Origin of the sequence: Streptomyces sp. MS06, from assembly GCF_047200655.1 — a bacterium.
In the GTDB taxonomy this organism is placed as follows: domain Bacteria; phylum Actinomycetota; class Actinomycetes; order Streptomycetales; family Streptomycetaceae; genus Streptomyces.
In genome coordinates, this window is the sequence record NZ_JBJZOJ010000028.1 from 1 (window position 1) to 57,671 (window position 57,671).

Annotated in this window: 45 protein-coding genes (1 of these 45 running past the window's edge); 20 read left to right on the top strand and 25 right to left on the bottom strand. The window is 71.9% G+C overall.

The window, feature by feature from the left end; all coding sequences use genetic code 11:
- Positions 1–484: 484 nt before the first annotated feature.
- The 4 genes from ACL02U_RS17030 to ACL02U_RS17045 all read right to left on the bottom strand — a co-directional run bounded on the left by ACL02U_RS17030 (position 485) and on the right by ACL02U_RS17045 (position 6,452).
- Positions 485–1,984 (bottom strand): ATP-dependent nuclease, encoded by a 1,500-nt coding sequence (locus tag ACL02U_RS17030; RefSeq protein WP_412791688.1) that lies wholly within the window; start codon positions 1,982–1,984, stop codon positions 485–487.
- Between the two features lie 801 nt (positions 1,985–2,785).
- Complete coding sequence (locus tag ACL02U_RS17035) at positions 2,786–3,823, bottom strand: ATP-binding protein (RefSeq protein WP_412791689.1); 1,038 nt, start codon at positions 3,821–3,823, stop codon at positions 2,786–2,788.
- On the bottom strand, positions 3,820–5,346 hold the full coding sequence (locus ACL02U_RS17040) for a Mu transposase C-terminal domain-containing protein (protein WP_412791755.1): 1,527 nt from the start codon (positions 5,344–5,346) through the stop codon (positions 3,820–3,822). Before ACL02U_RS17040 ends, ACL02U_RS17035 begins: the two co-directional genes overlap by 4 nt.
- A 353-nt stretch (positions 5,347–5,699) precedes the next feature.
- Positions 5,700–6,452: a TnsA-like heteromeric transposase endonuclease subunit gene (locus tag ACL02U_RS17045; protein WP_412791690.1), complete on the bottom strand. Its 753-nt coding sequence runs from the start codon at positions 6,450–6,452 to the stop codon at positions 5,700–5,702.
- Between the two features lie 294 nt (positions 6,453–6,746).
- Here ACL02U_RS17045 and acnA point away from each other — a divergent pair, with 294 nt between their 5' ends.
- Positions 6,747–9,467 (top strand): aconitate hydratase AcnA, encoded by a 2,721-nt coding sequence (gene acnA, locus ACL02U_RS17050; RefSeq protein WP_412791691.1) that lies wholly within the window; start codon positions 6,747–6,749, stop codon positions 9,465–9,467.
- Between the two features lie 247 nt (positions 9,468–9,714).
- On the top strand, positions 9,715–10,119 hold the full coding sequence (locus ACL02U_RS17055; protein WP_412791692.1) for a hypothetical protein: 405 nt from the start codon (positions 9,715–9,717) through the stop codon (positions 10,117–10,119).
- Between the two features lie 112 nt (positions 10,120–10,231).
- On the opposite strand, the gene ACL02U_RS17060 is transcribed toward ACL02U_RS17055, so the two are convergent.
- Positions 10,232–10,885: a Tat pathway signal sequence domain protein gene (locus ACL02U_RS17060; protein WP_412791693.1), complete on the bottom strand. Its 654-nt coding sequence runs from the start codon at positions 10,883–10,885 to the stop codon at positions 10,232–10,234.
- A 561-nt stretch (positions 10,886–11,446) separates the two neighbouring features.
- Between ACL02U_RS17060 and ACL02U_RS17065 the strand changes: the two genes are divergently transcribed.
- Both ACL02U_RS17065 and ACL02U_RS17070 read left to right on the top strand, forming a co-directional pair.
- Entirely contained in the window at positions 11,447–12,151 is a 705-nt protein-coding gene (locus tag ACL02U_RS17065; protein WP_412791694.1) for a DUF6230 family protein, read from the top strand.
- A 4-nt stretch (positions 12,152–12,155) separates the two neighbouring features.
- A complete protein-coding gene (locus tag ACL02U_RS17070) occupies positions 12,156–12,575 on the top strand; it encodes a DUF6114 domain-containing protein (RefSeq protein ID WP_412791695.1) in 420 nt (139 codons plus the stop codon).
- 412 nt (positions 12,576–12,987) lie between these two features.
- Here ACL02U_RS17070 and ACL02U_RS17075 read toward each other — a convergent pair whose 3' ends face one another.
- Positions 12,988–16,743 carry a GH92 family glycosyl hydrolase gene (locus tag ACL02U_RS17075; protein WP_412791756.1) on the bottom strand — a complete coding sequence of 1,252 codons (3,756 nt, stop codon included), beginning with the start codon at positions 16,741–16,743 and terminating at the stop codon, positions 12,988–12,990.
- 439 nt (positions 16,744–17,182) lie between these two features.
- On the opposite strand from ACL02U_RS17075, the gene ngcE reads away from it, so the two are divergent.
- From ngcE to ACL02U_RS17090, 3 genes are read left to right on the top strand one after another with little or no spacing between them, the layout of a single operon-like run.
- A complete protein-coding gene (gene ngcE / locus ACL02U_RS17080; RefSeq protein ID WP_412791696.1) occupies positions 17,183–18,637 on the top strand; it encodes an N-acetylglucosamine/diacetylchitobiose ABC transporter substrate-binding protein in 1,455 nt (484 codons plus the stop codon).
- A gap of 50 nt (positions 18,638–18,687) precedes the next feature.
- Positions 18,688–19,614: a carbohydrate ABC transporter permease gene (locus ACL02U_RS17085; protein WP_412791697.1), complete on the top strand. Its 927-nt coding sequence runs from the start codon at positions 18,688–18,690 to the stop codon at positions 19,612–19,614.
- Between the two features lie 2 nt (positions 19,615–19,616).
- Positions 19,617–20,543, top strand: coding sequence for a carbohydrate ABC transporter permease (locus ACL02U_RS17090; protein WP_412791698.1), 927 nt, complete (start codon positions 19,617–19,619; stop codon positions 20,541–20,543).
- A gap of 169 nt (positions 20,544–20,712) precedes the next feature.
- On the opposite strand, the gene ACL02U_RS17095 is transcribed toward ACL02U_RS17090, so the two are convergent.
- On the bottom strand, positions 20,713–21,087 hold the full coding sequence (locus ACL02U_RS17095; RefSeq protein ID WP_412791699.1) for a hypothetical protein: 375 nt from the start codon (positions 21,085–21,087) through the stop codon (positions 20,713–20,715).
- Positions 21,088–21,391: 304 nt separating this feature from the next.
- Between ACL02U_RS17095 and ACL02U_RS17100 the strand changes: the two genes are divergently transcribed.
- The 6 genes from ACL02U_RS17100 (at position 21,392) to ACL02U_RS17125 (ending at position 29,973) form a co-directional block, all read left to right on the top strand.
- The gene (locus tag ACL02U_RS17100) at positions 21,392–22,591 is read left to right on the top strand and encodes an ROK family transcriptional regulator (protein ID WP_412791757.1); all 1,200 of its coding nucleotides are present in this window, start codon (positions 21,392–21,394) and stop codon (positions 22,589–22,591) included.
- Between the two features lie 122 nt (positions 22,592–22,713).
- The gene (locus tag ACL02U_RS17105; RefSeq protein ID WP_412791700.1) at positions 22,714–23,832 is read left to right on the top strand and encodes a substrate-binding domain-containing protein; all 1,119 of its coding nucleotides are present in this window, start codon (positions 22,714–22,716) and stop codon (positions 23,830–23,832) included.
- Between the two features lie 179 nt (positions 23,833–24,011).
- On the top strand, positions 24,012–24,803 hold the full coding sequence (locus ACL02U_RS17110) for an ATP-binding cassette domain-containing protein (RefSeq protein ID WP_412791701.1): 792 nt from the start codon (positions 24,012–24,014) through the stop codon (positions 24,801–24,803).
- Positions 24,800–26,092, top strand: a complete 1,293-nt coding sequence (locus tag ACL02U_RS17115; RefSeq protein ID WP_412791702.1) for a sugar ABC transporter permease — start codon at positions 24,800–24,802, stop codon at positions 26,090–26,092. Before ACL02U_RS17110 ends, ACL02U_RS17115 begins: the two co-directional genes overlap by 4 nt.
- Before the next feature lie 277 nt (positions 26,093–26,369).
- Positions 26,370–28,298, top strand: a complete 1,929-nt coding sequence (dxs, locus tag ACL02U_RS17120; RefSeq protein ID WP_412791703.1) for a 1-deoxy-D-xylulose-5-phosphate synthase — start codon at positions 26,370–26,372, stop codon at positions 28,296–28,298.
- Positions 28,299–28,437: 139 nt separating this feature from the next.
- Positions 28,438–29,973 carry an amino acid permease gene (locus tag ACL02U_RS17125; RefSeq protein ID WP_412791704.1) on the top strand — a complete coding sequence of 512 codons (1,536 nt, stop codon included), beginning with the start codon at positions 28,438–28,440 and terminating at the stop codon, positions 29,971–29,973.
- 48 nt (positions 29,974–30,021) lie between these two features.
- Here the strand turns inward: ACL02U_RS17125 and ACL02U_RS17130 are convergent, their stop codons facing one another.
- The 6 genes from ACL02U_RS17130 to ACL02U_RS17155 all read right to left on the bottom strand — a co-directional run bounded on the left by ACL02U_RS17130 (position 30,022) and on the right by ACL02U_RS17155 (position 37,178).
- A complete protein-coding gene (locus ACL02U_RS17130) occupies positions 30,022–30,399 on the bottom strand; it encodes an NTP pyrophosphohydrolase (protein ID WP_412791705.1) in 378 nt (125 codons plus the stop codon).
- A gap of 117 nt (positions 30,400–30,516) precedes the next feature.
- Positions 30,517–32,646, bottom strand: coding sequence for a 3-hydroxyacyl-CoA dehydrogenase NAD-binding domain-containing protein (locus ACL02U_RS17135; protein WP_412791706.1), 2,130 nt, complete (start codon positions 32,644–32,646; stop codon positions 30,517–30,519).
- Complete coding sequence (locus ACL02U_RS17140) at positions 32,643–33,863, bottom strand: thiolase family protein (RefSeq protein ID WP_412791707.1); 1,221 nt, start codon at positions 33,861–33,863, stop codon at positions 32,643–32,645. Before ACL02U_RS17140 ends, ACL02U_RS17135 begins: the two co-directional genes overlap by 4 nt.
- Positions 33,864–34,187: 324 nt before the next feature.
- Positions 34,188–35,477, bottom strand: a complete 1,290-nt coding sequence (locus tag ACL02U_RS17145; protein WP_412791708.1) for a ribonuclease D — start codon at positions 35,475–35,477, stop codon at positions 34,188–34,190.
- Between the two features lie 170 nt (positions 35,478–35,647).
- Positions 35,648–36,307, bottom strand: a complete 660-nt coding sequence (locus ACL02U_RS17150; RefSeq protein ID WP_412791709.1) for a LuxR C-terminal-related transcriptional regulator — start codon at positions 36,305–36,307, stop codon at positions 35,648–35,650.
- A 199-nt stretch (positions 36,308–36,506) separates the two neighbouring features.
- On the bottom strand, positions 36,507–37,178 hold the full coding sequence (locus ACL02U_RS17155; protein ID WP_412791710.1) for a DUF3000 domain-containing protein: 672 nt from the start codon (positions 37,176–37,178) through the stop codon (positions 36,507–36,509).
- 143 nt (positions 37,179–37,321) lie between these two features.
- On the opposite strand from ACL02U_RS17155, the gene hemE reads away from it, so the two are divergent.
- On the top strand, positions 37,322–38,389 hold the full coding sequence (gene hemE, locus ACL02U_RS17160) for a uroporphyrinogen decarboxylase (RefSeq protein ID WP_412791711.1): 1,068 nt from the start codon (positions 37,322–37,324) through the stop codon (positions 38,387–38,389).
- Between the two features lie 66 nt (positions 38,390–38,455).
- On the opposite strand, the gene ACL02U_RS17165 is transcribed toward hemE, so the two are convergent.
- Positions 38,456–39,274 carry a rhomboid family intramembrane serine protease gene (locus tag ACL02U_RS17165; RefSeq protein WP_412791712.1) on the bottom strand — a complete coding sequence of 273 codons (819 nt, stop codon included), beginning with the start codon at positions 39,272–39,274 and terminating at the stop codon, positions 38,456–38,458.
- A 146-nt stretch (positions 39,275–39,420) separates the two neighbouring features.
- On the opposite strand from ACL02U_RS17165, the gene ACL02U_RS17170 reads away from it, so the two are divergent.
- Positions 39,421–39,717 (top strand): hypothetical protein, encoded by a 297-nt coding sequence (locus ACL02U_RS17170; protein ID WP_412791713.1) that lies wholly within the window; start codon positions 39,421–39,423, stop codon positions 39,715–39,717.
- Here the strand turns inward: ACL02U_RS17170 and ACL02U_RS17175 are convergent.
- Both ACL02U_RS17175 and ACL02U_RS17180 read right to left on the bottom strand, forming a co-directional pair.
- Positions 39,701–41,143, bottom strand: a complete 1,443-nt coding sequence (locus tag ACL02U_RS17175) for an FAD-dependent oxidoreductase (protein ID WP_412791714.1) — start codon at positions 41,141–41,143, stop codon at positions 39,701–39,703. The two genes, ACL02U_RS17170 and ACL02U_RS17175, sit on opposite strands and share 17 nt — an antisense overlap.
- A gap of 251 nt (positions 41,144–41,394) precedes the next feature.
- Positions 41,395–42,552 carry a DUF4349 domain-containing protein gene (locus ACL02U_RS17180; protein WP_412791715.1) on the bottom strand — a complete coding sequence of 386 codons (1,158 nt, stop codon included), beginning with the start codon at positions 42,550–42,552 and terminating at the stop codon, positions 41,395–41,397.
- Between the two features lie 166 nt (positions 42,553–42,718).
- Between ACL02U_RS17180 and hemG the strand changes: the two genes are divergently transcribed.
- Together hemG and hemQ are read left to right on the top strand one after the other, a co-directional pair.
- The gene (hemG, locus tag ACL02U_RS17185; protein ID WP_412791716.1) at positions 42,719–44,197 is read left to right on the top strand and encodes a protoporphyrinogen oxidase; all 1,479 of its coding nucleotides are present in this window, start codon (positions 42,719–42,721) and stop codon (positions 44,195–44,197) included.
- A 5-nt stretch (positions 44,198–44,202) separates the two neighbouring features.
- A complete protein-coding gene (gene hemQ, locus ACL02U_RS17190; protein WP_412791717.1) occupies positions 44,203–44,934 on the top strand; it encodes a hydrogen peroxide-dependent heme synthase in 732 nt (243 codons plus the stop codon).
- Positions 44,935–44,951: 17 nt separating this feature from the next.
- On the opposite strand, the gene ACL02U_RS17195 is transcribed toward hemQ, so the two are convergent.
- The 9 genes from ACL02U_RS17195 to zapE form a co-directional block, all read right to left on the bottom strand.
- Complete coding sequence (locus ACL02U_RS17195; protein ID WP_412791718.1) at positions 44,952–46,634, bottom strand: alpha/beta hydrolase; 1,683 nt, start codon at positions 46,632–46,634, stop codon at positions 44,952–44,954.
- A gap of 184 nt (positions 46,635–46,818) precedes the next feature.
- A complete protein-coding gene (locus ACL02U_RS17200) occupies positions 46,819–47,619 on the bottom strand; it encodes a TIGR04222 domain-containing membrane protein (protein ID WP_412791719.1) in 801 nt (266 codons plus the stop codon).
- Between the two features lie 80 nt (positions 47,620–47,699).
- Positions 47,700–48,566: a DUF4142 domain-containing protein gene (locus tag ACL02U_RS17205; protein ID WP_412791720.1), complete on the bottom strand. Its 867-nt coding sequence runs from the start codon at positions 48,564–48,566 to the stop codon at positions 47,700–47,702.
- A 98-nt stretch (positions 48,567–48,664) separates the two neighbouring features.
- A complete protein-coding gene (locus ACL02U_RS17210; RefSeq protein ID WP_412791721.1) occupies positions 48,665–50,128 on the bottom strand; it encodes a DUF692 domain-containing protein in 1,464 nt (487 codons plus the stop codon).
- A 145-nt stretch (positions 50,129–50,273) separates the two neighbouring features.
- Entirely contained in the window at positions 50,274–51,002 is a 729-nt protein-coding gene (locus tag ACL02U_RS17215) for a peptidyl-tRNA hydrolase (RefSeq protein WP_412791758.1), read from the bottom strand.
- Positions 51,003–51,226: 224 nt separating this feature from the next.
- The gene (locus ACL02U_RS17220) at positions 51,227–51,406 is read right to left on the bottom strand and encodes a hypothetical protein (RefSeq protein ID WP_412791722.1); all 180 of its coding nucleotides are present in this window, start codon (positions 51,404–51,406) and stop codon (positions 51,227–51,229) included.
- Positions 51,403–52,275: a polysaccharide deacetylase family protein gene (locus ACL02U_RS17225; protein ID WP_412791723.1), complete on the bottom strand. Its 873-nt coding sequence runs from the start codon at positions 52,273–52,275 to the stop codon at positions 51,403–51,405. Before ACL02U_RS17225 ends, ACL02U_RS17220 begins: the two co-directional genes overlap by 4 nt.
- Positions 52,276–52,495: 220 nt before the next feature.
- A complete protein-coding gene (locus ACL02U_RS17230) occupies positions 52,496–53,299 on the bottom strand; it encodes a slipin family protein (protein ID WP_412791724.1) in 804 nt (267 codons plus the stop codon).
- 268 nt (positions 53,300–53,567) lie between these two features.
- Complete coding sequence (gene zapE / locus ACL02U_RS17235) at positions 53,568–54,725, bottom strand: cell division protein ZapE (RefSeq protein ID WP_412791725.1); 1,158 nt, start codon at positions 54,723–54,725, stop codon at positions 53,568–53,570.
- Here zapE and ACL02U_RS17240 point away from each other — a divergent pair.
- The 3 genes from ACL02U_RS17240 to murC form a co-directional block, all read left to right on the top strand.
- Complete coding sequence (locus ACL02U_RS17240; RefSeq protein ID WP_412791726.1) at positions 54,724–55,545, top strand: pyrimidine reductase family protein; 822 nt, start codon at positions 54,724–54,726, stop codon at positions 55,543–55,545. The genes zapE and ACL02U_RS17240 overlap by 2 nt on opposite strands.
- Positions 55,546–55,744: 199 nt before the next feature.
- Positions 55,745–56,218, top strand: coding sequence for an indole-3-glycerol phosphate synthase (locus ACL02U_RS17245; protein ID WP_412791727.1), 474 nt, complete (start codon positions 55,745–55,747; stop codon positions 56,216–56,218).
- 196 nt (positions 56,219–56,414) lie between these two features.
- Positions 56,415–57,671, top strand: partial view of a UDP-N-acetylmuramate--L-alanine ligase gene (murC, locus tag ACL02U_RS17250; protein ID WP_412791728.1) — the 5' portion only. Its footprint extends 135 nt past the window's final position; 1,257 of the gene's 1,392 nt are visible here — the first part of the coding sequence; it begins with the start codon at positions 56,415–56,417; its stop codon lies off the right edge, out of view.

Genomic DNA, 57,671 nt, shown 5'->3' on the forward strand with positions numbered 1-57,671 from the left:
CCCGCGCCCGCACGGCCCGCACGGCGCGCACGGCCCGGACGGCGCGCACGGCCCGGACGGCCCGGACGGCGCGCCGAGGGGGCGGTCGGCGACGGGCGTTGCGCGCGAGGTGCGGCACATCCGCCGCGGCCCTCGACCGCGGCGGACGGCCGCTGTCACCACCGGCGGCAGTCGGGTCCGGGCGCGCCACACGTGCCGGTCGGTTGCGGGCGCGCGCTGCGGGGCGTGCCGCGGCGGGTGTCCTGTCTCAACGAAGTTTCCCGACGCCGAGTCGCTGACGTGGGCGGACTATCTTCGCTGAGACGGGATGCGGGCCCGGTAGATAGTGAGACGGGCCGCAGTGGATTGGTCAGCCGTGTTTCGTCTCAGCGAAATTAGTCGTCGCACCTTGGCCGACCTGCCTCAAGGGCAGCAGTAGCGTCGTTCGTGTGTTACCTGGCGTGAGGGGCGGTCCAAGCGCTGTCCGCGTGTGCTTCGGAGCGGGTCACGGCTGATTGCTGTCTCGGCGGGGAAGCTTGTCGCCGATCGCCTCCACCAGAGCCTTGACTTCCTCGGGGAACTTATGGGCCCACGTGGTCAGGAACGCGCTCTTGACGATGTGACCGGAGGTGAAGTCCAGGTCGCCGCCGATCTGCTCCCAGACCATGTGCCTGTCCCAGTTGGTCAGTGCGCGCTCCTTCACGACCTTCTTCACTCGCTCCTGGTCGTGCAGGCCGAGGTGGAGGGCCACCGTAAGTCGACCTGCTTCCTCGTCCAGACAACCCAGCACCCGATTCAGTACGTGGGCCTCGGGCGAGCTGGCCCCGGGCAGGGCGAAGATGCCCTCGTCGGGATTGACGCGCTCGAACTGGTCACCGTCGAGAATGCAAATCGACGGATAAGTGCGGGTCGGGTCGATGTTGTGGTGAGCGTTGACCTTGATGGCCGGGTCGGCGCCCCCCATCGCATGAATTTTGACCTCATCCAACTCGATGCCGCCGTGGCTGCGCAGGGCGGTGGTAACCATGAGTTCGGCGAAAGCATCCTCGACGAAGATCGCGAGCTTGGCCTCGATCTGGCCAGTGATGGTCCGCAGGGCTTTGACGTCGAGCTTTCCCTGGATCACGTTGCCGAGGAGCGCCGCCCAGATGGCCTTGGAGGGCAGTGGGGCGAGTGCGTCATTTGAGTGCGTGGTGAAAATGACCTGGCAGGACTTGCGGTGGGCGACACCGATCAAGTACTCGACCATGCGCTGAGTAGCCACCGGGTGCAGACCGTTTTCGATCTCCTCGATAAGAATCATGGCCCCGGGGGAGGCAGCTTCGACGTCGGCGACAATGCGGATCACGCTCGCTTCGCCGGCTCCGAAGTGGAACTCGGAGTACCCATCGCCCTGAGGGGTGAGCCCGGAGAAGAGCTTGACCTTGCCAGCAGCGTCCACGTAGAGCTGCTGGAATCCTTCTATGGGCTTGGCCAGGATTTTCGCGGCATGCCCTGTGACCTCGGGAGCAAGGGTCACCTCGCGCACTGCTGCGAAGGACCCGCCGATTGCGGCCTTGAAGTTAGACCGCTCTGTGGCGGGCAGGGTCCGCTCGACTCCGAACACCAGAACTTCTCGCTCTGGGGCAGTTCGGTTCCATTTGAGCTGTTTGAAGCTCGCCGTGCGTGAGACCGACAGGCGAGGGTTAAGCTCCTTGTCGATGATTTCGTACTCGATCGACCAGTTCTGCATGCTTGCGTCGTATTTGCCACTCTTGGCAAAGAATCGTCCCGGCGCGACGCTCTTGTAAGCAAGTGCCGCCGCCCCCAGGACGGTGGTCTTGCCCCCGCCGTTCGGCCCGACCAGTGCGGTAACCGGGAACTCGAAAGTGACTTCACGGTCGGTGAAGCCTCGGAGCTTCCGCAAGGTCAGCCGCTTGAGGTACTTGCCGTAGCTCTCCTTGGAGACCTTGGCCTCCAAGTCGGTGATCACGCTCTGCCGGACTTCGCTCCTGTAGTCAGCCACCACTGCCCCGTCCGCCTCTCGACTGCTTATCGGGTCATGGTCTCAGATGTGACGGTTCATAAGGCGGCTCGTCACTCTGGTGCGGCCGGATGGAGGTCGGGATGGGACGTGTTGTGCCTCTTCGTTGAGGCGTGCCGGTCTTTCGGCGTTGCCGGATCTGACGCTGCTTCTCAGCCTCGTCGAGTTGCTCTCCCAGCCATGTGAGGTGGCGGCGGCGCCTGGAGACGTGGAGGTTGAGCGTCGCATAGGAGACGGACGTGTGGTGCTCATCCATCAACGCGGCCCAGATGTCCCGGGTGCCCAACCCCGCGTCCAGCATAGAGTTGATCAACAGCGTGGCCGCACGAGTCACGGGGGCTTGTTGGGGTGGGAGGTCGCGGGACAGCGGCCGGTTGTGAGCGAGGGCTTCTCGGACCAGTCGCCTCGGGACGCGGTAGCGGTCGGCGAGTTGCCGAAGGGTCAAGCCTTCGTCGCGGGCAGCGTCATGCAGTTGGAGGTAGAGGTCCGGTCGTCTGCTTGCAAGATGTGCTTTCCCTGGCCCTGGTCGGTAGCGGCGGCGCGGCGTACTCACGTCGGAGAGCACACGCTCCAAGCCTGCGACGGTGCGTCCGGAGACGTCTGCGAGGCGCTCGACGCGAGGTTTGCCGAACCATTGAGGCGGGCCGCAGAGGAATCCGTGCAGGTAGCTGGGCTTGAGGTGGTTGGCATGGGCGAGACGCCGGATGAACGAGTCAGTTCCCTCGCCGATCCGCGGCGAGACCTGGACGGGGAGCCGTGCAAGGTGCCCGTAAGAGGTGCCGGTCACCGCCTGCCCGCCTTCGTCGGCGGCGGAGTGGGCGTCTCCGCAGCATGGTCCAGCGGAATCGCGCGGAGCATGCCTTCGGTGATGCGTTCGGTTCCGCTGAGGATGGCGTCGATCGCTGCTCCGCGGATGGCGTGCGACAGAGCCCCGATCATGCCGACTGTGCGGTTGTAGAGGTAGCGGTCCAGTTTGACCAGGCTGCCCGGCGGGTGGTCGTGTAGAAGCAGGGTCTGTTCCATGGTCGCGACCAGTCCCTTCCACTCGTCGCCGTAGGGGAACGGGCGCGTCGGGACGAGGGTGAAGCGGCCCGCGATCTGCGCGCCGCGGACCCCGGCCAGCAACTCGCTGTTTTCGATGTCGATGCCGGCGTAGATGAACGTGGCGGGGATGCGCTCGGAGAAGTACTTCAGCGTGTCCGACACCTCGGCGCCGGACCGGGTGGTCTGCGAAATGTTGTGGATCTCGTCGACCAGGACCAAGCCGACACGGGTGTCGGTGCAGACGCCCACCACAGCCTCGATGATGTCGGTCATGTTCGACCGAGCCCGGACCGGCAGACCGAGGAAGCGGGCAAATTCCGCCGCGACCATGCGGGGGGTCGCAGCGGGCGGGACGGTGATGTAAAGCACCGGGATACGGTCGGGAACATTCGGGTGGCGAGCCCGGTCGAGGAGTTCATGGGAGCGTCCGAGCTGCGTAATGGCGCTGGTCTTGCCGGTGCCGGGCAGGCCGGAGACGATCAGGCCACGACGGGCGCTGATCGTATGCCGGTTGAGCAGGACCAATCGCCGCCCACAGATCACTGTCTTCTCGACGAACGAGGTGGAGACGACGCGCAAGCGGGCGTGGTGGTCGAGACGGCTGTCGTCGTAGCGGACTCGTTCGTCCGGGGACAGCCGCCGCAGGTCGCCGGGGGCGAGCAGGACTGGCGGCTTGGGCGGGCCGTCAATGAACCGGCGCCACCCCTCCAGGGTGGTGAGCTGGCGATTGGCGTCGGCGTCGGCCTCCTGCAGGACGGTCGGCGGGGATGTGGTCACGGACGCCTCCAAGGGTTGGCAAGCGGGTCGAACAGGCCCAGTGGGATGACCTCGGCGAGCTCGGTGTCCGTCTCCTCGTTCGAGGCGGTCATCGTGTCCGGCGGTGGGGTGTGGGCTGGCCGGTCGGTGGCGGTTGCCCGCGTGCGGGCGGCGACGCGACGGTCCCTTCGGGAACGCTTGGTCGGCTGGCCCTTGTCCGTGGCTGGACCCTCGTAGGCGCGTTTGAGTAGCGCTGCGGCGGCGTCCGCGATCTGTTCCTCGGTGCCGCCCGGAACCTGTTCGCGGGCGTGGTCCCAGGCCATCTCGCCGAAGGGGACGCCGACGCGGTGCAGGTGTTTCCAGAACACGGTGAGCCACCGGTTGCGTTGTCGGTCGCGTACCCAGATCCGGGAGATGTCGTAGGGGTCGTAGTGGATCTCCCAGAGGCCCTTCTTCTCCGTCACCCCGGAGTGCTGGCGGCGCAGCGGGTTCAACTCGCGGTCGTCGTAGGTGCGGTGCTTGATGCGGATGCCGTAGGAGTTGATCGCCTGCCAGCGTTCCGGCAGCAGTTCGACGTAGTCCTCGCCGTTCAGCGGGACGGGGATGTAGCCGCAGGACTCCAGCAGGGTCGCGTATTTCTCGTTCGGTGAGAACGCCCGCCGGGGCGCGTCCGGGTCGCGTAGCGCGTCATGGGGTCGGGTTTGCCAGCAGGCGGTGATCCATTCGTCGAGAAGGTTCTGGAGTTCGGGAAGGGACCACAGGGGCCCGTCCTCCAGCTTCCGGCCCCGGCGGTCCGTGGTCGATCCTGTGTAACCGGCGGCGAATTGGGCGAACAGCGTGGCCACGGAACCCAGGGTCGTCTCGACCGTTCCCTTCTCGAAGGGCGACGCCTTGTGCGTCGGCTGCAGGTTGATGCCCAGATAGCGGCAGGACGCCCGGAAGTTGTGCGAGATGAACACCTTGCCGTGGTCGCAGACGATCGTCTCCGGCACGATCACCGGCCGCGCGGCCGCGTGCTCCAGACGCTCGTCGAGGCTGAGCAGCCGCCGGTGCGGCAGCAACGACCGGGACATCCGCAGAGCCTCCGGCCAGCCCGGACGCATCGCTTCCGGAGTGACGCTGCGGGCCAGCAGCGCGGAGGCATCCGCGGCCTTCGTGGTGGGCCGCAGCACCGCCGCGGTGATCGACCGCGTGGCGATGTCGACCATGGCCGTCAGCTCGACCTTCTCGGCGATCCCGTCGTCCAGCCGCACCAGCACATCCAGCGGCGTGGAGTCGATCTGCATCAGCTCGCCCGGAGCACTGGCCGGCACTTCGCCGAACGGTCCGGCGGGCCTGGCATGGACCGAGCGGCGGGTGCGGGCCGAGCCGGTGGCGTGGGTGCCCGCAGCCAGTTTCTCGAACAGCCGGTAGAGCGTGGCCCTTGACGGCAGCACGACGGCGTCGGTCTCCTCGTCGGCGGCGAGGATCTGTTGGGTCCGCCAGATGATGAATCCGATGGTCCTCGACGACGCGTCGGTGGTCTCGGTGATCGCGTGCCGCATGGCCTCCACCACCGCCGCATCGACCTGCCCGAAGGCCGGCATCTGCTTGGCCGACCGGCCGTCGGCCAGTCCGACCAGCCCGTCCCGCTGGTAGCGCTGGCGCCGCTGCTTGATCCCGCTGGCCGTCACCCGGTGCCCGGCCTCCGTCAGCTCGGCGGCCTTGGCCCGCTCGCGCTGAGCCAGCGAATGCTGTTTCGGGTCGAACTCCGGTCGAGGACCGGCCCCGTCCGGGGCGTTCGACGGTATCCCGTGCAAGACCTCCAGAATGTGCCCCTCCCACCAGCGGGCCTGTTCAGCGACTGTCTCCGGGAACTCCGCGATCCGGGCCGTCGGCGGCACCCGCCTCTCGCCGGTCACCGGTCACCCCCATCCGCCAGGCGCACGATCGTGCGCGGCCCCAGCAGTTCGATCGCCATCTCCTCGACGGTCAGCTGCTGGAGCCAGAGGAGGTGGAACAGAACGGGCAGCGTTGCCAGCCGGTCGCCAGCTGTAGATGCCCGGGCCATCAGCGGCCCCGGGGTCGCAAAGGCCTCCCGGAGCCGGACGGAGACCGGGCCGTTGAGGCAACGAGGGTGCCGGTAGCGCGACAGCCACCGGACGTTCGCCAGCAGCACCGCCGCCGGCACTCCGACCCGCTCGAAACCCCACCCGGCCTGGGCGCAGGCCAAGCGCGTCATCTCGAACGCTTCCGCGTCCTTCGGCTCGACCCGCTCGTCCGCACGGACATCGACGACCACCGCCGATCCGTCCCCACGGCGAACGAAGAAGTCCGGAGCGTGCCGACGCTCCTTCTCGCCATCGTGCCAGTGCAGCCAGAACGGCTGCGAAGCGATCCCCACCACCTCGGGATCGAAGTCCATCAGCACAAGCCGGTCGCGCTCCAGCCATGACTCGAACCCGACGTGTTGCCCGGTCGTGGCAGCCCAGTACCAGCCCGCGAAGTGACGCTCACCACGTGACCAGCGAAACGGCCGTACGGGCGATACGTCCTCGAACCGGGCCGTCACGCAGTCCAGCAACGGACGCCGCCGACGCTGTCGTACGGCGTCAACGTACGACAGCTCGACGTACGACCCCGAAAGACCCACCCCAGCCGGTGCAGCCACCTAGCACCCCCCCAGTGCGACCACCTGCACGACTAGGTTCACTGAGACAGAAGGCCAAACGACTGGGTTCGCTGAGTAAACGCCTCGAATGGATGAGAGCGGACAAGCGGGCCCGGGCATGACCATCGAGCTGTCATGTACTAGAGTTATCTCGACATCGAGATATCTGCCGAGAAGCACCGCAGCCGCCACCCCGGTGAGGGTCACCTAAGTGAGCCTTGCCTCAGCGGAACGGCCCAGATGCCGTGGCGGCAGGATCGTGGTGGTACGCGCACATCAATGAAGGAGACTGTCGTGTCGGCGAACAGCTTCGACGCCCGCAGCACGCTGCAGGTGGGCGACGAGTCGTACGAGATCTTCCGGCTGGACAAGGTGGAGGGCTCGGCCCGCCTGCCGTACAGCCTCAAGGTCCTGCTGGAGAACCTGCTCCGCACCGAGGACGGCGCGAACATCACCGCCGACCACATCCGCGCCCTCGGCGGCTGGGACTCGCAGGCCCAGCCGTCCCAGGAGATCCAGTTCACGCCGGCCCGCGTGATCATGCAGGACTTCACCGGCGTTCCCTGCGTCGTCGACCTGGCCACCATGCGCGAGGCCGTCAAGGAGCTCGGCGGCGACCCGGCGAAGATCAACCCGCTGGCCCCGGCGGAACTGGTCATCGACCACTCCGTCATCGCCGACAAGTTCGGTACCAGCGAGGCCTTCAAGCAGAACGTCGAGCTGGAGTACGGCCGCAACCGCGAGCGCTACCAGTTCCTGCGCTGGGGCCAGACCGCCTTCGACGAGTTCAAGGTCGTCCCGCCCGGCACCGGCATCGTCCACCAGGTGAACATCGAGCACCTGGCCCGCACCGTCATGGTCCGCGGCGGCCAGGCCTACCCCGACACCCTGGTCGGCACCGACTCGCACACCACCATGGTCAACGGCCTCGGCGTCCTCGGCTGGGGCGTCGGCGGCATCGAGGCCGAGGCGGCCATGCTCGGCCAGCCGGTCTCCATGCTCATCCCGCGCGTCGTCGGCTTCAAGCTGACGGGCGAGCTGAAGCCTGGCACCACCGCCACCGACCTGGTGCTCACCATCACCGAGATGCTGCGCAAGCACGGCGTGGTCGGCAAGTTCGTCGAGTTCTACGGCGAGGGCGTCGCCGCCACCAGCCTCGCCAACCGCGCCACCATCGGCAACATGTCGCCGGAGTTCGGCTCCACCGCCGCGATCTTCCCGATCGACGCCGAGACGCTCAACTACCTGCGCCTGACCGGCCGCAGCGAGCAGCAGCTGGCGCTCGTCGAGGCCTACGCCAAGGAGCAGGGACTCTGGCTGGACCCGGCCGCCGAGCCGGACTACTCCGAGAAGCTGGAGCTGGACCTGTCGACGGTCGTCCCGTCGATCGCAGGCCCGAAGCGCCCGCAGGACCGCATCGTCCTGGCGAACGCCGCCCAGCAGTTCTCGCAGGACGTCCGCAACTACGTCAGCCTCGACGAGTACGAGGCGAGCAAGGAGTCCTTCCCGAGCTCCGACGCCCCGTCGACCATCCCGGACGGCGCGCCGTCCAACCCGGTCGCCGTGACCGCCCCCGACGGCTCGACCTACACCCTGGACCACGGTGCGGTGACGGTCGCGGCCATCACCTCCTGCACCAACACCTCCAACCCGTACGTCATGGTCGCCGCCGCGCTGGTGGCCAAGAAGGCGGTGGAGAAGGGCCTGACCCGCAAGCCGTGGGTCAAGACCACCCTCGCCCCCGGTTCGAAGGTCGTCACCGACTACTTCGACAAGGCCAACCTGACCCCGTACCTGGACAAGGTCGGCTTCAACCTCGTCGGCTACGGCTGCACCACCTGCATCGGCAACTCCGGCCCGCTGCCGGAGGAGGTCTCCAGGGCGGTCAACGAGCACGACCTCGCCGTCGTCTCGGTGCTCTCCGGCAACCGCAACTTCGAGGGCCGGATCAACCCCGACGTCAAGATGAACTACCTGGCGTCCCCGCCGCTGGTCGTCGCCTACGCCCTCGCCGGCTCCATGAAGGTGGACATCACCAGGGACGCCCTCGGCACCGACCAGGACGGCAACCCGGTCTTCCTGAAGGACATCTGGCCGACCGAGGCCGAGGTCAACGACGTCGTCGCCAACGCCATCGGCGAGGACATGTTCGCCAAGTCCTACGCGGACGTCTTCGCCGGCGACGCCCAGTGGCAGGCGCTGCCGGTCCCGACCGGCGACACCTTCGAGTGGGACGCCGAGTCGACCTACGTCCGCAAGCCCCCGTACTTCGAGGGCATGGGCACCGAGCCCGACCCGGTCGAGGACATCTCCGGCGCGCGGGTGCTGGCCAAGCTGGGCGACTCGGTCACCACCGACCACATCTCCCCGGCCGGTGCCATCAAGGCCGACACGCCGGCCGGCCAGTACCTCACCGAGCACGGCGTCGAGCGCCGCGACTTCAACAGCTACGGCTCCCGCCGCGGCAACCACGAGGTCATGATCCGCGGCACGTTCGCCAACATCCGCCTGCGCAACCAGATCGCGCCGGGCACCGAGGGCGGCTACACGCGCGACTTCACGCAGGACGGCGGCCCGGTCTCCTTCATCTACGACGCCTCGCAGAACTACCAGGCCGCAGGCATCCCGCTGGTCGTCCTGGCCGGCAAGGAGTACGGCTCCGGCTCCTCGCGCGACTGGGCCGCCAAGGGCACCGCGCTGCTCGGAGTGCAGGCCGTCATCGCCGAGTCGTACGAGCGCATCCACCGCTCGAACCTCATCGGCATGGGCGTCCTCCCGCTGCAGTTCCCGGAGGGCCAGTCGGTCGAGTCGCTGGGCCTGACCGGCGAGGAGGCCTTCTCCATCACCGGCGTCACCGAGCTCAACGAGGGCCGCGTCCCGAGCACGGTGAAGGTCACCACCGACACCGGTGTCGAGTTCGACGCGGTCGTCCGCATCGACACCCCCGGTGAGGCGGACTACTACCGCAACGGCGGCATCATGCAGTACGTGCTGCGCAGCCTGATCGGCAAGTAGGCTCCGCAGGCAACCGCATTGGGCCGCGGTCCCGGCAACGGGGCTGCGGCCCAATGCGGTTTCGGCTCTCCGGCCTTCCGGCCCGCACCCCGGCACTCCGCTGCCGAACGGGGGCGGTGAGGCCCGGTACGTCTCGCAGCGGGGCCTGTACATCCACCGGGGCAGCAACCCCAACGTCCGCAGCGGGCCGGTGGTGCGGGCGCCGCCGTCGCACTTCACGAACAGGACAGGGGGTGCAGATCGGCCGATGAAGCTGGACTGGACCGACGGAGGGTACGCGATGGAGCTGGCCTCGCCGCGGGAGCACCATCTGGTGCGGGACTCGCTGGTGGAGTCGGCCCACCTGGTCGACGGGCTTCCCGACGCCGAGTGCGTCGCCCGCCTCGGCCGCACGAAGACGGAACTGCAGGGTGCCGTCGACGGCTGGGCGGAGTTCCGTCCGCGTCGCCGTCTGTCCGTGGCGGAACTGGAACTCGTCAGGTCCTGTTTCCAGGAGACCCTGGACTTCTTCTCGGACGCGGAGTACGAGATGCGCACGGGGTGGACGCGCGAGGACTCAGCCCAGGTCCTCGGCTCCCTGATGCGGGATCGGAGGCGGATCACCATCGACCGGCAGTGGGGGGACCCCGGGAATCCGTCGGACGGGGGGTGAAAGGCGTCCCTCCCGGCACGGCTCCGCAAGCCGTGCGACGAGCCGGCCCCGTGTCGCGGCGCGCCGTGCACCGGATGCCGGCGTCCGGTGCAGGGCCGTGCGGTGGATGCGGTCAGTTGACGTAGACGGCGGAACCCCCGTCCGTCACCTGGGCGTACTTCGCGGTGAAGTAGCCGTTGCCGAAGCACAGCGACGGGCCGGAGCTCTTGGCGAAGTGCTGGGCGTCGAAGGTGATGCTGTTGTCGGCGTTGTCCGCCTGCCCGGTCATGCCAGACGCCTGGTAGACGCAGGTGATGCTGCCCAGCAGGGTGCGCAGCTTCACCGTGGCCTGGATGGCGGACCCGGACGGCGGCTGGACGCTGAGGGTGCCGGCCGAGGAGACCGTGGCGGTGTAGGGGAGGTTGTCGATGGTGATGGAGTTGACGCCGAGCACACCGAAGACGTTGCTGGAGCAGCTGCTGCTGTCGAAGGTGTGCGCGGTGACCGATTCGCCGGCGGTGCCGGGGGACGCGGGGTTGCTGGTGACGGCGGCGGTGAACTGCGACGACGTGCAGGAGACGCCGCTGGTGCCGGAGGCGCTGGAGTAGAAGGTGGCGGAGCTGCCGGAGGCCAGCGGGGCGGTGAGGGTGTCGCCCACGGCGACGGCGGTGCCGCCGGTGCCGCCGGTGGTGAGCACGGCGCCGCCGGCGGCGGAGGCCGGGCCGGCTGCCGTGAGGGCGAGTGCCGCGGCGGTGCCGGCGAGGGCGAGCAGGGAACGCTTGCGCATGCGGGTGCCTCTCTCTTCCGAGTGGGGTCAGAGGGAGCCGCCGTCGCCGGTCCAGGACGCCTTCCAGGCGCGCGCCGGGTGGCGGCGGCGGACGGCCGGACGCCGGCCTGGTCCGCGGGGCGGACCAGGCCGGGCCGGACGGGTGAGCGGTGGGGCGCGGCCCGGGTCGGACCAGGGGCCGTGCCGTGCCGCGTCGAAGGCGAGCGGTTGCCGGGAAGGCCCGGGATGCGGGCGATGCCGCTCGACGGATCCGGCGCCACGGATCCGGAGAAACAGGGAAAGTTGTAGACCTGATGCGGCGTCAACGTCAAGGTGTGTCACGGCATTCGCTGCTGGCACCGCAGGTCGCGGGTGTGCCGCACAGCCTTTCCGCCACTCTCTTGACCCTTCAATGTAACCGGCGGTAACTTCCTGGAAGGCTACTGCCGCGTAACGAGAAAGCCCTTGCGCCCGGCCGGGAGTTGCGAGGAGGCGTGCGCGGCAGCAGCCGTTGTCCGCGCCAGGACACACGTGCCACCTGAAGCCCGCTCACGCAGTGACCTATGCCTTTGGGGAGCAGACATGGCCTCGTCCCCGGACGTCCCGTCCGCCGGCAACACACCCGAGCCCGCAGAGGGCGTCTCCGCCCCGCCCGACACCCCGACCGCCACCGAGCCCGCCCTCGGCGGTACCGCGAGACGGGGCAGGGTCCGGTTCCGTCGGGCCGCATTACTGGCGGTCCCCGCCACCCTCGCCACCGCGGCCCTCGCGGTCCTCACCGCCCAGGGGGCGCTGGGCGTGCAGTTCGCCATCTCCGGCATGCCCTTCACGGTCACCGCGACCGACCTCGACGGCACCGGGTTCGAGCAGTTCGGCGCCCTGGACAACATGGCGGACGGCAGCCCGAACGCCGGCGACACCGGCGGCCAGGTGCTCGTCATCACCTCCGCCATCAAGAACGCCACGCTGACCAAGTTGTGCCAGAGCGTCGACCTGGGCGGCATCAACCTCGTCATCACGGCGGGCCAGGGCGCGGAGAAGGTGTCCGCGACCGACCTCACCACCGACTCGACCGAGCTGTCCGGCAACGCCTCCTTCGACAACATCGAGATCGGCAACGATGCCAGCACGTTGACCGACGCGGGCGTGAAGGGGCCGATCGGCGTGTTCAGCCAGCAGGCCGACACGGTCCACATCAACAACCTGCGGCAGACCAACTACGCCACCACCGCTGGTGTGTTCAAGCTGCCAGGACTCAAGCTCCGTTTCAGCGGCACGGGTTGCTGAGCCGATGCCGGACCGTCGGGGTCGGGGACTCAGGCCCGCCTTCCGCGCCTGGCGGGCCCGCCGCCCGTTCTGGGGCGGCCTGCTGCTCGCCCTGGGCGGGGGAGAGGTCCTGCTCACCGAGAAGGCCTCGCTGAAGGTCGTCCTGCACATCGGCATGCAGGGCCTCGCGGGCTACCTGCTGCCCGTACTGATGCTGCTGCTCGGGCTGCTGGTGCTGTTCAACCCCGCCCAGCGGCTCTTCTACTCGCTCACCGGGGTGCTGCTGTCGCTGGGCACCTGGGTCACCTCCAACCTGGGCGGCTTCTTCGTCGGTCTCGCGCTCGGAGTGACCGGCAGCTGTCTCGCCTTCGGCTGGCTCCCCGAGCAGGAGCCCAGGGTGAGCCGGCGCCGCCGACGCAAGCAGGAGCGTGCCGTCGCGCAGTGAGGTCCCCGCCGGCAGGCGGGGGCGGGCCGGTGCGGAAGCGCCGCACCGACCGGTCCGCCCCCCGCCGCCGGGCGGGTGCGTTCCGGGGCGGGCGGCCACTGCGGCCCCGGGGCCCCGTCCGCGCGGACGGGGCGGTGTCCGGGCGGGGACAGGGGAGGTGCCGCCCGGGCGCCACGCGGGCCGCGGCGGCCGTTTACAGTCCCCGCGGGTCGCGCTAACTTGCCGGAACGGCGGGGCGGGAGCGCTCCCGGAATGGGCGGACCGGAACCCGCCCGAGGGCGCCCCACCCCGTCACCGTCCCCTCCCGCGCGGTCGCCGGGCGATGTGACCATTGCGGTCCGCGGGGCGCTCGCGGGGTGTCGGGCGTCCACCGCGCGCTCGACCCGGGCACCCTCGTCCTCGACGATCGGGGTCAACTGCCCTTCTCCGCCAGCAACTCGACCTCCGAGAGGGTGGAGCGGCCGTCCAGGACCAGCCGGTAGTGCCGCCACCTGGCCGGCCGTGGCAGGGAGAACACCCGGGTCTGCCGGTCCCAGCGGAAGGACTCGCCGGAGCGCCGGTCCACGTCCTGCCAGCGGGTGCCGTCGTCGGAGGCCTGCAGCACCCAGCCGGTGGGCGCCTCGGCGGCGTCCGCCGAGGTCAGCGTGTACTGCGCCGCCTTCGCCGGTCCGGTGAGCGGCAGTTCGACGTCCTGGACCGCGGCGGACGTCGCCGAGGTGTCGTCGAACAGGGCCCCGCCGCCGCGCAGTACGTCGGCGCGCGGCGACGGCACCGCGTCGTCCCGGGTGATCGACACGGGAGCCGCGTCCGGTCCGGTGCCCCAGGCCGACGGCCGCGGGCCCATGCTGAACTCCAGTACCCCGCCCCGGCCGATGAGCGCGTGCGGCAGCGAGGTCGAGTTCCAGGGGCGGCCGTCGACCTTCAGCCCCTGTACGTACACGTTCCGCGCGCTGTTGTGCGGCGCCCTGACGACCAGGTCCCGGCCGTTCTCGAGGTGCACGGTGGCCTTGGTGAACAGGGGGGAGCCGATCGCGTACTCGCCGCTGCCCATCACCAGCGGGTAGAAGCCGAGCGCGGAGAACAGGAACCAGGCCGACTGCTCGCCGTTGTCCTCGTCGCCGTGGTAGCCCTGGCCGATCTCGCTGCCGGTGTACAGCCGGGACAGCACCTCGCGCACCTTCGCCTGCGTCCGGTCCGGCCGGCCGGCCGCGTCGTACATGTAGGCGACGTGGTGGGCGACCTGGTTGGAGTGCCCGTACATGCCCATCCGCACGTCGCGGGCCTCCGTCATCTCGTGGATGACCCCGCCGTAGGATCCGGCGAACCGCGGCGAGGCCGTCTCCGGGGTGGCGAAGTAGGCGTCGAGCTTGTCGGCGAGTCCGGCGCGGCCGCCGTAGAGGTTGGCCAGGCCGCGGCTGTCCTGCGGGGCGGTGAAGGCGTAGCCCCAGCCGTTGGTCTCGGTGTAGTCGTAGCCCCAGACGCGGGGGTCGTACGCGGAGGGGTCGAGGCGCCAGTCGCCGTGCGCGTCCCGGCCCTGGAAGAACCCGGTGCGGGTGTCGAAGAGGTCGACGTAGTCGCGGGCGCGGTCGAGGAAGTACTCCGACTCCTCCCGGTAGCGCTTCCGACCGGTCTGCCGGTACAGCTTCCGCCCCATCTGCGCGATGCCGTAGTCGTTGAGGTACCCCTCGAGCGCCCAGGACAGGCCCTCGTGCGTGTCGGTGCTGGTGTAGCCGAGGAAGGGCGAGGTCGCCATGCCCTTGCGGCCCACCCCGGGCGTCGGCGGCACGACGGTGGCGTTCTTCACGGCCGCGTCGTACGCCGCCCTGGCGTCGAAGTGGACGCCCTTGACGTACGCGTCCGCGAAGGCCACGTCGGAGGAGGTGCCGGTCATCAGGTCGGCGTAGCCGGGGGAGGACCAGCGGGCGGTCCAGCCGCCGTCCTTGTACTGCTGGACGAACCCGTCCACCATCTCGCCGGCCTGGTGCGGGGTGAGCAGCGAGTACGCGGGCCAGGTGGTGCGGTAGGTGTCCCAGAAGCCGTTGTTGACGTACACCTTGCCGTCGACGATCCTCGCGCCGGTGCGCTCGGGGGTGTCGGGGCCGGTCGCGGGGGAGAACGGGGAGGCGTAGCGGTCGCGGCCGCCGACCTTCTCGGAGCCGGAGTTGGGGTACAGGTACAGCCGGTAGAGGCTGGAGTACAGGGTGGTCAGCTGGTCCGGTGTCGCGCCCTCCACCTCGACCCTGCCGAGCAGCCGGTCCCACTGCCGCCGGGCCCGGTCGCGGACCGTGTCGAAGGAGGTGCCGGCGGGGATCTCCTGGCGCAGGTTCTCCTTCGCCTGGTCCACGCTGATCAGCGAGGTCGCCAGGCGCAGCGTCACGGTGCGGTCGGCGCCCGCGGCGAACCGCAGCCAGCCGGTGGCGCCGCTCGCGGACCCGCCGGTGGCCGGCCGGTCGAAGACGCCGTAGACGAACATCCTGGTCGCGCCCGCGGACAGCCCGGATCGGACGTCGGAGTAGCCGGTGACGGTGGAGTGCTCGGCGTCGAGCGTCAGGCCCGCCCGGTCGGTCACGTTGTCGAACACCACGCTCGCGTCGTCGCCGGGGTAGGTGAGGCGCAGTGCCGCCGCGTGGTCGGTCGGGGCCAGCTCCGCCTTCAGCCCGTTCTCGAAGCGCACCCCGTAGTAGTAGGGCCGTGCGGTCTCGTGCTCGTGCCGGAAGGCCAGGGCGCGCGCGGTGCGGCCGGTGTCCGGGGTGCCGGCGGCGGCCGAGGGCATCACCTGGAAGGTCTGCCGGTCGCCCATCCACGGACTCGGTTCGTGGCTCGCGCTGAACGCCTGGATGGTCGGCAGGTTGTCCGCGTTGTTCGCGCGGGCGTACTGGTACAGCCAGCTCAGGGAGGACGCGTCGGTGACCGGCGTCCAGAAGTTGAAGCCGTGCGGGACGGCCGTCGCCGGGAAGGTGTTGCCGCGGGAGAAGGAGCCGCTGGAGTCGGTGCCGCGGGTGGTCAGCGCGTAGTCGGACAGGTGGGCCTTCGGCGGCTCGGGCGGCGCGGGCCCGATGCGGACGTCGTCCAGCCAGCCGCGGAACCTGGCCGGCCCGGCGGGGGAGTCGTAGGCGAGCAGGATCCGGTCGACGGTCCGGCCCGCCGCCACCGATCCGATCCGGGAGGCGACGGCGTTCCACTGGTTGACGTAGAGGATCTTGGCGGCGCCCTGGCCCTGCGGGGTGAGCGGGAATCCGTGCTGGTCGGTGGCGCCCAGCTCGCTGAGGTAGGTCCCGTCGGTGAAGGCCAGGTCGACGGAGACACGGGTGGCGTCGTAGTCGAGGTCGCCGTCGGCCATCGACGGGAAGACCTTGTACGACAGCCGGGTGTTCCGCCCGACACGGACGTCGACGTCGAAGACCTTGTTGTACGAGTAGGCGCGCCCGTCGGCGGTGTGCCGCCCGGCGTAGCGCAGGGCGTGCGTCCCGGTGAATCCGGCGTGTGCCTTCGCGGTGGGCGAGCCGGTCGGGCCGCGGCCGACGAGGGTGCGCATGTCCTCCGGCACCGGGGTGCTGCTGCCGTCGGAGAACTGCACGTCGGCCAGTTGCAGGATGCCCGGGGCGCCGTTGTTCCGGGTGACGTCGAGCCGGAAGTGCCGGTATGCGGCGACGGCGCCGGCCGGGATGCCGTACGTCCTGGTCTGGAAGCGTTCGGTGAAGGTCTGAGCGGTGCGCGTGTCCAGGGTCTTCCAGGACTTGCCGTCGGTGGAGCCCTGCAGTGTCCAGTCCCGGGGGTCGCGTCCGGAGTAGTCGTTGGCCGAGGTGAGGGCGTACTTCACCACGGTGAGCGGTGCGTCGGCGTCGAACTCGACCCAGCCGGTGCGCTGGAAGGTGAGCCACTTGGTGCCGGGGTCGAGGTCGACGAGGTTCTCCTTCACCTCGCCGGAGCCGGTGTTCTCGCCGCTGGCCCGGCCGGCCGTGACATGGTCGGTGACGTTGCCCGGGATGCCGGTGCGGTAGCCGCCGTCCACGCCCAAGGCGCGTTTTCCCCCGTCGGGGGAGGTGTCCACGGTGTTCAGCCAGTCCGGTGCGGGATCGTCCGCCTCGAAGGAGGAGGCGAACGACCGGTCGGCGGCCGGGGGCCCGGCCGGGCGGGCGACGGCCGCTCCCGGGGCCGCCACGGCCAAGGCGAAGGCGGCCGTGAGCACGGCCGCCGTAGTCCCTCTGTGTCGCGTTCCGCGGTGGTGGGGCACGTACCCTCCCGGCGCTGTGGACAACGTTGTCAACTGGTTTGCGCAAGGTCCAGTAGTGGGTCAAGTACGCCCTGCTGTCAAGGGTGTTGGCTTTGGCGTTCGGGCGGCGTGTCGTGGATTTTTCCGGCGCCCCGCCCGGCGGGCGCGCAGATTTCCGCGAGGTCTCAACTCGGAAAAGACCGACGGCCAACCTTGCATTCGATCTTGCTCCGTTGGCGGGAAGTGGACTATACCTGTCGGCGATTCACTCGAGCGCACGACCTGCACGACCAGTACAGTCCGCACTTCCCGTACAACCCTGCTTGACCCGAACGCGGTGCCGGGGAGGATCCGGTTCACCGCCTGAGTCCTGTGAGAAGGCGAGGACTTGAGCATGGGATCCACTTCCGCAGAGAACCACGGCTCCTCCGGTGTCGGCCGCCGCGCACTGATCAAGCGGTCCGCTGCCCTGGGTCTGGTCTCCGTACCGACGATGAGCTTCCTTTCCGCCTGTGCCAGCAGTGGCGGCGGCGGAAACAACGAGAAGGCCAAGGCGGGCAAGAAGACCGACAAGAACCCGTTGGGCGTCAATGACACCGCCCGGATGGAGTTCGTCCTGTTCGACGGCGGTTTCGGCAAGGAATACGCCGAGGACGCGGTCAAGATCTACCAGAAGGACTTCCCCAAGGCGCAGGTCAAGTTCTCCGCCACCCAGAAGATCCAGTCCACCCTCCAGCCCCGCTTCAACCAGGGCAACCCGCCCGACCTCATCGACAACTCGGGCGCCGAGCAGATGGACATGGGCGTGCTGGTCGGCAAGAACCAGCTGACCGACCTGACCCCGCTGCTGGACGCACCCTCCTACGACGACCCGGGCAAGAAGGTCCGCGACACCCTGCGACCGGGCATCGTGGAGATGGGCCAGTTCGACGGCGACCCGGTCTGGATCATGTACTACGCCTACACCGTGTACGGCGTGTGGTACTCGCAGAAGGCCCTGGACTCGCTCGGCGAGGAGTACCCGAAGGACTGGGACGCCATGCTCCGGGTCTGCGCCAAGGCCAAGAAGAAGGGCATGGCGGGCTGGACGTACGCGGGCAAGTACCCGTACTACATCCCCTTCTCGCTCTATCCGATGATCGGCAAGGTGGGCGGCCGCGAGGTGCTGGACGCCATCGACAACCTGGAGCCGAACGCCTGGAAGCACCCGGCCGTCAAGGCCTGCTTCGACGCCTACTACGAGCTCTACCAGAAGGGCTACATCCTCAAGGGAACCCCGGGCCTGGACCACATCCAGTCGCAGACCGCCTGGGCCGAGGGCAAGGCGCTGTTCATCCCGAACGGCTCCTGGGTGGAGAACGAGTCGGCGAACGTCATCCCCGCCGACTTCGACCTCGCCGTCTCGGCGCCCAGCGGGATCGACTCCTCCGACAAGATGCCCTTCGGCACCATCTGGGCCTCCGGCGGCGAGCCGTTCATCGTCCCGGCCAAGGCCGCCAACGCGGCCGGCGGCATGGAGCAGCTGCGGATCATGCTCAGCGAGGCCTCGTCGAAGAACTTCACCTCCAAGGTCAAGTCGCTGACGGCGTACAACGGCGGCACCGACGGCATCGAGCTCACCCCGGGGCTGAAGTCCGGCGTGGCCGCGCTGGAACTGGCCGGTGACAACGTGTTGAATCCGCGTATGCAGGACTGGTACGTGCAACTGCAGAAGGAGAAGATCGGTGTGGCCGGGCTCGGCGAGATGATGGCCGGCCGCGCCACCCCGGCGGAGACCATCAAGAAGATCCAGGGCTACGCCGACCAGGCCGCCAAGGATTCGTCGATCAAGCACTACAAGCACCAGTGAGGGTCCGTCACCAGCGGCGGCGACCGCCCAGAGATCGGGGTCGGTAGGAAATGCAGCACGGCAAATACCGGTTCGTCGTGGGGTTCCTCTCGGTACCCCTGGGGCTCTACCTCCTGTTCGTCGTGTGGCCCTTCATCCAGTCCATCTACTACTCGTTCACGGACTGGACCGGCCTCAGCCCCGATTTCCGGATGGTGGGCTTCGACAACTACCGGAGGATGCTCCACGACGACATCTTCTGGAAGTCGTTGCAGCACAGTCTGATGTTCGCTTTGGTGCTGCCGCTGGTGACGATCAGCCTGGCGCTGTTCTTCGCCTTCATGATCAATGTGGGCGGACGGCGCAGAAAGGGCGGGCCGGTGATCACCGGTGTCCGCGGCTCGTCCTTCTACAAGATCGTCTACTTCTTTCCGCAGGTGCTGTCCATCGCCATCGTCGCCCTGCTGTTCGCGTTCGCGTACAACCCGGAGAGCGGGGCGATCAACTCGATCCTGCGCGGCATCGGCCTGGACAGCGTCCAGCCGCTGTGGCTGGGTGATCCGAGTCTCGCGCTGTGGTGCGTGATGGCGGTGCTGGTGTGGTCCACGGTCGGGTTCTTCGTGGTCCTCTTCTCCGCAGGCATGGCCTCCATCCCCTCGGACCTGTACGAGGCCGCACTGCTGGACGGGGCGAACCGGTTCACCACGTTCTTCCGGATCACCCTGCCGCTGCTGTGGGACACCGTGCAGTCCGGCTGGGTCTACATGGGCATCCTCGCGCTCGGTGCCGAGTCGTTCGCGGTCGTGCAGATCATGACGACCGGTCCGGGCGGCCCCGACTACTCGACCACCGTCATGGTCCTCTACGTGTACCAGAAGGCGTTCCGTGACGGTCAGGCCGCCTACGCCACCACGATCGGCGTCGCCCTCCTCGTCGTCACGCTGGCGTTCGCCGCGGTCGTGATGCGGCTGGGCCGGCGCGAGCGGCTGGAGTTCTGACCATGAAGACGACCGAAACCCCCGCCTCCCTGCGCGCCGGGTCCGGCGCCCCGCTCCCCGAAGCCGACCCGGCGGCCGGGAAGCCGCCCGCCGGGAAGAAGCGGGAGGGCGGCGTCCTCAACGCCTTCTCGCACGGCATGCTGATCCTTTGGGCGTTCATGGTGGTCATGCCGCTGCTGTGGGCGGTGATGACCTCCTTCAAGGACGACCGCGCCATCTTCAGCTCGCCCTGGTCGCTGCCGGACCATCTGCACTTCGACAACTGGGCGCGGGCGTGGACCGACGCCCACATGAGCGACTACTTCCTCAACACCATCCTGGTGGTGGGCGGGTCGCTGGTCGGCACCCTGGTGCTCGGCTCGATGGCGGCCTACGTGCTGGCCCGCTTCGACTTCCCCGGCAACCGCTTCATCTACTACCTGTTCATCGGCGGCATGAGCTTCCCGATCATGCTCGCGCTGGTCCCGTTGTTCTACGTCGTGAACAACATGGGCCTGCTGAACACGCTCCCCGGCCTGATCCTGGTCTACATCGCCTACTCGCTGCCCTTCACGGTCTTCTTCCTGACCGCGTTCTTCCGCACCCTTCCGTCCTCGGTGGCGGAGGCGGCCTTCGTGGACGGCGCCTCGCACACCCGCACCTTCTTCCAGATCATGCTGCCCATGGCCAAGCCCGGCCTGATCAGCGTGGGCATCTTCAACTTCCTCGGGCAGTGGAACCAGTACATGCTCCCGACGGTGCTCAACACCGACCCGGACAAGCGGGTCCTCACCCAGGGGCTGGTGCAACTCGCGGTGAGCCAGGGCTACAAGGGCGACTGGTCCGGCCTGTTCGCCGGCCTGGTGATGGCCATGCTCCCGGTGCTCGCCGCGTACATCCTGTTCCAGCGGCAGGTCGTGCAGGGACTGACGGCGGGGGCGCTGAAGTAGCCCCAGGGCCGCGCCGCACGCGCGACGGGCGCCGGGGCCGGTCCGTCCGGGCGGTCCGTCCGAGCGGTCCGTCCGGCCGGCGCGCCCGAGCGGTGCGTCCGGGCGGTCCGTCCGGTGGCGGGGCCCCTCGCGTCCATTACCCGAAGGGGTCCCGCCGGCCGGTGCCGCCTCAGCAGGGCCGGACGTAGTAGGTCGCGTAGGGATATGCGACCGAGCCCGAACTGTAGGCCCCGGGCGTCGTCTGGATGACGGTCCTGGAGCTGTTCTTGAACCGGGCCCGGGTGCCCGGGGTCTGGTTGTTGACGTAGTACGTCGGCACCCAGCTCCCGAGGTAGAAGTCCCCGCAGTAGTAGTACGCCTTCCACGTCCAGTCCGACTGGTCGGCGTGGTGCATGTGGACGCAGATCGCCTTGTACGGGCAGTTGTACTGCGCGGAGTCCGCCCCGTTCGTTCCGGCCTGCGCCGCCGGGGTCGTGCCGACGACGACCGCGAGGGCCGCCGCGCCGGTCGCGGAGAGTCCCGCGATCCTCCTTCGGATGCGCATGTGCATGTCCTCCCCTGGTGTGTCGTTCCTCACCTCTGCAACGGATGAACAGCCTGCTGGCGGGGCGTAACCTCCACAAGCCGCCCTTTCGGACTTCAGGCGAATGACCTGAAGTGGGCGCCTTGCCGTCAAAGTCCCGTGTGGCCGATTTTGCACATCGGCGATCACGACGCTCCGTATGCGGTCACGCACGGGAAACTGTTCAACCTCTTGACGGGAGGCAACCCGAACAGCTCAGCTTAGAGTTCACTAGTTGGACATGGACGGGGTCTCACCGAAGCGGCCCCGCGCGCAGGAGGTCGTCGTGGAGACTCCGGGGTCGCAGTCGTCGCTGCACCGAGCCAACCTGGAGCGCGTGGTACGCGCCGTGCGGCTGGCCGGTTCCCTCACCCAGGCGGAGATCGCGAGGACGACGGGTCTGTCCGCGGCGACGGTCTCCAACATCGTCCGCGAGCTCAAGGATGGGGGAACGGTCGAGGTCACGCCGACGTCGGCGGGCGGGCGCCGGGCCCGCAGCGTCTCCCTGAGCGGGGACGCCGGCATCGTGATCGGGGTGGACTTCGGTCACACCCATCTGCGGGTCGCGGTCGGGAACCTCGCCCACCAGGTGCTGGCCGAGGAGGCCGAGCCGCTGGACGTCGACGCCTCCGCCAGGGAGGGCTTCGACCGGGCGGAGGAGCTGGTCAGCAGGCTGATCACGGCCACGGGCGTGGATCGTTCCAAGGTCGCGGGGGTGGGTCTGGGCGTACCCGGGCCGATCGACGTCGAGTCCGGCACGCTGGGCTCGACCGCCATCCTCCCCGGCTGGGGCGGCACCCGGCCCGCCGAGGAGCTGAGGGAGCGGCTGGGCGTCCCCGTGCACGTGGACAACGACGCCAACCTCGGCGCCCTCGGGGAACTGGTCTGGGGCAGCGGCCGCGGGGTCCGTGATCTTGCTTACATCAAGGTCGCGAGCGGTGTGGGTGCCGGTCTGGTGATCGACGGGAAGATCTATCGCGGTCCGGGCGGCACCGCCGGGGAAATCGGACATATTACACTCGACGAATCCGGCCCGGTCTGCCGCTGCGGAAACCGGGGCTGCCTGGAGACCTTCACCGCCGCGCGCTACGTGCTGCCGCTGCTCCAGTCCAGTCACGGCACCGACCTGACCATGGAAGGAGTCGTGCGGCTCGCCCGGGACGGAGACCCTGGCTGCCGTCGGGTGATCGCTGACGTCGGCCGCCACATCGGCAGTGGAGTCGCCAACCTCTGCAACCTTCTCAACCCGAGCCGGGTGGTCCTGGGCGGTGATCTCGCCGAGGCCGGTGAGCTGGTGCTCGGACCGATCAGGGAGTCCGTCGGCCGCTACGCGATCCCCAGCGCGGCGCGCCAACTCTCCGTTCTCCCGGGGGCACTCGGCGGTCGTGCCGAGGTGCTCGGAGCGCTCGCTCTCGCACTCAGCGAGATGGGTGATTCGACCCTTTTGGATGGCTCGCTGTCCACAACCGCTCCCGCCTTCACTTAGAGAACGGATGGCACCGTTGCCATCTCGTTAAGGATTTACTTCTTGACGTCGCACGTGTGGCCGAGTTGACTTCCAGCCACCTCGGCCGCAACGACGCGGCCTCGTCAGGGAGGTTTCTGAGAATGAGCAAGCGTATGCGTTGTGCCGCCGTTGCCGTTGCCGCTGGAGCGATGGCCGTCTCGCTCGCCGCCTGTGGCAGCGCCAAGGAGTCCGGTGACAAGGCCGACTCCACCGCCGGTGCCACCACCAAGGGCGATGCGATCAAGGTCGGTCTGCTCCTGCCGGAGAACCAGACCGCTCGGTACGAGAAGTTCGACCGCCCGCTGATCGAGAAGCAGATCAAGGCGCTGACGAACAACAAGGGCGAGGTTGTCTACGCCAACGCCAAGCAGGACGCCACCGTCCAGGCGCAGCAGGTCGAGACCATGATCACCAACAAGGTCGACGTGCTTATCGTGGACGCGGTGGACGCCAAGGCGATCGCGACCTCGGTGAAGAAGGCCAAGGACGCCGGCATCCCGGTGGTGGCCTACGACCGCCTCGCCGAGGGCCCGATCGACGCCTACACCTCGTTCGACAACGAGGAGGTCGGCAAGGTCCAGGGCGAGGCGCTGCTCAAGGCGCTGGGTGACAAGGCGAAGTCCGGCAAGATCGTCATGATGAACGGGTCGATCACCGACCCGAACGCCGCTCTGTTCAAGAAGGGCGCCCACTCCGTCCTCGACGGCAAGGTGAACATCGGCAAGGAGTACGACACCAAGGAGTGGAAGCCGGAGAACGCCAACAAGAACATGGAGGGCGCGATCTCCGCCCTCGGCAAGGACAACATCGTCGGCGTCTACTCCGCCAACGACGGCATGGCCGGCGGTATCATCACCGCCCTCAAGGCCGGCGGCTTCTCCACCCTGCCGCCCGTCACCGGCCAGGACGCCGAACTCGCCGGTGTGCAGCGCATCGTCGCCGGTGAGCAGTACATGAGCGTCTACAAGCCGTACGCTCCCGAGGCCGAGGCCGCCGCGAAGATGGCCGTCGCCCTCGCCCACGGCGAGTCCCTGGACTCCGTCGCCAAGGACAAGGTCGACAGCCCCACCACCAAGGGCGTCCCGTCGGTCCTCGTCCCGGTCGTCTCGCTGACCAAGGACAACATCAACGACACCGTCATCAAGGACGGCGTCTACACGGTCGACGAGATCTGCACCGCCAAGTACAAGGCGGCCTGCGACAAGATCGGCCTGAAGTAAGGCCATGACCTCGGAAGGGGTGCGGAACGACCCCCGCACCCCTTCGGAGGGAGCAGTACCTCGAACTCCTCCGGCGCCCCGCAGTCATCAGCCCCGCAAGCTTGCGCGGGGCGCCGGACGGAACATCCCCCCATTCACACTTCTGCACAACCCTTCCGCCGGGTCAGGCGGCGAAGGAGATGGTTCACGTGTCCGCTACGCCCGTGCTGGCGTTGCGCGGAGTCTCCAAGCGGTTCGGTGCCGTCCAGGCGCTCACCGACGTCGAGCTTGAGGTCCACGCCGGTGAGGTGGTCGCCCTGGTGGGCGACAACGGAGCCGGAAAATCCACGCTGGTCAAGACGATCGCCGGCGTGCACCCCATCGATGACGGCGTCATCGAGTGGGAGGGCAAGTCCGTATCGATCAACAAGCCGCAGGACGCCCAGCACCTGGGCATCGCGACCGTCTACCAGGACCTCGCGCTGTGCGACAACATCGACGTGGTCGGCAACCTCTTCCTGGGACGGGAAGTGCGTCGCCGCGGCGTCCTCGACGAGGTCGAGATGGAGCGCCGCTCCCGCGAGCTCCTCGACACCCTGTCGATCCGGATCCCCAGCGTCCGCATCCCGATCGCCTCGCTCTCCGGCGGTCAGCGCCAGACCGTGGCCATCGCCCGCTCCATGCTCGGCGAGCCCAAGCTGGTCATCCTCGACGAGCCCACCGCGGCCCTCGGCGTGGAGCAGACCGCACAGGTCCTCGACCTGGTGGAGCGGCTGCGCGAGCGCGGACACGCCGTCGTGCTCATCAGCCACAACATGGCTGACGTGAAGGCCGTCGCGGACAAGGTCGCCGTGCTGCGGCTGGGCCGCAACAACGGCGTCTTCGGGGTCAAGACGACCTCCCAGGAGGAGATCATCTCCGCCATCACGGGCGCCACCGACAACGCCGTGACCCGCCGTGCGGCGCGCACCAACGGGGAGGCTCAGCAGTGAGCATCGACAAGACCTCCGCCACCACCGACGAGCACCTCGTCGAGAACCCCGACGCCGCCTCCGGCTCCGACACCGCCGTCGACCCCCGACTGCTGGTGCGCGAGGAGGGCCTGGCCGGCTACCTCCACGAGTTCAAGCGGAAGATCCGCGGCGGTGACCTGGGCTCCATCCCGGTCGTCGTCGGCCTCATCGTCATCTGCATCACCTTCCAGAGCCTGAACTCGGCGTTCCTGTCCGCGCGGAACCTCAACGACATCTCCGTCGCCATGGTCGCGACGGGCATGATGTCGGTCGGCATCATCTTCGTGCTGCTGCTCGGCGAGATCGACCTGTCGGTCGGATCGGTCAGCGGCGTCGCCGGAGCGATCTTCGCCGTGCTGTCCATCTCGCACGGCATGAACGAGTGGCTGGCCCTGATCATCGCCCTAGTCAGCGGCGCCGCCATCGGCGCCCTGCACGGCTTCTTCTTCGCCAGAATCGGGGCGCCGGCCTTCGCGGTGACCCTGGCGGGCCTGCTGTTCTGGAACGGCTTCATGCTCCACCTGCTGGGGCAGAACGGCACCATCAACCTGGACAGCGAGGGCGTGGTCGGCAGGCTGACCACGTACTACTTCACCGATGTCGCCGCCGCCTACGGCCTGGCCGCCTTCGCCGTGGCGCTGTACTTCGTCACCGCCCTGGTGGACAGCCGGCGCCGCGACGCCGCGGGCGTGCCGTCCCGGCCGCTCACCGAGATCGTGCTCCGCACGGTCCTGCTGGCCGTCGTCGCCTTCGCCGCGGCCGTCATGTTCAACCAGTACAAGGGCCTGCCGCTGGCCCTGCTGCTGTTCCTGGTGGTCCTGGTGGGCATGGACTTCCTGGTCCGCCGCACCCCGTACGGCCGGAAGGTGTTCGCTCTCGGCGGCAGCGTCGAGGCCTCCCGCCGCGCCGGCATCAACGTGGTCGCGGTCCGCATCTCGGTCTTCGCCCTCGCCGGCCTGTTCGCCTCCGTCGGCGGCCTGTTCTGGGCCTCCAAGATCGCAGCCGCCAACCAGAGCGCCGGTTCCGGCGACCTGCTGATGAACGTCATCGCGGCGGCCGTCATCGGCGGCACCAGCCTCTTCGGTGGCCGCGGGCGGATCTGGAACGCGCTCCTCGGCGTCATGGTGATCACCTCCATCCAGTACGGCCTGGCCCTGGAGGGCACCGGCGCCCCGATCCAGTACATGATCACCGGTGCGGTGCTGCTCGCCACCGTGGTCATCGACTCGGTCACCCGCAAGACCCAGCGGACCGCGGGCCGCGCCTGACGCTCCGCACGGGGGTGCCGGCCCGGTCCGCACCCGCCCCGGCGGCCACCGCGCCGCCGGGGTGCGCACCGCCCGGCCCCCGCCCCGACACGGCTGTGCCCGGCGCCCTCGAAGGCGCCGGGCACAGCCGCGTTCGGCCGGTGCACGCCGGTGCGTCCGGTACGTCCGCGGGTACGGCCGAACGCGTGACGCACGACGCAGAGGCCGGGCGCCGCCCGCGCGGACGGAACATTAGACTCGACGAGCCCGGCAACAGCTCTACTGCAAGGAGGCACGGGTGCCGCTGCTGACCCGCATCAGGGGACCGCGCGATCTCGACCGGCTCAGCCTGGAGGAGCTGGACCTGCTGGCGGAGGAGATCCGGACCTTCCTCGTCGACGCCGTCTCCAAGACCGGCGGCCACCTCGGGCCCAACCTGGGCGTGGTGGAGCTGACCATCGCCCTGCACCGGGTCTTCGACTCGCCGCAGGACAAGGTGCTGTGGGACACCGGCCACCAGTCCTACGTGCACAAGCTGCTCACCGGCCGGCAGGACTTCTCCAAGCTGAAGATGAAGGGCGGCCTGTCCGGCTACCCCTCGCAGGCGGAGTCCGAGCACGACGTCATCGAGAACAGCCACGCCTCCACGGTCCTCGGCTGGGCCGACGGCATCGCCAAGGCCCACCAGATCCGGGGCCGCGACCGCCACGTCGTCGCCGTGATCGGCGACGGTGCGCTGACCGGCGGCATGGCCTGGGAGGCGCTCAACAACATCGCCGACGCCAAGGACCGCCCCCTGGTCATCGTCGTCAACGACAACGAGCGCTCCTACGCGCCGACCATCGGCGGCCTCGCCAACCACCTCGCGACGCTGCGCACCACCGACGGCTACGAACGCTTCCTGGCCCGCACCAAGGACCTCCTGGAGCGCACCCCGGTCCTCGGCAAACCCCTCTACGAGACCCTGCACGGAGCCAAGAAGGGCCTGAAGGACTTCATCGCCCCGCAGGGCATGTTCGAGGACCTGGGCCTGAAGTACGTCGGCCCCATCGACGGCCACGACCTGGAGGCCCTGGAGTCGGCGCTGACCCGCGCCAAGCGCTTCGGCGGGCCGGTCATCGTGCACTGCCTCACCGAGAAGGGCCGCGGCTACCAGCCCGCCCTCCAGGACGAGGCCGACCGCTTCCACGCCGTCGGCAAGATCCACCCGGACACGGGCCTGCCCATCTCCACCTCCGGGGCCGACTGGACGAGCGTGTTCGGGGAGGAGATGGTCAGGCTCGGCGAGGAGCGCGAGGACATCGTCGCCATCACCGCCGCCATGCTCCAGCCGGTCGGCCTGGACCGGTTCGCCAAGGCCTTCCCCGAGCGGGTGTACGACGTCGGCATCGCCGAGCAGCACGGCGCGGTCTCCGCGGCCGGCCTGGCCCACGGCGGCGTGCACCCCGTCTTCGCGGTGTACGCCACCTTCCTCAACCGCGCCTTCGACCAGGTCCTCATGGACGTCGCCCTGCACCGGTGCGGCGTGACGTTCGTGCTGGACCGGGCCGGCGTCACCGGCACCGACGGCGCCTCCCACAACGGCATGTGGGACATGTCGATCCTCCAGGTCGTGCCGGGCCTCAGGCTGGCCGCCCCGCGCGACGCCGACCAGGTCCGGGCCCAGCTCCGGGAGGCCGTCGCGGTCGACGACGCGCCGACCGTGGTGCGCTTCTCCAAGGGCGCCGTCGGACCCGCCGTACCCGCCGTCGGCCGGGTCGGAGGCATGGACGTGCTGCGCGAGCCGGGCACCGACACCCCCGACGTCCTCCTGGTCTCCGTCGGCGCCCTCGCGCCGATGTGCCTGGAGGTCGCCGACCTCCTCGACAAGCAGGGCATCTCCACCACCGTCGTCGACCCGCGCTGGGTCAAGCCCGTCGACGAGGCGATGGCCCCGCTCGCCGCGCGCCACCGCGTGGTCGTCACCGTGGAGGACAACAGCCGCGTCGGCGGCGTCGGCTCGGCGGTCGCCCAGGCCCTGCGCGACGCGGGGGTGGACGTGCCGCTGCGCGACTTCGGCATCCCGCCGCGCTTCCTCGACCACGCCTCCCGCGCCGAGGTCCTCGCCGAGATCGGACTGACCGCGCCGGACATCGCCCGCCAGGTCACCGGACTGGTCGCCAGGCTGGACGGGCGGTTCGCACGCACCGCCGCCGAGGTGGACTCCGTGGAGCCGGCCCGCGACTGAGCGCACGACCGAACGGGCCGGTTTCGCCACTGCCGGGAGTGGCGAAACCGGCCCGTTCGCGTGAAAGCGCCCGTGTCGGGGCGTACCCGCCGCGCCCTCTCCCGATCATGTCGGGGACGGCACAGCGTGGGAGGTACCCGTGAGCAGCACCCTCTTCCGGAAGAAGAAGGTCGAGCAGTCCATCCAGGACACCGAGGCGCCGGAGCACGCGCTCCGGAAGTCCCTGTCCGCGCTGGACCTGACCGTCTTCGGCGTCGGTGTCATCATCGGCACCGGAATCTTCGTGCTGACCGGCACCGTCGCAAGGAACAGCGCGGGCCCGGCGGTCTCCCTGGCCTTCGTCGTGTCCGGCGTGGTCTGCGGGCTGGCCGCCCTGTGCTACGCCGAGTTCGCCTCGACGGTCCCGGTCGCCGGGTCCGCCTACACCTTCTCGTACGCCTCGCTGGGCGAGCTGCCCGCCTGGACCATCGGCTGGGACCTGATCCTGGAGTTCGCGCTCGGGACGGCGGTGGTCGCCGTCGGCTGGTCGGGCTACATCCGCTCACTGCTGGACAACGCGGGCTGGCACATGCCGGACGCGCTCGGAGGCAGGGACGGCGCCTCGGGCTTCGGCTTCGACATCCTGGCCGCCGCCCTCGTACTGGTGCTCACCGCCGTCCTCGTCCTCGGCATGAAGCTGTCCGCCCGGATCACCTCCCTCGTCGTGGCGATCAAGGTCACGGTCGTGCTGATCGTCATCGTCGCGGGCTCCTTCTTCATCACCTCGGACAACTACCGGCCGTTCATCCCCCACTCCCGGCCGGTTGAGGCCGGAGGCGACCTCCAGGCGCCGCTCATCCAGCTCATGTTCGGCTGGGCGCCCGCCGACTTCGGGGTGATGGGCGTCTTCACCGCCGCCTCGGTCGTCTTCTTCGCCTTCATCGGCTTCGACATCGTCGCCACCGCAGCGGAGGAGACGAGGAACCCGCAGCGCGACATGCCCCGCGGCATCCTCGGCTCCCTCCTCATCTGCACCGTGCTGTACGTGGCCGTGTCCCTCGTCGTCACCGGCATGGAGAACTACACCCGGCTCTCCGTGGACGCCCCCCTCGCCGGCGCCTTCAAAGCCGTCGGCCACCCCTGGTACGCCGGCGTGATCAGCTTCGGCGCCGCCGTCGGCCTCACCACGGTCTGCATGATCCTGCTGCTGGGGCAGACCCGGGTGTTCTTCGCGATGAGCCGAGACGGCCTGCTGCCGCGCTTCTTCTCCCACGTCCACCCCAGGTTCAGGACCCCGCACCGCCCGACCGTCCTGCTCGGCCTGATCATCGCGGTCATCGCCGGCTTCACCAGCCTGAGCGCCCTCGCGGAACTGGTGAACATCGGCACCCTGTTCGCGTTCGTGGTCGTCGCGATCAGCGTGATCACCCTCCGCCGGACCCGCCCCGACCTGCCCCGGGCCTTCCGTACCCCCTGGGTGCCGGTGGTCCCGGTGCTGTCGGTGTGCGCCTCCCTGTGGCTGATGCTCAACCTGCCCGTCGAGACCTGGCTCCGCTTCGCCGTCTGGACGGCCGTCGGCTTCCTCGTCTACTCCCTCTACGGCCGCTCCCACAGCCGCCTCGGGCAGCGGGAGCGCGCGGCGGCCGCGACGGCCGGGTCGTCGGCGGGCGGACCGTCCGCCGACGGGACCCGGTAGCGGCGGCGGGCCTGCGGGGAGGGAGGGCCGCACCGGGGCCCGCGTACGTCAGCGGGGCGGCCGTACCGTCCGCGGTCCGGCGACCTCGGCACCGAGTTCCGTCACCCGCCGCCGCAGTCCGCGGTCGGCGGTGACCACGAGGCAGCCGCGACCGGTGGCGCCGGCGACCAGCGCCACCACCAGGTCGTCCCCGCTTCCCTCCGCCTCCACCACCCGCACGCCCGGCACGGAGTCGATCCCGCGGGCCGCCCCCTCCACCACCAGGACCAGTTCCACCGGGCCGGCGCGGCCCGGCAGGCCGTCGGCGGCCAGCCGGTCCCGCAGCCGCGCGGCCGCCCCGCGCCGGTCCCGCCACCAGCCGTCGGGCACCGAGCCCACGACATTGGCACCGTCGACGATCACCAGGAGCGGGCTGCCGTTGTCCATGCCACCAGCCTCCCATCCGCGCCCCGGCGAACGGCACGGTCCGCCCGCCCGCGGCATCGGAAAAGGGGCGGTGCCCGGGGACCGTCGTCCCGGGCACCGCCCCCTCGGGGTGTTCGATCAGGCCGGGACGCTCGCCACGCCCTGCTCCAGGAACCGCTTGCCGTTCACCCGCTCCGAAACGCCCTCCCGGTCCAGGTACGGCGTGATGCCGCCCAGGTGGAAGGGCCAGCCGGCGCCCGTGATCAGGCACAGGTCGATGTCCTGCGCCTCGGCGACGACGCCCTCGTCGAGCATCAGGCCGATCTCCCGGGCCACCGCGTCCAGGACGCGGTCGCGCACCTGCTCCTCGGTCAGGACGGTGTCGCCCTGCTTCAGGAGCGCGGCGACCTCCGGGTCCAGCTCGGGCTTGCCGCTGTCGTAGACGTAGAAGCCGCGCTTGCCCGCCTCGACGACCGCCCTGAGGTTGGGGGAGACCTTGAAGCGGTCCGGGAAGGCCCGGTTCAGCGTCTCGGAGACGTGCAGGCCGATGGCCGGGCCGACCAGCTCCAGCAGCACCAGCGGCGACATCGGCAGGCCCAGCGGCTCCACCGCCTTCTCCGCCACCTCGACGGGGGTGCCCTCGTCGATGACGTTCTGGATCTCGCCCATGAAGCGGGTCAGGATGCGGTTCACCACGAACGCCGGGGCGTCCTTGACCAGCACCGCCGTCTTCTTCAGCTTCTTGGCCACCGCGAAGGCGGTGGCGAGCGAGGCGTCGTCCGTCCGCTCCCCGCGCACGATCTCCAGCAGCGGGAGGACCGCGACCGGGTTGAAGAAGTGGAAGCCGACGACCCGCTCGGGGTGCTTCAGCTTCGAGGCCATCTCCGTGACGGACAGCGAGGAGGTGTTCGTCGCCAGGATCGCGTGGGCCGGGGCGACCGCCTCGACCTCGGCGAACACCTGCTGCTTGACGCCGATCTCCTCGAACACGGCCTCGATGACGAAGTCCGCGTCGGCGAAGCCCTCCGCCTTGTCCAGGACGCCGGAGACCAGTGCCTTGAGGCGGTTGGCCTTGTCCTGGTTCACGCGGCCCTTGGCGAGCAGCTTGTCGATCTCGGCGTGGACGTAGCCGACGCCCTTGTCGATGCGCTCCTGGTCGATGTCCGTCAGCACGACGGGCACTTCGAGGCGGCGCAGGAACAGCAGGGCGAGCTGGCTGGCCATCAGGCCGGCGCCGACCACACCGACCTTGGTGACCGGGCGCGCGAGGCTCTTGTCCGGCGCGCCCGCGGGGCGCTTGCCGCGCTTCTGCACCAGGTTGAAGGCGTAGATGCCGGAACGCAGTTCACTGCCCATGATCAGGTCGGCGAGCGCCTTGTCCTCGGCGTCGTAGCCCTGCTGCAGGTCGCCGTTCTTCGCGGCGGCGATGATGTCCAGGGCGCGGTAGGCGGCCGGGGCCGCGCCGTGCACCTTGGAGTCGGCGATGAAGCGGCCGCGCTCGACGGCCTGGTCCCAGGCCTCGCCGCGGTCGATCGCCGGGCGCTCCACCGTGACCTCGCCGACGAGGACCTGAGCGGTCCACAGCAGCGACTGCTCGAGGAAGTCGGCACCCTCGAAGAGCGCGTCGGCGATGCCGAGCTCGTAGACCTGCTTGCCCTTGAGCTGCCTGTTCTGGTTGAGGCTGTTCTCGATGATCACCGAGACGGCCTTGTCGGCGCCGATGAGGTTCGGCAGCAGCGTGCAGCCGCCCCAGCCGGGCACCAGACCGAGGAACACCTCGGGCAGCGAGAACGCGGGCAGCGCCTTCGACACCGTGCGGTAGCGGCAGTGCAGGCCGACCTCGACGCCGCCGCCCATGGCCGCGCCGTTGTAGTAGGCGAACGTCGGGACGGCGAGGTCCGCGAGGCGCTTGAAGACGTCGTGGCCGCCCTTGCCGATGGCGTAGGCGTCGTCCCACCGCTTCAGCAGCTCGACGCCCTTGAGGTCGGCGCCGACGGCGAAGATGAACGGCTTGCCGGTGATGCCGACGCCGACGATGTCGCCGTCCGCGGCCTCCTTCTCGACCTGGTCGAGGGCGCCGGCGAGGTTCGCCAGCGACTGCGGGCCGAAGGTGGTCGGCTTGGTGTGGTCCAGGCCGTTGTCCAGGGTGATGAGGGCGAAGCGCCCGGCGCCCAGCGGCAGGTCGAAGTGGCGTACGTGCGCCTGGGTGACGACCTCGTCCGGGAAGAGCTCGGCGGCGCCCTTCAGGAGTTCAGCGGTGGTGCTCACTTGTCGCCTCCGTCGAAGTGCGGGTTCTCCCAGATGACCGTCGCGCCCATGCCGAAGCCGACGCACATGGTGGTCAGGCCGTAGCGGACGTGCGGCTGCTCCTCGAACTGGCGGGCCAGCTGCGTCATCAGGCGGACGCCGGAGGAGGCCAGCGGGTGGCCGAACGCGATGGCGCCGCCGTACTGGTTGACGCGCTCGTCGTCGTCGGCGATGCCGTAGTGGTCCAGGAGGGCCAGGACCTGGACGGCGAAGGCCTCGTTGATCTCGAACAGACCGATGTCGGAGATCGACAGGCCCGCCTTGGCGAGGGCCTTCTCCGTGGCCGGGATCGGGCCGTAGCCCATGACCTCCGGCTCCACACCGGCGAAGGCGTAGGAGACCAGGCGCATCCGGACCGGCAGGCCGTGCTCGCGGGCGAAGTCCTCGGAGGCGACCACCGAGGCGGTGGCGCCGTCGTTCAGGCCGGCCGCGTTGCCCGCGGTGACCCGGCCGTGCACGCGGAACGGGGTCTTCAGGCCCTGGAGGTTCTCCAGGGTGGTGCCCGGGCGCATCGGCTCGTCGGCGGTGACCAGGCCCCAGCCGGTCTCACCGGCCTCGGAGTTGGTGCGGCGCACCGACACCGGCACCAGGTCCTGCTGGATCCGGCCGTTGGCGTACGCCTTGGCGGCCCGCTCCTGGGAGCGCACCGCGTACTCGTCGGCGCGCAGCTTGGTCAGGTGCGGGAAGCGGTCGTGCAGGTTCTCCGCGGTCATGCCCATGAACATCGCGGACTCGTCGACGAGCTTCTCGGACACGAACCGCGGGTTGGGGTCGACGCCCTCGCCCATCGGGTGGCGGCCCATGTGCTCGACGCCGCCCGCGATGGCGACGTCGTAGGCGCCGAAGGCGATGGAGCCGGAGACGCTGGTCACCGCGGTCAGCGCACCCGCGCACATGCGGTCGATGGAGTAACCGGGCACGGAGGTGGGCAGCCCGGCGAGGATGCCGGCGGTGCGCCCGATGGTCAGGCCCTGGTCGCCGATCTGGGTGGTGGCGGCGACGGCGACCTCGTCGACCTTCTTCGGGTCGAGCCCGGGGTTGCGGCGCAGCAGCTCCCGGATTGCCTTGACGACGAGGTCGTCGGCGCGGGTCTCGTGGTAGACGCCCTTCGGGCCCGCCTTGCCGAACGGGGTGCGGACGCCGTCGACGAAGACGACGTCCCTGACGGTACGAGGCACGATGGCTCTCCTCCAGGGTGCGGGATGGCACTGCCGCGGCACGCTGAGCGTGCGCTCAGTCCCCATGCTACTCGCGGGTAATGTGGCTGCCCAGTCCCCCCGGCCCAAGCGGTGAACGTCACACGGGCGGCGGCCCCCCACCGCCTCCCGGGCGGCCCTCCGCCCCGGGCCGGCCGCGGCCCGGAGGACAGCGGCCCGGAAGCCCCGGCCGGCCGCGGCTGCGGGCCCGTGGAGTGCCCGGGCGGCCCGGGTGGAGCGCCCGGACGGAGGGCCCGGGTCGCGGCGGGCTCGAGTCCGCGGGCCCGGGGCGTGGCGGGCCCGCGGTCAGGCGTCCCGGGGTACCAGTGCGGCGGCCAGCAGCGGCGCCACCAGTTCCACCTGCCAGGCCCGCGCCCCGTGCCGGGACAGCGCGGCGCTCACCGAGTCCGCGTCCACCGCCGACGGCGGTTCCCAGCACACCCTGCGCACCGTGTCCGGCGTGATCAGGTTCTCCTGCGGCATGTTCAGCCGCTCCGCCAGCTCCGAGACCGCGCTCCGCGCGGCGGACAGCCGCTGCGCGGCGACCGGGTCCTTGTCGGCCCACGCCCGCGGCGGCGGCGGGCCGGTCACCGGCTGCCCCTGCTGCGGCAGCTCCGCCTCCGGAAGCGCCTTCGCCCGGTCGACGGCCGACTGCCACTGCTCCAGCTGCCGCCGTCCCATCCGGTGCCCGAACCCGTGCAGCGCGGCCAGCGCGTGCACGTTCGCCGGCAGGCCCAGGGCCGCCTCGACGATGGCGGCGTCGGTCAGCACCTTCCCCGGGGAGACGTCCCGCCGCTGCGCGATCCGGTCCCGGGTCTGCCAGAGTTCCCGCACGACGCCGAGCTGCCGCCGGCGCCGCACCTTGTGCATGCCGGACGTCCGGCGCCAGGGGTCCTTGCGGGGCTCGGGCGGCGGCGCCGAGGCGATCGCGTCGAACTCCTGCCGGGCCCAGTCCAGCTTGCCCTGCCGGTCCAGCTCCTTCTCCAAGGCGTCGCGCAGGTCGACCAGGAGTTCCACGTCCAGGGCGGCGTAGCGCAGCCAGGGCTCGGGCAGCGGCCTGGTGGACCAGTCCACCGCGGAGTGGCCCTTCTCCAGGACGTAGCCGAGGACGTTCTCCACCATGGCGCCGAGGCCGACCCGCGGGAAACCGGCCAGCCGCCCCGCCAGCTCGGTGTCGAACAGCCGCGTCGGCACCATGCCTATCCCGCGCAGGCAGGGCAGGTCCTGGGTGGCCGCGTGCAGGACCCACTCGGCGTCCGCCAGTGCGTCGCCCAGTGCGGACAGGTCGGGGCAGGCGACCGGGTCGATCAGTGCGGTACCCGCGCCTTCGCGGCGCAGCTGCACCAGGTAGGCGCGCTGGCCGTAGCGGTAGCCGGAGGCACGCTCGGCGTCGACGGCCACGGGGCCCGAGCCTTCGGCGAAGGCGGCGACGACCGCGGCCAGCGCGGTCTCGTCCGCGATGACGGGCGGAATGCCCTCACGCGGCTCCAGGAGGGGAGTCGGCGCCCCCTCAGCAGTAGATCCGCCGTCGTCCGGAGGGGCGCCTCCGGTGGTTCGCAGTGATGTGTCTGCTGCGGTCTTCTGGGCGTCGGTCACATGTCAAGGGTATCCATGTGTGGGCGGCGCCCGTCGACGGAACGTTCCGCCGATGGACGCCGCAGGGTGGTGAACCGGTCAGCTCGGGGGAGGGAACGGTTCACCGGTGCCGGGCGCGGCGCGGCGGGACCGGATCCCGTTCGCGTCGACGCACCGAGCGGGGTGCCCGCTCAGTGGATGATGCCGGTGCGCAGGGCCACCGCGACCATCCCGGCGCGGTCGCCCGTGCCGAGCTTGCGGGCGATACGGGCCAGGTGGCTCTTGACGGTGAGCGCGGACAGGCCCATGGACACGCCGATCGCCTTGTTCGACTGGCCCTCCGCCACCAGCCGCAGCACCTCCACCTCGCGGCCGGAGAGCTCGCGGTAGCCGCCCGGGTGGCTCGGGGCGCCCGGGGGGCGGCGGTGCAGACGGCCGGCGGCGCCGAGCGGGACGGCGCCGGGACGGGACGGGAGTCCGACGTTGGTCCGGGTGCCGGTGACGACGTAGCCCTTGACTCCGCCGGCCAAGGCGTTGCGCACGGCGCCGATGTCGTCGGCGGCGGACAGGGCGAGTCCGTTGGGCCAGCCCGCGGCGCGGGTCTCCGACAGGATGGTGAGGCCGGAGCCGTCCGGCAGGTGGACGTCGGCGACGCAGATGTCGCGGGGGTTGCCGATGCGGGGACGCGCCTCGGCGATGGACGAGGCCTCGATCACGTCGCGCACGCCGAGCGCCCACAGGTGTCGGGTGACGGTGGAGCGGACGCGGGGGTCGGCCACGACGACCATCGCGGTGGGCTTGTTCGGACGGTAGGCGACCAGGCTTGCGGGCTGCTCGAGGAGAACGGACACCAGGCCTCCTGGGGGGCGGGGACGTCTTGCTGGGTCACAGTCGTCTTCGGCACCGAACCCCCCGCCCTTTAGAAAAAGATCACGATTTAGTGAGTAACAATCCGTGCAATTCGGACACGCTGTCGATCGTTCGGTGAGCGATTCGGTTCGTTCGAGGGCGCGAGTGTGACTGAAAGTGGCCGTATCGACAAAGAGACGGTCAATGGGACTGCGGGCCGCGCCGCTGCGGCAGCGTGACCACCGAGGCGTCGCCGGGGCCGGCCGGCGGCAGGCCCGCCACCTGCGCCAGCAGATCGCTCCACGCGGCCAGGTGGCCCGCCGCGTCCGGTACCCCGTTCACGCCCTCGCGCGGTGTCCAGGAGGCGCGGATCTCGATCTGGGAGGCCGGCGGCCGAGCCGACAGCCCCCCGAAGTAGTGCGAGCCGGCCCGGGTCACGGTGCCGCTGGGCTCACCGCACGCCAGCCCGCGCGACTGGAGCGACCCGGTCAGCCAGGACCAGCACACCTCCGGCAGCAGCGGATCGGCCGCCATCTCCGGCTCCAGCTCCGCACGCACCAGCGTCACCAGCCGGAAGGCGCCCTGCCAGGCCTCGTGCCCGGCCGGATCGTGCAGCAGCACCAGGCGGCCGTCCGCGAGATCCTGGTCGCCGTCCACGACCGTGGCCTCCAGCGCGTACGCGAAGGGCGCGAGCCGCTGCGGGGGCCGGGTCGGCTCGATCTCGATCTGCGGGCGCAGGCGCGCGGTGCGCAGTGCGTCCACCGCGGCCCGGAAGGGCGGCGGTGCCTGCCCGCCACCCGGTTCCTCCCCCTTGTCCTTCCCCTCGTCCGTTCCGCCAGCGTCGTCCGACAGTCGTCCCTGAGCCGCAGCCATGCGGGGAAGGTTAAGGGGAAGCGGGCTTCCGCGCAGGACAAGACACCCCCCGTCGGCCCGGCCGGTTGCGGCCTGCCCACCGGCCCGGCCGGTTGCGGCCCGCCCCGGCCGGCCCGGTGCCGGCGCCGTGCGAGACTTGCCGCGTGAGTGCCAACCCCAGCCCCACGGGCATGCAGCCGACAGCGACGTACGACAGCACCTTCCTGAAGGCGTGCAGGCGGGAACCGGTCCCGCACACGCCCGTGTGGTTCATGCGGCAGGCCGGGCGCTCCCTGCCGGAGTACCGCAAGGTCCGCGAGGGCATCGGCATGCTCGAGTCCTGCATGCGGCCCGACCTGGTCACCGAGATCACGCTCCAGCCGGTGCGCCGGCACGGCGTGGACGCGGCGATCTACTTCAGCGACATCGTCGTCCCGCTCAAGGCGATCGGCGTCGACCTCGACATCAAGCCCGGTGTCGGCCCGGTCGTCGACAGCCCCGTCCGCTCCCGCGCGGACCTGGCCCGGCTGCGCGACCTCACCCCCGAGGACGTCTCCTACGTCACCGAGGCGATCGGCCAGCTCACCCGCGAGCTGGGCCCGACCCCGCTGATCGGTTTCGCGGGCGCCCCCTTCACCCTCGCGAGCTATCTCGTCGAGGGCGGCCCGTCCCGCACCTACGAGAACGCCAAGGCGATGATGTACGGCGACCCGGAACTCTGGGCCGACCTGCTCGACCGCCTCGCCGGCATCACGGCCGCGTTCCTGCGGGTGCAGATCGAGGCCGGCGCCTCCGCCGTCCAGCTCTTCGACTCCTGGGCCGGTGCGCTCTCCCCGGCGGACTACCGGCACTCGGTGCTGCCTGCCTCGCGCAAGGTCTTCGAGGCCGTCGCCCCGTACGGCGTCCCGCGCATCCACTTCGGCGTCGGCACCGGCGAGTTGCTCCGCCTCATGGGCGAGGCCGGCGCGGACGTGGTCGGCGTCGACTGGCGCGTCCCGCTCGACGAGGCCGCCCGCCGCGTCGGGCCGGGCAAGGCGCTGCAGGGCAACCTCGACCCGACGGTGCTGTTCTCCACCCGGGAGGCCGTCGAGGCGAAGACCCGCGAGGTGCTGGACGCGGCCGCCGGACTGGAGGGCCACGTCTTCAACCTAGGCCACGGCGTCATGCCGGCCACCGACCCGGACGCGCTCACCCGGGTCGTGGAGTACGTCCACACGCACACCGCCCGCTGACCGGCCGCCCGACCGCCCCGCGGGCCCGCACCACGCCGGCCCGCGCGGCGGCGCGGGACGCCCGGCTCACCAGCTCGGCCGTGCCCGCCTGCCGAACAGCAGCCCGCGCGGTTCCGGGGGCGGAGGCGTGCCGGGGCGCAGCGGCCAGGCGATCAGCATGCCGGCCAGGAAACCGACGACATGGGCCGTGTAGGCGACGGTGCCCGCGTCGGTGACGCCCTCACCGGAGGAGTACACCGCCTGCAGCCCGAACCAGAAGCCCAGCACCAGCCACGCGGGCAGCCGGAGCGGCAGGAAGACCAGGAACGGGACCAGCACCCACACCCGCGCCCGCGGGTACAGCACCAGGTAGGCGCCGAGCACCCCCGCGATGGCGCCGGACGCGCCGATCAGCGGTTCGCTCGAACCGGCGTTGAAGAGGGCGAAACCGTACCCCGCCGCGTAGCCGCACACGCCGTAGAACACCGCGAAGCGGACGTGCCCCATACGGTCCTCGACGTTGTTGCCGAAGATCAGCAGGAACAGCATGTTGCCCAGCAGGTGCAGCCAACTGCCGTGCAGGAACATCGCGGTGAGCACGCTCAGCGGCGGCGACTTGTCGTAGTCCGGCGGAGCCACCAGGCAGCCCGCCCCGTTCGGGCCCAGCCCCACGTCCCCGGTGGGCACCAGCCGGGGCATCCGATGGTGGATCAGCTCCTGCGGCACCGCCGCGTAGTGGTCCAGGAACGCCTGCAGGTGGCACAGCTGCGCGAGGTCGCCGTCGCCCGCCACGTTGCCGGCCATACCGGGCGTGGACAGGAACACGTAGACGTTCACGGCGATGAGCGCGTACGTCACCCAGGGCGTACCGCGCACCGGGTTCACGTCATGGACGGGGATGACCACAGGAGAGTACTGCCCGCGATCCGGCGGGCGAATCGGTGAACACGGGTGACGGCCGCTGCGTATGTCCTCCCAGGGGGGCACCCCCCGGACCGCCCGCGGCGCGGGGAAGGCGCGCCGCGGGGACGACGTGACGCGAGGAGCAGGCGATGAACGACCGGGTGACCCCTCCGATGCACGCCCTGCCCGACGGCGAGGCGGAGATCTCCCTGGTGGTGCGGCTTCCCTGGGAGGATGTCGCGCGGCTCGGCCAGGACGCCGCGCGGCTCGCCGCGCAGACGCAGCGGCCGGTGACGCTGGACGAGGCGGTCAGCCACCGGTTGCGTTCGGTGCGCGCCGCGGCGGCCGCCGCGCACGCCAAGCAGGCGGGTGCGGAGCAGCCCGCGGCCGCCGCGGCCGGCGGTTCGGTCGCGTCGCTGCCGCCGAGGGTCAACGGGACGGCGTGACGGACCGGACCGCGGCCACCGCCTTGCGGGCCGCCACCAGCACCGGGTCCCACACCGGGGAGAACGGCGGGGCGTAACCGAGGTCCAGGGACGTCATCCGTTCCACCGTCATACCGGCCGTGAGGGCGACCGCCGCGACGTCCACCCGTTTGGCGGCGCCCTCGCGGCCCACGATCTGCACGCCCAGCAGCCGCCCGGTGCGCCGTTCGGCGAGCATCTTGACCGTCATCGGGGAGGCGCCGGGGTAGTAGCCGGCCCGGCTGGTGGACTCCACCGTCACCGTCTCGAACTGCAGTCCGGCCCTGCGGGCGTCCTTCTCCCGCAGACCGGTACGGGCGATCTCCAGGTCGCACACCTTGCTGACGGCCGTGCCGACCACACCGGGGAAGGTGGCGTAGCCGCCGCCCGCGTTGGTTCCGATCACCTGGCCGTGCTTGTTGGCGTGCGTACCGAGGGCGATGTGCCGCTCCTGCCCGGAGACCAGGTCGAGCACCTCCACGCAGTCGCCGCCGGCCCAGATGTCCGCGTGCCCGCGCACCCGCATGGACAGGTCGGTCAGCAGGCCGCCGTGCGCGCCCAGCGGCAGACCGGCGGCCCGGGCGAGTTCCGTCTCGGGCCGGACCCCGATGCCGAGGACCACCACGTCCGCCGGGAACTCCGCGTCCGCGGTGGCCACCGCGCGGACCCGGCCGTCGTCCCCGGTGCGGATCCCGGTGACCTCCGCGTCGTTCACCATGGTGATCCCCAGCCCCTCCATGGCCCGGTGCACCAGCCGGCCCATGTCCGGATCGAGCGTCGCCATGGGCTCCCGGCCGCGGTTGACGACCGTCACCGCGTAACCCCGGTTGATCAGGGCCTCCGCCATCTCCACGCCGATGTAGCCCGCGCCGACGACCACGGCCCGCCCGGACGGGCCGCCGCCCCGCCGCCCGCCGTCGGCGCCACCGCCCGTGCGCGCCAGGGTGTCCAGCAGGGCCTGGCCGTCGTCCAGGGTCTGCACTCCGTGCACGCCGGGGGCGTCCGCCCCGGGCATCTCCGGGCGGATCGGCCGGGCGCCCGTGGCGACGACGAGCTTGTCGTACGGCGTCCAGGACGCGGCCCCGGAGTCGACGTCCCGCGCCCGCACCCGCCGCCCGGCGACGTCGATCTCCGTGACCTCGGTGCGGATGCGCAGGTCGATACCGCGCGCCCGGTGCTCCTCGGGAGTCCGGGCGATCAGCCGGTCCCGGTCGGTCACGTCGCCGCCGACCCAGTACGGGATGCCGCACGCCGAATAGGAGGTGAAGTGGCCGCGTTCGAAGGCCACGATCTCCAGCGCGTCCGCGTCCCGCATCCGCCGCGCCTGCGAGGCCGCGGACATCCCCGCGGCGTCCCCGCCGATCACGACCAGCCGTTCCCTGCCACCCCGTCCAGCACCCGAGTCCATGCGCACACGCTACGTGCGGCGCGCGCTCCGGTCCCGTCCGGTCGCTCCGGTCCGTGTCACCGGGCCGGTCGCCGGGCCGATCGCGGGCCACGGTCGACGCGGGTGGCTCCGGTGGGGGTGGCTTCGGCGGCGGTCGGCTCAGCAGGCGGCGATTCAGCGGGGGTCGGCCCCACCGGACCCCCGCTCACCGGGCCCCCGCTCACCGGGCCCCCGCTCACCGGACCCCGCTCACCGGACCCCCGCCCGCCGGATCATCGGTCGCCGGTGTCCTGCCCGCCGGGCTCGGGGCCCTCTGCGCCCTCCCGGTCCGGGCTTTCCGGGTCCGGGTCCTCCCGACCCGGGTCTTCCGGGTGCCCCGTGCGGGTCTCCGGCTCCGGGGCCGCCGGGCCGTGCGGCGCCGGACCCGCCGAGGTCGGTGCACCGCTCTGCACCACCGGCGCCGGCCCGAAAGCTGCGCCGGACGGGGGCCCGAACGGAGTGCCGGGCGCGGGATCCGCCGCGCGCCGGGCCCGGCGCGGCAGTCGGGGCCGCAGCAACCGCAGCCACACCAGCCCCAGCAGCGCCGCCGCGGCCGCGAACGGCAGCGCCGCGCCGAGCGCCACCGCGAGCCAGCGCAGCACCGCCAGGAACGCGTGCCAGCCGCCCGCCAGCGCGTCCAGGAAGCCGGGGCCGCCATCGCCGTCCTCGGCGTCCTCCTCGGCCGGTTCCCCGGACAGCGACAGCGTGACGGTGGCCAGGCCGGTGCGGTCCTTCAGCGACGCCTGCCGGGCGAGCAGGGACTCCAGATCGGCTTCGCGGCTGCTCAACTCGCCCTCCAGTTGGACCACGTCGGCGAGCCGGGTCGCCCGGTCCATCAGCGCGCGCACCCGGGCCACGCTGGCCCGCGCGGACTTCACCCGGCTGTCGACGTCGACGACCTGGTCGGTGACGTCCTGCGCCTCGGAGGTGCGCTCCAGGAGCTTGCCCGCGCCCTGCAGGTCGGCGAGCACCGCGTCGTAGCGTTCCACGGGCACGCGCAGCACGACGCGGGTGCGCTCCCGGCCGTTCCGGTCGCGGGTGGTGTTCTCCTCGCTGACGTAGCCGCCCGCGTTCTCGACGGTGGCGCGCGCCCCGTCCAGGGCCTTCGCCACGTCGTGGACCCGCACGGTCAGCGACGCGGTGCGGATGATCCGGTCGGTGGCCAGGGCCGCGGGAGCAGCCGTCCCGGCCGCCGCGCGCCCGCTGCCCGGGTCTCCGCCGCCGGCCGCGTCCTGCTGCGCGGCCCGGGCCCCGTCCGAGGCGGCCGCGGCCCTCTCGGGCGCGGACGCCGACGAGTCGTCCGCGCCGCCGCACCCGGTGAGCAGCAGGGCGGACAGCAGGAGACCGGCGAACAGCCGGCCGGGTCCTCGTACGGAACACGGTGCGCGCATCGGGATACCCCCTGGTTCGGTGACGCCTGACGCTCCTTCGACGCCGGTACCGGCCGGGACGTTTGCCGGAGCCGGTCCCGACCCGGTCCCGAACCGGTCACGGTCCGGACTCGGCGCTCCGCGGGCCCCCGGCTCCGCTGCGGGCCGGGTCTGAGAGGGTGGGGGCATGAACGGAGCGAGTGCGGGCGCGGACCGGGCGGGTCGTGCGGCCGGGGGCCATGTCGTCGTCATCGGGGCCGGGATCGCCGGGCTGGCCGCCGCGCACCGGCTGCTGGAGCGGGGCGCCAGGGTGACCGTCGTCGAGGCCTCCGAACGGGTCGGCGGCAAACTGATGCCCGGTGAGATCGCGGGCGTGCGGGTCGATCTGGGTGCCGAGTCCATGCTGGCCCGGCGCCCCGAGGCGGTCGCCCTCGCCCGCGCCGCGGGCCTCGGCGAGCACCTGCGGCCGCCCGCCACCGCCACGGCCTCGATCTGGACCCGTGGAGCGCTGCGGCCCATGCCGAAGGGCCACGTCATGGGCGTGCCCGGCACCGCCGCCGCCCTTGCCGGCCTGCTCACCGACGAGGGCCTGGCCCGCATCGAGAAGGACGCCGAGCTGCCCCGCACCGAGGTCGGCGACGACGTCGCGGTGGGCGAGTACGTGGCCGCCCGGCTGGGCCGCGAGGTCGTCGACCGGCTGGTCGAACCGCTCCTCGGCGGGGTCTACGCGGGCGACGCCTACCGCCTCTCCCTGCGCTCCACCGTCCCCCAGCTCTTCCGGGCGGCGCAGACCAGCACCTCGCTGACCGCCGCGGTCCGCGAGATCCAGGCCGAGGCGGCCGCCCGCCGGCAGACCGGCCCCGTCTTCCTCGGCCTGGAGGGCGGAGTGGGCCGGCTGCCGCTCGCGGTGGCCGAGGCGGTCCGCGCGGGGGGCGGCGAGATCCTCACCGGCACCCCCGTCACCGGCCTGCGGCGCGCCGCACCCGCGGGCTGGCGGGTCACCGCGGGGGACCGGGTGCTGCACGCCGACTCCGTCGTCGTCGCCGTACCCGCACCGGCCGCCGCCCGGCTGCTCGCCCCGGAGTCCCCCGGGGCCGCCGCCGAACTGCGCGCCGTCGAGTACGCCTCCATGGCGCTGATCACCCTCGCCTACCGCCGTGCCGAGGCCGACCTGCCCGGGGGCAGCGGCTTCCTGGTGCCGCCCGTCGACGGACGCACGATCAAGGCGTCCACCTTCGCCTCGCAGAAGTGGGGCTGGATCGCCGACCAGGACCCGGGCGTCGTCGTCCTGCGCACCTCCGTCGGACGGCACGGCGAGACGGAGGTCCTGCAGCGCGACGACGACGCCCTCGTCGCGGTCTCCCGGCACGACCTGCGGGAGGCGACCGGACTGTCCGCCGCCCCGATCGCGACCCGGGTCACCCGCTGGACCGACGGCCTCCCGCAGTACCCGGTCGGGCACCACGCCCGCGTGGCCCGCATCCGCGCACACGTCGACCGGCTGCCCGGCCTGGCCCTGTGCGGCGCCCCGTACGACGGGGTCGGCATCCCGGCGTGCATCGCCGGCGCCCACGCCGCCGCGGACCGGCTCGGCGGCGACGACCGCGCCGCGCGCGAGCTGACCGCCCACCCGGTGCAGAGCCTGCACGGCGGAGCGGGAGAATGAGACCCATGAGTGACGACGCCCCCACCACCGCGCCCGGACGGATCCCGAACAAGGGCAAGCTGGCCAAGGACCTCAACGAGGTCATCCGCTACACGCTCTGGTCGGTCTTCCGGCTGAAGGACGTGCTGCCCGAGGACCGCGCCGGCTACGCGGAGGAGGTCCAGGAGCTGTTCGACCAGCTCGCCGCGAAGGACGTGACGGTCCGCGGCACCTACGACGTGTCCGGACTGCGCGCCGACGCCGACGTCATGATCTGGTGGCACGCGGAGACCAGCGACCAGCTCCAGGAGGCGTACAACCTCTTCCGCCGCACCCGGCTCGGCCGCGCGCTGGAACCGGTCTGGTCGAACATGGCGCTGCACCGCCCCGCCGAGTTCAACCGCGCGCACATCCCGGCCTTCCTCGCCGACGAGACGCCCCGCAACTACGTGAGCGTCTACCCGTTCGTGCGCTCCTACGACTGGTACCTGCTGCCGGACGAGGACCGCCGCCGCATGCTCGCGGACCACGGCAAGATGGCCCGCGGCTACCCGGACGTGCGTGCCAACACGGTCGCCTCGTTCTCCCTCGGCGACTACGAGTGGATCCTCGCCTTCGAGGCCGACGAGCTGTACCGCATCGTCGACCTCATGCGCCACCTGCGGGGTTCGGAGGCCCGGATGCACGTCCGCGAGGAGGTCCCGTTCTACACCGGCCGCCGCAAGGACCTGGCGGAGCTGGTCGCGGGCCTCGCCTGATCGGTTCCCGCGCCTGATCAGTTCCCGCGGGGGGCGGCCCGGGGTCCCGGCTCCGCCTCCGGCTCGGGTTCGGGCTCCGGATGCGGTGCGCAGTCGGCGCGCCGCTCCGGAAGCCGCCCGTCCAGCAGGTAGGCGTCCAGGTAGCCGTTGACGCAGCCGTTCGGCCCGCCCGCGACGCCGTGCGTGCCGGAGCCCCGCTCGGTCACCAGCACCGAACCGGACAGCCTCCGGTGCAGGGCGAGCGCGCCCCGGTAGGGCGAGGCCGCGTCCCGTTCCGCGGCCAGGACGAGCACGGGCGGCAGTTCGCCCGGCCCGGTCCGCACGTCCAGCGGCCGCCGCCTGGGCGCCGGCCAGTAGGCGCAGGGCAGGTGCGCCCACACGCTGTCCCAGGTCTCGAACGGTGCCACCCGGGCGAGCCGGGTGTTGTCGCGGTCCCAGACCCGGAAGTCCCTCGGCCAGGGGGCGTCGTTGCACTCGACGGCGGTGCGGACGGCCTTGGCGTTCTCCGCCTCGGCCGCAGCCTCCCGCACCGGCGAGGCCAGCTCGATCAGGGGCTCCGGATCGCCCCGCAGATACGCCGACAGCGCCCGCGCCCGCTGCGGCCAGTAGTCGTCGTAGTAGCCGGCCTGCAGCAGCATCCCCTGCAACTCGCCCGGGCCGACGGTCCCGCCCGCAGGGTCGGCCGCGAGCCGCTGCCGCGCCCGCCGGTAGCTGCGCAGCACCTCCTCGGCGGTGGTGCCGAGCCCGTACACGTCGTCGTGCCGGGCGATCCACTCCCGCAGGTCCGCCCAGCGGCCCTCGAAGGCGGCCGAACGGGCGAGGCTGTTGCGGTATCCGATCCGGGCAGGGCCCGGGTCGACCGGGGCGTCGAACACCATGCGCCGCACGTGCGAGGGGAACAGCGTCGCGTACAGCGCACCGAAGTAGGTGCCGTAGGAGGCGCCCATGAAGGTCAGCCGGTGCTCGCCCAGCGCGGCGCGCAGCACGTCCAGGTCGCGGGCGTTGTTGACGGAGTCGTAGTGGCGCAGCGTGTCCCCGGCCCGCTCGGCGCAGCCCCGCGCGTACGCCTTCGCCCGTGCGATCCGCTTCCGCTTGTACGCCGGTGAGGGGTGCGTGGGCGCCGGCGAGGGCCCGCGGAGGAAGTCCCGGGGGTCCTGGCAGGACAGCGGTGCGGAACGCCCGACGCCCCGCGGGGAGTAGCCGACGAGGTCGTAGGCGGCCGCGAGGCGCTTCCACTCCGGGAGCAGTCCGACGAGCGGGAAGTAGATCCCGTCGGCGCCCGGACCGCCCGGGTTGAACACCAGCGCGCCCTGCCCCGGCACGGACCGGCCGCCCCGCGGGTCGCGGTGGGTGGCCCGCACCCGGCTCACGGCGAGGTCGATCTGGCGTCCGTCCGGGTGCGCGTAGTCGAGCGGAACCCGCACCGTGCCGCACTGCATGCTGCCGGGCATGTCCTGGGCGCCGAAGCAGCCGCCGAAGTCGACACCGGCGGCCGCGGCCCGCGCGGCGGCCACCGCGGTGCCGCGCGTCTCGGCCGCGGCTGCGGCCGTGGTGCCGCCCCTCCGCGCCGCGGCGGTGGCCGCCGTCCCGCCGCCCTGCGCGCCGCCGGCGGGGACGGCGGCCGCGCCGGGGACGACGGCCAGGGCGGTCAGCAGCAGCGACCCGGCGGCGGCCGAGGAGAGGACGGCGGCAGCTCGCATGGGCGGTTCCCTTCCGTACGCGAAAGCAACAAAAGGGATGTTTCGGGCGTATGCGGGGGAAGGCAAGCACCGTCGGGCGGTGTCGCCGCGGGTGACCCCGGCGCGCCACCGAGCCCGAGCGTCCGGGTGCAGGCCGCCGGAGAGCAGCCCGGTACTCCGGGGCCGGCGGGAGCGGCCCGATCGGTCAGGGGGTGTGCTCCCGGTGGGCGAAGGCGGCCCGCAGCTCCGGCTCGCCGATGGCGCGTATCCCGCGTACGGCCACCGCGGCCAGCATGTCCCGTTCGTCGCCCCTGTCGGACTGCCGAGCGAGCGCGCCCAGCAGCCGCTGCCCGGCCGGGGACGCCCAGTGCGGGTACGGGTGCACCTCGGCCCGGGCCATGGCCAGGCAGCCGAGGGTGAGGACGAGCGGCAGCGCGAACCACAGGGCCACCAGCGTGCGCGGTACGTCCGTGGGCGCCGGGCCGAGCAGAGCCGCCGCCGCCGTCACCGCCACGGCCACCGCGGCGGCCCGCGCCTGGCGGACACAGGCCGCGACCGAGGCCCGGTCCCCGTCCGGCGCGGCCAGCCCGGCCCGGACCAGCCGGTCGGCGAGGTGGCCCACGGCGTCGGCGGCTGCCGCCGCCGACCGCACCGGGGCGATGCGGGACTGGCCCTGCGGGCCTATCGCCCCGAGGACCGAGAGCTCCATGTCGTCCCGGGCATGCGGGTCCACCACGGTCGCCCAGCCGGTGTGCGCCAGCAGCAGCCGCCCCTGGCGGGCCATCGACACCAGCGTCAGATCGGCGACGCGGGTCGGGCCGCCGGCCAGGAACGCCGCCTCGTAGAGCGTCAGCGTGCGGTCCCGGCCCGCGGTGCCGGTGTCCGCGGCGGAGGTGTTCGCGCCGCCGGTGTCCACGGCGGTGGCGCGGGCCGCGGAAAGGCACAGCCTGGTGCATACGGTGCCGGCGAGGACCCAGGCCGGCAGCAGGAAGAGGAGCCAGAGCATGCCGCGTTTCTATGCCAGGGGCACCGGCCCGCGCCATGCCTCGTTCACCATGCGGATCGCGCGGCCCTCGATGGCGGGCCTCAGGTTCCGGACGGCGGAGGGCTCGACGCGGGCGGCGGCAGGGGGAACGAGGGCGTGGGGGACGGCGCGGACGCCGTCGCCGAGGACGCGGCGGAGGCGGACGGGGCCGGTGCGGACGTCGCTGCCGGCGGTGTGTCGGGCGGCGTTCCCGAGGGCATCACCGGGATCGCCGGGGCCGGGTCGGTCGCCGGAGCGGGCGGCGCGGGGGAGGGGCGCGCCGACGAGCCCGCGGAGTCGAGATCCTCGGCCAGCGCCTCGTAGTCGACGTACCCGGTGGACTCCAGGACCTGGATCTGGTCCAGCACACCGGCATCGGCGACGTCGGCGAGGCCCCGCACCAGCGAGTTGCGGGTTCCGGCGCGGACCTGGGCGACCAGCGGGAACTCCTCGCCCTGCGCCAGCCGCAGGACGTTCACGAACCTGCTGTCGTAGTCCGGGCCCTGAGCGGTGTCGAACTCCCGCAGCCACCGCTTCTGCCCGGAGGTGGGCGTGTTGGGCAGGGACAGGGAGAGGCGGGAGGCGACGTCGCGGACCCGCTCGTCGAGGACCGTGTGCCCCTCCACCAGGCGCCGGCCCGCCGCGCGCACGGCCTGCGTGGTGCCCTTGTGCTCGGCCTGCTCGCCGGCGGGCAGCTCCCAGAGCCCGGCCAGCCGGACAGCGGTGACGAACTCCCGGTCCAGCGCGGACAGCGGCCCGTACGGGGTGTCCACGCTCTGCGCGGTGAGCGGGTCGGCCCCCGTGCCCGAGCGGTCGGTGTACGACCAGACGGGGTAGATCAGCGCGACGAGGGTCGCCGTCAGGCAGCCGATGATGAGCCCGGTGCCGACGAGGACGCCTCGGCGGTCGGTCGGGGTTCGCGGTCGCATGATGCCTCCTGCTGCGCCGCACGCCACTGCGCTTCGGGTGCGGGGGTCGGCATACTACTGCGCTCCCCGGACCGCCCCGGACCCGGTACCGCGACCTCTCAGCGGCGCAGCAGCACCCGTCGCGTCGCGCGGGCCAGCCGTGCTGCGGGCCGGTGCGAGCGGGGGCGGGGACCGGCGCGGTCCAGCCACCACTCCCGCAGCCGCCGACGCGTCCTCGCGTCCTGGGGCAGGCCGTCCCGCAGCAGGCACTCGGCGAAGTCCAGGGCGTCGCGCCGGTAGCCGCCCGCCATCGGGCGGCCGTGCGCGTAGCCGAGGAAGGCGGGCCGGTAGGCGCCACCGAGGATGTCCGGCAGTTCGGGAGCCACCTTCGCCACCACTGCGGCCCTCTTGGCGGCCAGGGCGCGGGCCTGCACGCCCAGCCGCACCCGGTCGAAGCCCTCGGGCGCCGGGGTCCCGGCGACCAGCGCGGACAGCAGCGCGGTCTGCGCGAGGGCGAGTCGCTGCCGGGGGGCGTCCGGGGAATCCGGCGGGGGCGGCGTGACCGGTGCGACTGGTGTGCCCGACGGGGTCGGCGTGACCGGCGTGACCGGCGTGACCGGCGTGACCGGTGGGGCCGGTGGGGCCGGCGTGACCAGCGTGACCGGTGGGGCCGGCTGGGCCGGAGGGACCGGCTGGACCGGCGCCGACAGGGCGGCGTCCGGACCCGACGCGGTGGCGGTGGCGGGCGGCGGTGCGCCGCCGCCGGCCGCCACCGCCGCGCGCACGCCGGCCAGCTCCCGCTCCAGCTCCGCGGGCTCGGGGAAGTCCTCGTCCCGCTCCAGCAGGACGCCCGGCGGGGACACCCGGGACGCCAGGTCGGTCAGGAGCTCGAGGACCGGTTTCGGCACGGGGTGCGCGTGGCTGTCGTGCCAGACGCCGTCCCGCTCGACGCCGCCCGCGACATGGACGTACGCGAGGGCCTCCAGCGGCAGGTCGTCGAGTGCCTCGGCCGGGTCCTCACCGCGGTTGACGTGGTTGGTGTGCAGGTTCGCCACATCGACCAGGAGCCGCACCCCGGTACGCTCCGCCAGCTCGTACAGGAACTGGCCCTCCGTGAGCTCCTCGGCCGGCCAGGCGAAGAGCGCGGCGATGTTCTCGACGGCCAGCGGAACCGGCAGCGCCTGCTGTGCGGCGCGGATGTTCGCGCACAGCACGTCCAGGGAGTCCCGGGTACGCGGCACCGGCAGCAGGTGGCCCGCCTCCAGCCCGGGCGAGGCGGTCAGCCGGCCGCCCGCCCGGACGAACGCGATGTGCTCGGTCACCAGCGGTGCGCCCAGCACCTCGGCCCGTTCGGCGAGCGCGGCGAGCCGCTGCTCGTCGGGCCGGTCCGCGCCGCCCAGGCCGAGCGACACGCCGTGCGGGACCACCACCGCGCCCCGCTCGCGCAGCCGGGCCAGTGAGTCCGGGAGGTGGCCGGGGCACACGTTCTCCGCGACCACCTCGACCCAGTCGACGCCCGGCATGGCCTCCACGGCCTCCGCGATCTCCGGCCGCCATCCGATACCCGTCCCCAGACGCAGCATGGCCCCCTCCTCCTGCTCGCCGGCACCCCTCCTGCCCGGTGACGGGGGTATGGCCCCGGCGGTTCGGTCCCAACCGCGGTTCGGGACGGTTCAGAGCAACATTTGAGGTTCGTTAGCCGCGGACGGGCCGGAACCCGACGAAGCGCTACCGGCGCAGCGCCGGATGGTCGGCGACGACGGTGCAACTGCCCGGCGCGACTTCGGTGAAGCCCGCGTCCCGCACCACCGGCAGCCCCGCCCCGGTCAGCCGGTGCCACCGGTCGGGCGCGGCGGTGCGCACCGCCAACCGGAATCCGGCGTCCCGCCAGGCGGTGCGCTCCGCGGCGGACAGCTCCCACCAGGCGAGTTGGGCGCCGTGGCCGGCCTGGGCCATCGCCTTGCCGGCCGACATCCGCACGTCCGGGTTGAGCCAGAGCACCGGGCCGTCCGGGTCCGGGGCGGCGGGCGGCTCGGGGTCGTCCAGGTCGGTGCCGGACACCTGCAGGCGCGCCAGCTCCCGGGGCCACCCGTCCAGCGGCACGGGCGGGTACACCCGCACCTCGGCCGACGTGCCGGTGACCGTGGTTCCCGGCAGCGCCTCGGCCCGGCGCCACTCGGCGCCGCGCGCCCGCCGGACCACCTTGCGGATCCGCGCGTCCTGCCAGTCCCGCACCGCCTGCGCCCAGGCGCCGTCCCCCACCGAACGCTCGTCGTCCAGCAGCACCAGCACGGCACGCGCGGCGGTCTCCAGGGCGTCCGTGCGGCCGGGCGGGGCGGCCCGCTCGATCCGCACCACCAGCGGCAGCACGTGCTGCGGGGCGAGGTCGCGCGCGGTCGGCTCCGTACGGAAGGGGCTGTCCTGGACGGGCGTCGGTTCACTGTTCACGCCGTCCAGTCTGCCAACCCGGCCGCAACGGAGGACGGGCGGTACGAGCGGTACGGGAGGCGTGGGAGGGGTTGTACGGCGTCGGCGTTCCGGGCGGGCGGTGCGGCGCGGGCTGTTTCGGCCTGCGTGGCGCCGGGGGCGGCGGTACGGCCCGAGTGGTGCCGGGAGCGGCGCGAGCCGGGCCGGCGGGCACGGCCCGTACGCGCCGTGCGCCCGGTCCGGTTCCCGTCGCGTCACCCCGAACAGGCGGTGCGCTGCGCCTCCTGCCACTCGCAGCGCGGGCACAGGGTGATGCCCCGGTACGACTCCGGGTACTCGCTCGGCTCCCGGCACAGCACGCACTCCGCGTACGGCGGCCCGTCCGCCGCGGGCGTCCGTCGCACCGGCCCGCTCGTGCAGTAGTCCTCGCTCATGCGCCCAGCGTAGGGTGCGTCGGCGCGGACCCGGCCGCGGCTCCGATCAGCTCGGACACCTTCACCAGGCGGTAGCCCCGCGCGCGGAGCTCCGGCACCACCGTCCGCACCACCCGCTCGGTGGTCGGGGCGGCGCTGCGGGTGCAGTGCAGCACGACGACGGAACCCGGCCGCACCCCGTCCAGGACCTGCCGGATCACCGCGTCCGCGTCCGTCGCGAAGGCGTCCCCGCCGACCACGTCCCACTGCACGGCGGTCACCCCGGTCGCGCCGATCGCCTTCAGCGCGCGCCGGTCGTGGCAGCCGCCCGGGAAGCGGAAGTACGGCATCGGATGCGGGACGCCCGCCTTGCGGAAGGCGGTGTACGCCCGTTCCACGTCGGCCCGCATCCGGTCCGCGGACACCGTGGGAAGCCCGTAGCAGTCGTCGGTGAAGGCGTAGTGGCTGTAGGAGTGGTTGCCGACCTCGAACAGCGGGTCCCGGCCGATGGACCGGGCCTGCGCCGGGTACTGATCGGCCCACCGCCCGGTCATGAACACCGTGGCCGGCACCTTCAGCGCCCTGAGCGCCGCGATCAGCCCCGGGTTGTCGAAGTGCTCGCCGGCCGCCGCCCGGTCGCCCTCGTCCGCGGTCATGTCCGCGTCGAAGGTGAGGGCGAGGGGTTTGCCGTGGCCGGTCCGCGGACCGTGGACGAAGACGGGGGTCAGGCCCGCGGGGCCGGCGGCGAGCGTGGGCGGCGGGGCGACCGGGGAGGCGGCCGACGGCGCGGGGCGGGCCGGCTGCGGTGCGGGCGCCGGGGCGCTGCCGCAGGCGGTGAGGGCGGCGGCCAGGGTGCACAGGGCGGTGAGGCGGCGTACGTGAGCGATCACCGTATGAAGCTATGAACGCCCTGTCCCGCGCCTCATCCGGCGCGCCCCGGCGGGCACCGGGTTCACCCGGGCGGCCGTCGCGGCCCGCCCGCACCGCCCACCGCCCCGCAGGGGGCGCCGGGGCGGTCTGCGGCCTGCTGCCCGGGTCCGACCGGTCGGCCCGCGGTCGTGCGGTCGTGCTGCCTTGCAGCCGTGCGGTCGTGATGCCGTGCGGTCGCGGTCAGGCCTCCGGTGGTGGTGGTTGAGCCGGGGCCGTGAGGGGTGTGCCCTGGGCGCGTTCCAGGAAGCGCAGCAGTTCCACCGGGAAGGGCAGCACCAGGGTGGAGTTCTTCTCCGCGGCCACCGCCACCACCGTCTGCAGCAGCCGCAGTTGCAGCGCGGACGGGGTGTCGGCCATCTGCTGCGCGGCCTCCGCGAGCTTCTTCGACGCCTGGAGTTCGGCGTCGGCGTTGATGATCCGGGCGCGGCGTTCGCGGTCGGCCTCGGCCTGCCGGGCCATGGACCGCTTCATCGACTCCGGCAGCGACACGTCCTTGATCTCCACCCGGTCGATCTGGACGCCCCAGCCGATCGCCGGGCTGTCGATCATCAGTTCCAGGCCCTGGTTGAGCTTCTCCCGGTTGGACAGCAGGTCGTCCAGGTCGCTCTTGCCGATGATGGACCGAAGCGAGGTCTGCGCCATCTGGGAGACCGCGAACCGGTAGTCCTCGACGTTGACGACGGCGGCGGCCGCGTCGACCACCTTGAAGTACACGACGGCGTCCACCCGCACGGTGACGTTGTCCCGGGTGATGCCCTCCTGAGCCGGGACCGGAAGCGTCACGATCTGCAGGTTGACCCGGCGCAGCCGGTCCACGCCGGGCACGATGACCGCGAGTCCCGGCTTCCGCACGTCCCCGCGCAGCCGGCCCAGGCGGAAGACCACACCGCGCTCGTACTGCTTGACCACCCTTGCCGCCGCGGCCAGGTACACCAGGCCCGCACAGCCGGCTGCCACGACCGCCGTCACCAGGTCCTGCAGCATCACGGCCCCCTCGCTCAGAGGTTCGTTTCGCCTGCTTCTGCAACGATATGCCCGGTTCCCGGGCCGAGGCACGTCCCGGCCCGGGAACCGGGGTGGGGAAAGGGCTCGGGGCTGCGGTGAGCCGCGGTGGGGCGCGGCCTGCGGTGCGGTGCCGGACCGCCCGGTTCTCCGGGATCGCGGGCAGGCGAGGCCGGGGGGTGCACTCCGGCGGGGTCCGGCCCGACCGGCCGGACCCCGGGAGCCGCGAGGGCCGGCCGGACGGCGGTCGTCAGCCGGCCTCGACCAGGCCCTTGGCGTCGCGGGCGAGCGCGGTCAGCCGGGATATCGCCCGGAAGTACTTCTTGCGGTAGCCGCCCTTCAGCATCTCCTCGCCGAACAGCCGGTCGAAGGGCAGTCCCGAGGCGAGGACCGGCACCTCGCGGTCGTAGAGCCGGTCGGCGAGGACCACCAGCCGCAGCGCGGTCGACTGGTCGGGCACCGGACGGACGTCGGTCAGGCACACCGCCCGGATCCCGTCCGTCAGTGCGCCGTACCGGCTCGGGTGCACTCTGGCCAGGTGCTCCAGCAGGCCCGGGAAGTCGTCGAGTGACGCGCCCGCGGTGGCGTAGGCGGCCTCCGTCACCTGTTCGTCGGAGTGCGGGGCCGGAGCTTCGGGCAGCCCGCGGTGGCGGTAGTCCTCGCCGTCGATGCGCAGGGTGCGGAAGCGCGCCGACAGCCCCTGGATCTCGCGCAGGAAGTCGGCCGCGGCGAACCGGCCCTCGCCGAGCTTGCCGGGCAGGGTGTTGGAGGTGGCCGCGAGTGCCACGCCCTCGTCGACCAGCCTGCCCAGGAGGGTGGAGACCAGGACGGTGTCGCCGGGGTCGTCCAGTTCGAACTCGTCGATGCAGAGCAGCCGGTGCCCGGAGAGGGTCTTCACGGTCTGCTGGAAGCCGAGGGCGCCGACCAGGTTGGTCAGCTCCACGAAGGTGCCGAAGGCCTTCAGCGCGGGCTCGGCCGGGGTGGCGTGCCACAGCGAGGCCAGCAGGTGGGTCTTGCCGACGCCGTACCCGCCGTCCAGATAGACGCCGCGGGGGCCGGCCGGCGCCTTCGGGGCCTTGGCCCTGCCGAAGCCGAGGAAGCCGCGCCGGCCGCCGCCGACGGCGTGCGCGCCCCCGAGTCCGGCCGCGAAGTCCTCCAGGACCCCCACCGCCTCGGTCTGGCTGGGCTGGTTCGGGTCCGGCAGGTAGGTGCCGAAGCGCACCGAGTCGAACCGGGGCGGCGGCACCATCTCGGCGACCAGCCGGTCGGCGGGGACGTGCGGCTCACGGGCGCGCAGGGAGAGCGGCGCCGCTTCGGCTGTCGGGAAGACGCCGGCGGCGGGGGAGGGAGCGGGTTGGGAGGACGACACGATTCCCCATGCTAAGCGCCGTGTCAGACTGCACGACATGCGACGCCTGTTCCCTGTGACCGACGAGACAGCAGCCCGGGCCCCCGGCGGGGCGCCCGGGGGCCCGGGGGCGGGGCGCGCCGGAGCCGACCGCGAGTGGAGTCTCGCCGAGCTGGCGGCCGCCTACGCCTACCCGGAGCCGCCGGCGGGGCGGCGGCGCCCGTGGCTGCGCGCCAACATGGTCTCCAGCCTCGACGGCGCCGGCCAGCACCAGGGCCGGTCGCAGCCCCTCTCCAGCGCCGCCGACATGCGGGTCTTCGGCACCCTGCGGGCCCTGGCCGACGTGGTGGTGGTCGGTGCGGAAACGGTCCGCCAGGAGGGCTACCGGCCCGCCCGCGCGCGGGCGGAGTTCGCCGAGCCGCGCGCGGCGGCGGGGCAGGGGCCGGCTCCGGCGATCGCCGTCGTCACCGCCCGCCTGGACCTCGACTTCTCGCTCCCGCTGTTCACCTCGCCCTCCGTACCCACTCTGGTGCTGACCGGTGCCGCGTCCTCCCCGGAGCGGCGGGCCGCCGCGGAGCGGGCCGGGGCGCGGGTCGTGATCGCCGGTGACGGCGCCGGAGTCGACCCGGCCCGCGCGGTGCGCGCCCTCGCGGAGCTGGGCCACACCCGGCTGCTGACCGAGGGCGGACCGCGGCTGCTGGGCGGGCTGGTGGCCGCCGACGTGCTGGACGAGCTGTGTCTCACGGTGTCCCCGACGCTCACCGCGGGTGACGCGCAGCGCATCGCGGGTGGGCCCCCGGTCACCGTTCCGCACCGTTTCGCACTGATGTCCCTACTGGAGGACGACGGCTTCCTGTTCACCCGTTACCGCAGGTCATGAGGTCGCCGGGGGCGGTTGAGCGGGTCCGGGCCGCCGTATGCCAGGCATTGGCGGAATCTTTCGTTCCGTTTCGTGTGGTCCGGGCACACTAAATCCGGCAGAACCCGTGGGAACACGGGGCAGGATGGTTTCCGCAGGGCCCGCTACGGCCCACGCAGGACAGAAGGGCCACGAGCCCTGACAGCAGAGAGGGCGCCTGGTGTTCACAAGCGTTTTGATGATCGAGAAGGCCCTGACGTCCGCCGACGTGGAATTCGTCACGACCTTGCACGGCGACGAGCAGGTCGGCTTCCACGTGCTGCTCCAGCCGCGCGGCGACCAGGCGGACCGCCTGCTGCGGGCACTCGACGACATCGCGCTCGGCGAGCTGGACGAGGCCGCCCGCGAGGGGGAGACACCCGAGGGCGACGCGGCCAAGGGAGTGGGGCAGCAGGCCCTGGAGGTGTCGCTCACCGCGCTGCGGGCCTCCGGCCGCCCGGCCGAGGGCCGGCTCGTCGAGGACCATCCGCTGGACGCGCTGAAGTCCCTGGTGGAGGAGATCGGAGCGGACGAGGTGATCGTGCTGACGGATCCGCACTACGTGGAGGAGTTCTTCCACCGGGACTGGGCCTCCCGCGCGCGCCACAAGGTGGGAGTACCGGTGCTGAAGCTGTTCTCCCACAGCAAGGCATAGGCTGGGGGTGCGCTCCCCGCGGAGGGGAGCGCACCCGTGTCGTACGGTCCCCGGCGCACCCCCGGCGCACCGGTCGGGAGCACCGAACGCCGCGGCAGCCACCCGCAGTCCCGGCGCTCGAACCGCAAGTCACGGACCCCGCAGCCCCCCGCAGCCCCTGTAGTCCCACCCCTCGCACCACTGGGAGAGAACACGCATGGCCCCCGGACTTCCTGTCGCCATGGACCGTCCCCACTTCATCGGCATCGGCGGCGCCGGGATGTCGGGCATCGCCAGGATCCTCGCCCAGCGCGGGGCCGCGGTCGCCGGCAGTGACGCCAAGGAGTCCGCGACCGCCGACGCGCTCCGCGAGCAGGGTGCCGTCGTGCACATCGGGCACGCCGCCGACCACCTCGCCGACGACGCGACCTGCGTGGTCGTCTCCTCCGCGATCCGCCCGGACAACCCGGAGCTGGTCCGCGCCGCGGAACTCGGCCTCCCGGTGGTGCACCGCTCCGACGCCCTCGCGGCGCTGATGGACGGCCTGCGCCCGATCGCCGTCGCGGGCACCCACGGCAAGACCACCACCACCTCGATGCTGGCGGTCGCGCTGAGCGCGCTGGGCCTGAACCCCTCGTACGCCATCGGCGGCGACCTGGACGCACCCGGCTCGAACGCGCTGCACGGCACCGGCGACATCTTCGTCGCCGAAGCGGACGAGTCGGACCGCAGCTTCCACGCGTACCGGCCCGAGGTCGCCATCGTCCTCAACGTCGAACTCGACCACCACGCCAACTACGCCTCGATGGAGGAGATCTACGAGTCCTTCGAGACCTTCGCGGCGCGGATCGTGCCCGGCGGCACCCTGGTGGTGTCCGCCGACCATCCCGGCGCCCGCGAGCTGACGCGACGGCTGGACGGCACGGTGCGGACGGTCACCTACGGCGAGGCCGAGGACGCCGACGTACGGGTCCTGTCGATCGTGCCGCAGGGCCTGCGCAGCGAGGTCACCGTCCTGCTGGACGACCGGAAGCTGACCTTCGCCGTCTCCGTGCCCGGCCGCCACTACGCCCTCAACGCGGTCGCCGCGCTGGCGGCGGGCGTGGCGCTCGGCATCCCGGCCGCCGACCTGTCCGGGGCGATCGCCGCCTACACCGGCGTCAAGCGCCGCCTCCAGCTCAAGGGCGAGGCGGCCGGCGTCCAGGTGATCGACTCCTACGCCCACCACCCCACGGAGATGACCGCCGACCTGGAAGCGATGCGTGCCGCCGCCGGCGGCTCCCGCATCCTGGTCGCCTTCCAACCGCACCTGTTCTCCCGCACCCGGGAGCTCGGCAAGGAGATGGGCCGGGCCCTCGCCCTGGCGGACGCCTCAGCCGTCCTCGACATCTACCCCGCCCGCGAGGATCCGATCCCCGGCGTGACCAGCGAACTGATCGTCGAGGCGGCGCGGGCCGCGGGCGCCGACGTGACG

Coding starts and splice junctions, on each gene's coding strand:
- ACL02U_RS17085 (WP_412791697.1), top strand. CDS start 18,688: ATGCAGCACGGCAAATACCGGTTCGTCGTGGGGTTCCTCTCGGTACCC.
- ACL02U_RS17175 (WP_412791714.1), bottom strand. CDS start 41,143: ATGGACTCGGGTGCTGGACGGGGTGGCAGGGAACGGCTGGTCGTGATC.
- ACL02U_RS17205 (WP_412791720.1), bottom strand. CDS start 48,566: ATGCGACCGCGAACCCCGACCGACCGCCGAGGCGTCCTCGTCGGCACC.
- ACL02U_RS17220 (WP_412791722.1), bottom strand. CDS start 51,406: ATGAGCGAGGACTACTGCACGAGCGGGCCGGTGCGACGGACGCCCGCG.
- ACL02U_RS17130 (WP_412791705.1), bottom strand. CDS start 30,399: ATGGACAACGGCAGCCCGCTCCTGGTGATCGTCGACGGTGCCAATGTC.
- ACL02U_RS17210 (WP_412791721.1), bottom strand. CDS start 50,128: ATGCTGCGTCTGGGGACGGGTATCGGATGGCGGCCGGAGATCGCGGAG.
- ACL02U_RS17090 (WP_412791698.1), top strand. CDS start 19,617: ATGAAGACGACCGAAACCCCCGCCTCCCTGCGCGCCGGGTCCGGCGCC.
- ACL02U_RS17200 (WP_412791719.1), bottom strand. CDS start 47,619: ATGCTCTGGCTCCTCTTCCTGCTGCCGGCCTGGGTCCTCGCCGGCACC.
- hemQ (WP_412791717.1), top strand. CDS start 44,203: ATGAGTGACGACGCCCCCACCACCGCGCCCGGACGGATCCCGAACAAG.
- ACL02U_RS17055 (WP_412791692.1), top strand. CDS start 9,715: ATGAAGCTGGACTGGACCGACGGAGGGTACGCGATGGAGCTGGCCTCG.
- ACL02U_RS17230 (WP_412791724.1), bottom strand. CDS start 53,299: ATGCTGCAGGACCTGGTGACGGCGGTCGTGGCAGCCGGCTGTGCGGGC.
- ACL02U_RS17095 (WP_412791699.1), bottom strand. CDS start 21,087: ATGCGCATCCGAAGGAGGATCGCGGGACTCTCCGCGACCGGCGCGGCG.
- ACL02U_RS17040 (WP_412791755.1), bottom strand. CDS start 5,346: ATGCGGCACGCGATCACCGAGACCACCGACGCGTCGTCGAGGACCATC.
- hemG (WP_412791716.1), top strand. CDS start 42,719: ATGAACGGAGCGAGTGCGGGCGCGGACCGGGCGGGTCGTGCGGCCGGG.
- ACL02U_RS17065 (WP_412791694.1), top strand. CDS start 11,447: ATGGCCTCGTCCCCGGACGTCCCGTCCGCCGGCAACACACCCGAGCCC.
- ACL02U_RS17070 (WP_412791695.1), top strand. CDS start 12,156: ATGCCGGACCGTCGGGGTCGGGGACTCAGGCCCGCCTTCCGCGCCTGG.
- ACL02U_RS17170 (WP_412791713.1), top strand. CDS start 39,421: ATGAACGACCGGGTGACCCCTCCGATGCACGCCCTGCCCGACGGCGAG.
- ACL02U_RS17240 (WP_412791726.1), top strand. CDS start 54,724: ATGCGACGCCTGTTCCCTGTGACCGACGAGACAGCAGCCCGGGCCCCC.
- ACL02U_RS17110 (WP_412791701.1), top strand. CDS start 24,012: ATGGTTCACGTGTCCGCTACGCCCGTGCTGGCGTTGCGCGGAGTCTCC.
- zapE (WP_412791725.1), bottom strand. CDS start 54,725: ATGTCGTGCAGTCTGACACGGCGCTTAGCATGGGGAATCGTGTCGTCC.
- ACL02U_RS17180 (WP_412791715.1), bottom strand. CDS start 42,552: ATGCGCGCACCGTGTTCCGTACGAGGACCCGGCCGGCTGTTCGCCGGT.
- ACL02U_RS17105 (WP_412791700.1), top strand. CDS start 22,714: ATGAGCAAGCGTATGCGTTGTGCCGCCGTTGCCGTTGCCGCTGGAGCG.
- ACL02U_RS17195 (WP_412791718.1), bottom strand. CDS start 46,634: ATGCGAGCTGCCGCCGTCCTCTCCTCGGCCGCCGCCGGGTCGCTGCTG.
- ACL02U_RS17155 (WP_412791710.1), bottom strand. CDS start 37,178: ATGGCTGCGGCTCAGGGACGACTGTCGGACGACGCTGGCGGAACGGAC.
- ACL02U_RS17060 (WP_412791693.1), bottom strand. CDS start 10,885: ATGCGCAAGCGTTCCCTGCTCGCCCTCGCCGGCACCGCCGCGGCACTC.
- ngcE (WP_412791696.1), top strand. CDS start 17,183: ATGGGATCCACTTCCGCAGAGAACCACGGCTCCTCCGGTGTCGGCCGC.